Origin of the sequence: Streptococcus sp. 2342 (assembly GCF_013276795.1) — a bacterium.
Lineage (GTDB): Bacteria > Bacillota > Bacilli > Lactobacillales > Streptococcaceae > Streptococcus.
In genome coordinates, this window is the sequence record NZ_VMLR01000003.1 from 460,994 (window position 1) to 518,664 (window position 57,671).

57 protein-coding genes (1 of these 57 cut by a window edge) are annotated in these 57,671 nt (G+C 41.8%); 45 read left to right on the plus strand and 12 right to left on the minus strand.

Going from position 1 to position 57,671, the window contains the following annotated elements:
• Window positions 1-257 precede the first annotated feature (257 nt).
• The 13 genes from HT689_RS04730 (at window position 258) to HT689_RS04790 (ending at window position 10,817) form a co-directional block, all read left to right on the plus strand.
• Complete coding sequence (locus HT689_RS04730; RefSeq protein WP_173226325.1) at window positions 258-1,043, plus strand: enoyl-CoA hydratase; 786 nt, start codon at window positions 258-260, stop codon at window positions 1,041-1,043.
• A gap of 93 nt (window positions 1,044-1,136) precedes the next feature.
• Window positions 1,137-1,571, plus strand: coding sequence for a MarR family transcriptional regulator (locus HT689_RS04735; protein ID WP_173226327.1), 435 nt, complete (start codon window positions 1,137-1,139; stop codon window positions 1,569-1,571).
• On the plus strand, window positions 1,571-2,545 hold the full coding sequence (locus HT689_RS04740; RefSeq protein WP_173226329.1) for a beta-ketoacyl-ACP synthase III: 975 nt from the start codon (window positions 1,571-1,573) through the stop codon (window positions 2,543-2,545). Before HT689_RS04735 ends, HT689_RS04740 begins: the two co-directional genes overlap by 1 nt.
• A gap of 58 nt (window positions 2,546-2,603) precedes the next feature.
• The gene (locus tag HT689_RS04745; RefSeq protein WP_000257838.1) at window positions 2,604-2,828 is read left to right on the plus strand and encodes an acyl carrier protein; all 225 of its coding nucleotides are present in this window, start codon (window positions 2,604-2,606) and stop codon (window positions 2,826-2,828) included.
• A 116-nt stretch (window positions 2,829-2,944) separates the two neighbouring features.
• Window positions 2,945-3,919, plus strand: a complete 975-nt coding sequence (gene fabK / locus HT689_RS04750) for an enoyl-[acyl-carrier-protein] reductase FabK (RefSeq protein WP_173226331.1) — start codon at window positions 2,945-2,947, stop codon at window positions 3,917-3,919.
• Window positions 3,912-4,835: an ACP S-malonyltransferase gene (gene fabD / locus HT689_RS04755; protein WP_173226333.1), complete on the plus strand. Its 924-nt coding sequence runs from the start codon at window positions 3,912-3,914 to the stop codon at window positions 4,833-4,835. Before fabK ends, fabD begins: the two co-directional genes overlap by 8 nt.
• Before the next feature lie 40 nt (window positions 4,836-4,875).
• The gene (gene fabG / locus HT689_RS04760; RefSeq protein ID WP_173226335.1) at window positions 4,876-5,607 is read left to right on the plus strand and encodes a 3-oxoacyl-[acyl-carrier-protein] reductase; all 732 of its coding nucleotides are present in this window, start codon (window positions 4,876-4,878) and stop codon (window positions 5,605-5,607) included.
• A 21-nt stretch (window positions 5,608-5,628) separates the two neighbouring features.
• Entirely contained in the window at window positions 5,629-6,864 is a 1,236-nt protein-coding gene (gene fabF, locus HT689_RS04765) for a beta-ketoacyl-ACP synthase II (RefSeq protein ID WP_173226337.1), read from the plus strand.
• Between the two features lie 2 nt (window positions 6,865-6,866).
• Entirely contained in the window at window positions 6,867-7,352 is a 486-nt protein-coding gene (gene accB / locus HT689_RS04770; protein ID WP_173226339.1) for an acetyl-CoA carboxylase biotin carboxyl carrier protein, read from the plus strand.
• Complete coding sequence (gene fabZ, locus HT689_RS04775) at window positions 7,349-7,771, plus strand: 3-hydroxyacyl-ACP dehydratase FabZ (RefSeq protein ID WP_000565515.1); 423 nt, start codon at window positions 7,349-7,351, stop codon at window positions 7,769-7,771. The genes accB and fabZ overlap by 4 nt, the downstream gene beginning before the upstream one ends.
• 11 nt (window positions 7,772-7,782) lie before the next feature.
• The gene (gene accC / locus HT689_RS04780) at window positions 7,783-9,150 is read left to right on the plus strand and encodes an acetyl-CoA carboxylase biotin carboxylase subunit (protein WP_033682255.1); all 1,368 of its coding nucleotides are present in this window, start codon (window positions 7,783-7,785) and stop codon (window positions 9,148-9,150) included.
• Window positions 9,151-9,186: 36 nt separating this feature from the next.
• A complete protein-coding gene (accD, locus tag HT689_RS04785; protein WP_049522033.1) occupies window positions 9,187-10,053 on the plus strand; it encodes an acetyl-CoA carboxylase, carboxyltransferase subunit beta in 867 nt (288 codons plus the stop codon).
• The gene (locus HT689_RS04790; protein ID WP_020902991.1) at window positions 10,050-10,817 is read left to right on the plus strand and encodes an acetyl-CoA carboxylase carboxyl transferase subunit alpha; all 768 of its coding nucleotides are present in this window, start codon (window positions 10,050-10,052) and stop codon (window positions 10,815-10,817) included. The genes accD and HT689_RS04790 overlap by 4 nt, the downstream gene beginning before the upstream one ends.
• Window positions 10,818-10,930: 113 nt before the next feature.
• On the opposite strand, the gene nusB is transcribed toward HT689_RS04790, so the two are convergent.
• The 8 genes from nusB to gatC all read right to left on the minus strand — a co-directional run bounded on the left by nusB (window position 10,931) and on the right by gatC (window position 16,513).
• Window positions 10,931-11,356 (minus strand): transcription antitermination factor NusB, encoded by a 426-nt coding sequence (nusB, locus tag HT689_RS04795; protein ID WP_000203638.1) that lies wholly within the window; start codon window positions 11,354-11,356, stop codon window positions 10,931-10,933.
• Window positions 11,349-11,738 carry an Asp23/Gls24 family envelope stress response protein gene (locus tag HT689_RS04800; protein ID WP_023938546.1) on the minus strand — a complete coding sequence of 130 codons (390 nt, stop codon included), beginning with the start codon at window positions 11,736-11,738 and terminating at the stop codon, window positions 11,349-11,351. The genes nusB and HT689_RS04800 overlap by 8 nt, the downstream gene beginning before the upstream one ends.
• 21 nt (window positions 11,739-11,759) lie before the next feature.
• Window positions 11,760-12,320 carry an elongation factor P gene (efp, locus tag HT689_RS04805; protein WP_000568643.1) on the minus strand — a complete coding sequence of 187 codons (561 nt, stop codon included), beginning with the start codon at window positions 12,318-12,320 and terminating at the stop codon, window positions 11,760-11,762.
• Window positions 12,321-12,451: 131 nt separating this feature from the next.
• Window positions 12,452-12,787, minus strand: a complete 336-nt coding sequence (locus HT689_RS04810; protein WP_261035052.1) for a glutamyl-tRNA amidotransferase — start codon at window positions 12,785-12,787, stop codon at window positions 12,452-12,454.
• A 65-nt stretch (window positions 12,788-12,852) separates the two neighbouring features.
• A complete protein-coding gene (locus HT689_RS04815) occupies window positions 12,853-13,248 on the minus strand; it encodes a hypothetical protein (protein WP_024057454.1) in 396 nt (131 codons plus the stop codon).
• Window positions 13,249-13,302: 54 nt separating this feature from the next.
• Window positions 13,303-14,745 (minus strand): Asp-tRNA(Asn)/Glu-tRNA(Gln) amidotransferase subunit GatB, encoded by a 1,443-nt coding sequence (gatB, locus tag HT689_RS04820; protein ID WP_173280834.1) that lies wholly within the window; start codon window positions 14,743-14,745, stop codon window positions 13,303-13,305.
• On the minus strand, window positions 14,745-16,211 hold the full coding sequence (gatA, locus tag HT689_RS04825) for an Asp-tRNA(Asn)/Glu-tRNA(Gln) amidotransferase subunit GatA (RefSeq protein ID WP_173280836.1): 1,467 nt from the start codon (window positions 16,209-16,211) through the stop codon (window positions 14,745-14,747). Before gatA ends, gatB begins: the two co-directional genes overlap by 1 nt.
• Window positions 16,211-16,513: an Asp-tRNA(Asn)/Glu-tRNA(Gln) amidotransferase subunit GatC gene (gatC, locus tag HT689_RS04830; RefSeq protein WP_000705419.1), complete on the minus strand. Its 303-nt coding sequence runs from the start codon at window positions 16,511-16,513 to the stop codon at window positions 16,211-16,213. The genes gatA and gatC overlap by 1 nt, the downstream gene beginning before the upstream one ends.
• Window positions 16,514-16,806: 293 nt before the next feature.
• Here gatC and HT689_RS09725 point away from each other — a divergent pair, with 293 nt between their 5' ends.
• Together HT689_RS09725 and HT689_RS04835 are read left to right on the plus strand one after the other, a co-directional pair.
• Window positions 16,807-16,881, plus strand: a complete 75-nt coding sequence (locus HT689_RS09725) for a hypothetical protein (protein WP_229294538.1) — start codon at window positions 16,807-16,809, stop codon at window positions 16,879-16,881.
• Window positions 16,882-17,179: 298 nt separating this feature from the next.
• Window positions 17,180-18,724: a peptide chain release factor 3 gene (locus tag HT689_RS04835; RefSeq protein WP_001025437.1), complete on the plus strand. Its 1,545-nt coding sequence runs from the start codon at window positions 17,180-17,182 to the stop codon at window positions 18,722-18,724.
• A 453-nt stretch (window positions 18,725-19,177) separates the two neighbouring features.
• Here HT689_RS04835 and HT689_RS04840 read toward each other — a convergent pair whose 3' ends face one another.
• Together HT689_RS04840 and sstT are read right to left on the minus strand one after the other, a co-directional pair.
• The gene (locus HT689_RS04840; RefSeq protein WP_173280838.1) at window positions 19,178-20,131 is read right to left on the minus strand and encodes an aromatic acid exporter family protein; all 954 of its coding nucleotides are present in this window, start codon (window positions 20,129-20,131) and stop codon (window positions 19,178-19,180) included.
• A 173-nt stretch (window positions 20,132-20,304) separates the two neighbouring features.
• Window positions 20,305-21,510, minus strand: a complete 1,206-nt coding sequence (gene sstT / locus HT689_RS04845) for a serine/threonine transporter SstT (RefSeq protein WP_173280840.1) — start codon at window positions 21,508-21,510, stop codon at window positions 20,305-20,307.
• Window positions 21,511-21,661: 151 nt separating this feature from the next.
• Between sstT and HT689_RS04850 the strand changes: the two genes are divergently transcribed.
• The 29 genes from HT689_RS04850 to HT689_RS04990 all read left to right on the plus strand — a co-directional run bounded on the left by HT689_RS04850 (window position 21,662) and on the right by HT689_RS04990 (window position 53,729).
• Window positions 21,662-22,222 carry a mechanosensitive ion channel domain-containing protein gene (locus tag HT689_RS04850; RefSeq protein WP_045604804.1) on the plus strand — a complete coding sequence of 187 codons (561 nt, stop codon included), beginning with the start codon at window positions 21,662-21,664 and terminating at the stop codon, window positions 22,220-22,222.
• Window positions 22,223-22,279: 57 nt separating this feature from the next.
• Window positions 22,280-23,185, plus strand: coding sequence for a magnesium transporter CorA family protein (locus HT689_RS04855; RefSeq protein ID WP_000242266.1), 906 nt, complete (start codon window positions 22,280-22,282; stop codon window positions 23,183-23,185).
• 17 nt (window positions 23,186-23,202) lie between these two features.
• Window positions 23,203-23,730, plus strand: coding sequence for a YqeG family HAD IIIA-type phosphatase (locus tag HT689_RS04860; RefSeq protein ID WP_173226865.1), 528 nt, complete (start codon window positions 23,203-23,205; stop codon window positions 23,728-23,730).
• A gap of 2 nt (window positions 23,731-23,732) precedes the next feature.
• A complete protein-coding gene (gene yqeH, locus HT689_RS04865) occupies window positions 23,733-24,839 on the plus strand; it encodes a ribosome biogenesis GTPase YqeH (protein WP_173226863.1) in 1,107 nt (368 codons plus the stop codon).
• A 213-nt stretch (window positions 24,840-25,052) separates the two neighbouring features.
• Window positions 25,053-25,364 carry a ribosome assembly RNA-binding protein YhbY gene (gene yhbY, locus HT689_RS04870; protein WP_000060169.1) on the plus strand — a complete coding sequence of 104 codons (312 nt, stop codon included), beginning with the start codon at window positions 25,053-25,055 and terminating at the stop codon, window positions 25,362-25,364.
• Between the two features lie 50 nt (window positions 25,365-25,414).
• A complete protein-coding gene (locus tag HT689_RS04875) occupies window positions 25,415-26,044 on the plus strand; it encodes a nicotinate-nucleotide adenylyltransferase (protein ID WP_173226862.1) in 630 nt (209 codons plus the stop codon).
• On the plus strand, window positions 26,044-26,637 hold the full coding sequence (gene yqeK / locus HT689_RS04880; RefSeq protein ID WP_173226860.1) for a bis(5'-nucleosyl)-tetraphosphatase (symmetrical) YqeK: 594 nt from the start codon (window positions 26,044-26,046) through the stop codon (window positions 26,635-26,637). Before HT689_RS04875 ends, yqeK begins: the two co-directional genes overlap by 1 nt.
• Window positions 26,638-26,988, plus strand: a complete 351-nt coding sequence (gene rsfS, locus HT689_RS04885; RefSeq protein ID WP_173226859.1) for a ribosome silencing factor — start codon at window positions 26,638-26,640, stop codon at window positions 26,986-26,988.
• 215 nt (window positions 26,989-27,203) lie between these two features.
• Window positions 27,204-27,944, plus strand: coding sequence for a class I SAM-dependent methyltransferase (locus HT689_RS04890; protein ID WP_173226878.1), 741 nt, complete (start codon window positions 27,204-27,206; stop codon window positions 27,942-27,944).
• Between the two features lie 9 nt (window positions 27,945-27,953).
• A complete protein-coding gene (locus tag HT689_RS04895) occupies window positions 27,954-29,051 on the plus strand; it encodes a nucleotidyltransferase (RefSeq protein WP_173226858.1) in 1,098 nt (365 codons plus the stop codon).
• 132 nt (window positions 29,052-29,183) lie between these two features.
• A complete protein-coding gene (locus HT689_RS04900; RefSeq protein ID WP_173226857.1) occupies window positions 29,184-29,438 on the plus strand; it encodes a type II toxin-antitoxin system Phd/YefM family antitoxin in 255 nt (84 codons plus the stop codon).
• A gap of 3 nt (window positions 29,439-29,441) precedes the next feature.
• Complete coding sequence (locus HT689_RS04905) at window positions 29,442-29,696, plus strand: Txe/YoeB family addiction module toxin (RefSeq protein WP_000924730.1); 255 nt, start codon at window positions 29,442-29,444, stop codon at window positions 29,694-29,696.
• 215 nt (window positions 29,697-29,911) lie between these two features.
• A complete protein-coding gene (locus HT689_RS04910; protein WP_173226856.1) occupies window positions 29,912-32,020 on the plus strand; it encodes a class I SAM-dependent DNA methyltransferase in 2,109 nt (702 codons plus the stop codon).
• Window positions 32,013-33,329 carry a restriction endonuclease subunit S gene (locus tag HT689_RS04915; RefSeq protein ID WP_173226855.1) on the plus strand — a complete coding sequence of 439 codons (1,317 nt, stop codon included), beginning with the start codon at window positions 32,013-32,015 and terminating at the stop codon, window positions 33,327-33,329. Before HT689_RS04910 ends, HT689_RS04915 begins: the two co-directional genes overlap by 8 nt.
• Window positions 33,330-33,526: 197 nt before the next feature.
• Window positions 33,527-36,142: an SIR2 family protein gene (locus HT689_RS04920; protein ID WP_173280871.1), complete on the plus strand. Its 2,616-nt coding sequence runs from the start codon at window positions 33,527-33,529 to the stop codon at window positions 36,140-36,142.
• A gap of 16 nt (window positions 36,143-36,158) precedes the next feature.
• A complete protein-coding gene (locus HT689_RS04925) occupies window positions 36,159-39,131 on the plus strand; it encodes a DEAD/DEAH box helicase family protein (protein ID WP_173280842.1) in 2,973 nt (990 codons plus the stop codon).
• Window positions 39,132-39,254: 123 nt separating this feature from the next.
• Window positions 39,255-40,868, plus strand: a complete 1,614-nt coding sequence (locus tag HT689_RS04930; RefSeq protein WP_000404934.1) for a ribonuclease Y — start codon at window positions 39,255-39,257, stop codon at window positions 40,866-40,868.
• Between the two features lie 138 nt (window positions 40,869-41,006).
• Window positions 41,007-41,633, plus strand: a complete 627-nt coding sequence (gmk, locus tag HT689_RS04935) for a guanylate kinase (protein WP_000775041.1) — start codon at window positions 41,007-41,009, stop codon at window positions 41,631-41,633.
• 24 nt (window positions 41,634-41,657) lie between these two features.
• Window positions 41,658-41,972, plus strand: a complete 315-nt coding sequence (rpoZ, locus tag HT689_RS04940; RefSeq protein WP_000979235.1) for a DNA-directed RNA polymerase subunit omega — start codon at window positions 41,658-41,660, stop codon at window positions 41,970-41,972.
• Window positions 41,973-42,037: 65 nt separating this feature from the next.
• On the plus strand, window positions 42,038-44,434 hold the full coding sequence (locus HT689_RS04945) for a primosomal protein N' (protein WP_173226851.1): 2,397 nt from the start codon (window positions 42,038-42,040) through the stop codon (window positions 44,432-44,434).
• Between the two features lie 12 nt (window positions 44,435-44,446).
• The gene (gene fmt, locus HT689_RS04950) at window positions 44,447-45,382 is read left to right on the plus strand and encodes a methionyl-tRNA formyltransferase (protein ID WP_173226849.1); all 936 of its coding nucleotides are present in this window, start codon (window positions 44,447-44,449) and stop codon (window positions 45,380-45,382) included.
• Window positions 45,375-46,688 carry a 16S rRNA (cytosine(967)-C(5))-methyltransferase RsmB gene (gene rsmB / locus HT689_RS04955; RefSeq protein ID WP_173226847.1) on the plus strand — a complete coding sequence of 438 codons (1,314 nt, stop codon included), beginning with the start codon at window positions 45,375-45,377 and terminating at the stop codon, window positions 46,686-46,688. Before fmt ends, rsmB begins: the two co-directional genes overlap by 8 nt.
• A gap of 14 nt (window positions 46,689-46,702) precedes the next feature.
• Window positions 46,703-47,443 (plus strand): Stp1/IreP family PP2C-type Ser/Thr phosphatase, encoded by a 741-nt coding sequence (locus HT689_RS04960; RefSeq protein ID WP_173213045.1) that lies wholly within the window; start codon window positions 46,703-46,705, stop codon window positions 47,441-47,443.
• Entirely contained in the window at window positions 47,440-49,419 is a 1,980-nt protein-coding gene (pknB, locus tag HT689_RS04965) for a Stk1 family PASTA domain-containing Ser/Thr kinase (RefSeq protein WP_173226845.1), read from the plus strand. The genes HT689_RS04960 and pknB overlap by 4 nt, the downstream gene beginning before the upstream one ends.
• Before the next feature lie 114 nt (window positions 49,420-49,533).
• A complete protein-coding gene (locus tag HT689_RS04970; protein ID WP_173226843.1) occupies window positions 49,534-50,292 on the plus strand; it encodes a threonine/serine exporter family protein in 759 nt (252 codons plus the stop codon).
• Window position 50,293: 1 nt separating this feature from the next.
• Entirely contained in the window at window positions 50,294-50,734 is a 441-nt protein-coding gene (locus HT689_RS04975; protein ID WP_000176930.1) for a threonine/serine exporter family protein, read from the plus strand.
• A gap of 169 nt (window positions 50,735-50,903) precedes the next feature.
• Window positions 50,904-51,152: a hypothetical protein gene (locus tag HT689_RS04980; RefSeq protein ID WP_173226876.1), complete on the plus strand. Its 249-nt coding sequence runs from the start codon at window positions 50,904-50,906 to the stop codon at window positions 51,150-51,152.
• A 130-nt stretch (window positions 51,153-51,282) separates the two neighbouring features.
• Complete coding sequence (locus HT689_RS04985) at window positions 51,283-52,455, plus strand: hydroxymethylglutaryl-CoA synthase (protein ID WP_173226873.1); 1,173 nt, start codon at window positions 51,283-51,285, stop codon at window positions 52,453-52,455.
• A complete protein-coding gene (locus HT689_RS04990; protein WP_173226841.1) occupies window positions 52,455-53,729 on the plus strand; it encodes a hydroxymethylglutaryl-CoA reductase, degradative in 1,275 nt (424 codons plus the stop codon). Before HT689_RS04985 ends, HT689_RS04990 begins: the two co-directional genes overlap by 1 nt.
• A 141-nt stretch (window positions 53,730-53,870) precedes the next feature.
• On the opposite strand, the gene HT689_RS04995 is transcribed toward HT689_RS04990, so the two are convergent.
• A complete protein-coding gene (locus tag HT689_RS04995) occupies window positions 53,871-54,836 on the minus strand; it encodes a LacI family DNA-binding transcriptional regulator (protein ID WP_173280844.1) in 966 nt (321 codons plus the stop codon).
• Window positions 54,817-56,271, minus strand: a complete 1,455-nt coding sequence (locus HT689_RS05000; RefSeq protein WP_173226839.1) for a glycoside hydrolase family 32 protein — start codon at window positions 56,269-56,271, stop codon at window positions 54,817-54,819. The genes HT689_RS04995 and HT689_RS05000 overlap by 20 nt, the downstream gene beginning before the upstream one ends.
• A 375-nt stretch (window positions 56,272-56,646) precedes the next feature.
• Between HT689_RS05000 and HT689_RS05005 the strand changes: the two genes are divergently transcribed.
• A protein-coding gene (locus tag HT689_RS05005; RefSeq protein ID WP_173226837.1) for a sucrose-specific PTS transporter subunit IIBC crosses the window boundary here: on the plus strand, window positions 56,647-57,671 show its 5' portion. 862 nt of this gene lie beyond the right edge of the window; the window shows 1,025 of its 1,887 coding nt (coding positions 1-1,025); the start codon lies at window positions 56,647-56,649; the stop codon falls past the right edge of the window.

The window sequence follows — 57,671 nt, forward strand, 5'->3', positions numbered from 1 at the left end:
AAAGATATACTTTGAAAATAAAATAATTTAATGTTCAATGAAAATCAAAGGGCAAACTAGGAAGCTAGCCGCAGACTGCTCAAAGCACTGCTTTGAGGGTGTAAATAAGACTGACGAAGTCAGCTCAAAACACTGTTTTGAGGTTGTGGATAGAACTGACGAAGTCAGTAACTATACCTACGGCAAGGCGAAGCTGATGTGGTTTGAAGAGATTTTCGAAGAGTATAACTTGCTTATAAAAACAAAAAGGAGTCCAGATGGAACATATTATTTATCAACTTGAAGAGGATTTGGCAATCCTTACCTTGAACCGTCCTGAGGTTGCAAATGGCTTTCATATTTCCATGTGTGAGGAGATTTTAGAAGCCCTGACTTTGGCAGAAGAGGATCCGGCTGTGCATTTTATCTTAATCAATGCCAATGGCAAAGTCTTTTCAGTTGGGGGAGATTTGGTAGAGATGAAGCGGGCAGTGGATGAGGATGATATTCCATCATTGACAAAAATCGCAGAGTTGGTCAATACGATTTCCTATAAAATCAAGCAAATAGCCAAACCTATTTTAATGGAAGTTGACGGTGCTGTTGCAGGTGCCGCAGCCAATATGGCTGTTGCGGCAGATTTCTGTCTTGCAACGGATAAGGCTAAATTTATCCAAGCCTTTGTTGGCGTCGGCTTGGCTCCAGATGCAGGAGGAATTCATCTCTTGAGCCGCAGTATCGGTGTGACGCGTGCAACTCAATTAGCCATGACAGGAGAGGCTTTAACCGCAGAAAAAGCCCTAGAATGGGGACTGGTTTACCGCGTTTCTGAAGCTGAAAAATTTGAAAAGACGAGAGAACAGCTTCTTAAAAAATTAAGACGTGGTTCAAGTAATTCCTATGCAGCCATTAAAAAGTTGGTTTGGGAGAGCCAATTTAAAGACTGGCAGGATTACGCTACTTTAGAACTGAACCTACAGGAATCCTTAGCTCAAACAGAGGATTTCAAAGAAGGAGTGCGGGCCCATTCTGAGAGAAGAAGACCTAAATTTACAGGAAAATAAAAAAATACTTGCATCATTCTTTGAACTTTGATATAATTCTCTTGTCAAATGTTTTGATTGTAAAAGTTTTTTTGAGAAGGAGGGAAAGAAAGATTGGACTACCAACGAATTAATGAATATTTAACATCTATATTTAACAATGTCCTTGTCATTGAGGAAGTGAGCTTGAGGGGTAGTCGTTTCAAGGATATCTCCATCAAAGAAATGCATACGATTGATGTGATTGGGAAATTCCCAGACGTGACACCAAGTAAAGTGTCAAAAGAGTTGATGGTGACTCTTGGGACCGTTACGACTAGTTTGAATAATCTCGAACGCAAGGGTTACATTGAACGCATTCGTTCAGAACATGATCGTCGTGTGGTACATCTGCATTTGACAAAGAAAGGTCGCTTGGTTCATAGGCTACATAAACGTTTCCACAAGGCCATGGTTGAAAAAATCATTGATGGTATGAGTAAGCAAGAAATTGAGGTTATGAGCAAAGGTTTGACCAATCTTTATCAATTTTTGGAGGATTTGAGATAATGGCTTTTGCAAAAATAAGCCAGGTTGCTCATTATGTGCCAGAGCAAGTGGTTACAAATCATGATTTGGCTCAGATTATGGATACCAATGATGAGTGGATTTCAAGTCGGACGGGAATACGACAAAGGCATATTTCAAGAACAGAATCTACTAGTGATTTGGCTACAGAAGTTGCCAAGAAACTGATGGCAAAAGCTGGAATCACAGGGGAGGAGTTGGATTTCATTATCCTAGCTACCATCACTCCAGATTCGATGATGCCCTCTACAGCTGCTCGTGTTCAAGCTAATATTGGTGCTAATAAGGCCTTTGCTTTTGACCTAACAGCAGCTTGCAGTGGATTTGTATTTGCTCTTTCAACTGCTGAAAAGTTTATCGCTTCTGGTCGCTTTCAAAAAGGCTTGGTGATTGGTAGTGAAACCCTCTCTAAGGCAGTCGATTGGTCGGACCGATCAACAGCTGTTTTGTTTGGAGATGGTGCTGGTGGCGTCTTGTTAGAAGCTAGCGATAAGCAACATTTCCTAGCGGAGAGTCTCAATAGCGATGGTTCACGAAGCGAGTGTCTAACTTATGGACATTCAGGCCTGCATTCTCCATTTTCAGATCAAGAAAATGCAGATTCATTTTTGAAGATGGATGGACGCGCAGTCTTTGATTTTGCCATTCGAGATGTAGCCAAGTCTATCAAGCAGACTATTGATGAATCTCCTATAGAGGCGACAGACTTGGATTATCTGCTACTGCATCAGGCTAATCTCCGTATTTTGGATAAGATGGCTAGAAAAATTGGTGTTGACCGAGCCAAACTTCCAGCCAATATGATGGAATATGGCAATACCAGTGCAGCCAGTATCCCGATTTTACTTTCAGAGTGTGTAGAACAAGGTCTCATCCCTTTAGATGGTAGCCAGACTGTTCTGCTATCAGGCTTCGGTGGAGGCTTGACCTGGGGCACACTCATTCTTACAATTTAGGTAATCATGTGGTGAACACATTGTTATAAAAAACTATTTATTTTAAAGGAGTCCTATCATGGCAGTATTTGAAAAAGTACAAGAAATTATCGTTGAAGAACTTGGAAAAGACGCATCAGAAGTAACACTTGAATCAACTTTTGATGATTTGGACGCAGATTCATTGGACTTGTTCCAAGTAATCTCAGAAATCGAAGATGCTTTTGATATCCAAATCGAAGCAGAAGATGACTTGAAAACAGTTGGTGACTTGGTTGCCTACGTTGAAGAGCAAACAAAATAAGCAGAATATGAATAGAAGGAGTAGGGAAACCCGCTCCCTCTTGTTTAGGCAATAGTTTGATTGTCAAATTATGACGGTATCGAACTATTACGTAAGCAAGAAACGATGGAGGCACTATGAAAACGCGTATTACAGAATTATTGAACATTGAGTATCCTATTTTCCAAGGAGGAATGGCCTGGGTTGCTGATGGTGATTTGGCAGGGGCTGTTTCCAAGGCTGGAGGACTAGGGATTATTGGTGGGGGAAATGCCCCGAAAGAAGTCGTCAAGGCAAATATTGACAAGATTAAATCGTTAACGGATAAACCCTTTGGTGTCAACATCATGCTCTTGTCTCCCTTTGTGGAAGATATTGTAGACCTTGTTATCGAGGAAGGTGTTAAGGTAGTGACAACAGGCGCAGGAAATCCTGGTAAATACATGGAACGTTTCCATGAAGCCGGGATCACAGTCATTCCTGTTGTACCAAGTGTTGCCCTAGCTAAACGAATGGAAAAAATCGGTGCGGACGCTGTTATTGCAGAAGGAATGGAAGCTGGGGGACACATTGGCAAATTAACAACCATGACCTTGGTGCGACAGGTAGCCACAGCTGTATCTATTCCTGTTATTGCGGCAGGAGGGATTGCGGATGGTGAAGGTGCTGCAGCTGGCTTTATGCTAGGTGCAGAGGCTGTTCAGGTTGGAACTCGTTTTGTCGTTGCAAAAGAGTCTAATGCCCATCCAAATTACAAGGCCAAGATTTTAAAAGCTAGAGATATTGATACTACGATTTCAGCTCAACACTTTGGACATGCTGTTCGTGCAATTAAAAATCAGTTGACTCGTGATTTTGAAAAAGCTGAAAAAGATGCCTTTAAACAAGAAAATCCTGATTTAGAAATTTTTGAACAAATGGGAGCAGGTGCCCTAGCCAAAGCAGTTGTTCACGGTGATGTGGATGGTGGATCTGTTATGGCAGGTCAAATCGCAGGCCTTGTTTCCAAAGAAGAAACCGTTGAAGAAATCCTAAAAGATTTGTACTATGGAGCAGCTAAGAAAATTCAAGAAGAAGCCTCTCGTTGGGCAGGAGTTGTAAGAAATGACTAAAACAGCCTTTTTATTTGCTGGTCAAGGTGCCCAGTATCTAGGGATGGGACGGGATCTCTATGATCAGTATCCGATTGTCAAAGAAACGATTGATCAAGCCAGTCAGGTTCTTGGTTATGATTTGCGTCATCTCATCGATACAGAAGAAGAAAAACTCAATCAGACCCGCTATACGCAACCAGCTATTCTAGCGACTTCGGTTGCTATCTACCGTTTATTGCAAGAAAAGGGCTATCAGCCTGATATGGTTGCTGGTTTGTCCCTTGGAGAATATTCTGCCTTGGTGGCCAGTGGCGCCTTGGATTTTGAAGATGCGGTATCCTTGGTCGCTAAGCGTGGAGCATTCATGGAAGAAGCGGCTCCTGCTGGCTCTGGCAAGATGGTGGCTGTTCTCAATACACCAGTAGAGGTCATTGAAGAAGCCTGTCAAAAAGCTTCTGAACTTGGAGTGGTTACCCCAGCCAACTATAATACACCTGCACAAATTGTGATTGGTGGAGAAGTGGTTGCAGTTGACCGAGCTGTTGAACTCTTGCAGGAAGCAGGTGCCAAACGCTTGATTCCTCTCAAGGTTTCAGGTCCCTTTCATACCGCTCTCCTTGAGCCTGCTAGTCAGAAACTAGCTGAAACTCTAGCTCAGGTAAGTTTTTCAGATTTCACTTGTCTCCTAGTCGGCAATACAGAAGCTACAGTTATGAAAAAAGAAGACATTGCTCAACTCTTGACGCGTCAGGTCAAGGAACCAGTTCGTTTTTATGAAAGTATTGCAGTTATGCAAGAAGCAGGAGTAACCAACTTTATCGAGATTGGACCGGGGAAAGTCTTGTCAGGCTTTGTCAAAAAAATTGATAAAACGGCTAAACTAGCTAATGTTGAAGAACAGGCGAGTTTGGAAGCCTTGCTAGAAAACGAGTAATCCCTTCTCCCACAAATATAAGAGGAAACAGGAGAAAAGAATGCAACTAAAAAATAAAAATATCTTTATTACAGGTTCGAGTCGTGGGATTGGTCTTGCCATTGCCCACAAGTTTGCTCAAGCAGGAGCCAACATTGTCTTAAACAGTCGTGGTGCAATTTCAGAAGAATTGCTCGCTGAGTTTTCAGACTACGGTGTCAAGGTGGTTCCCATTTCAGGAGATGTATCAGATTTTGCAGACGCTAAGCGTATGGTTGAGCAAGCTATTGCAGAGCTGGGTTCAGTAGACGTTTTGATCAACAATGCAGGAATTACCCAAGATACCCTGATGCTCAAGATGACAGAATCGGATTTTGAAAAAGTGCTTAAAGTGAATCTGACTGGTGCCTTTAACATGACACAATCAGTCTTGAAACCGATGATGAAAGCCAGAGAAGGTGCTATCATTAATATGTCTAGTGTTGTTGGTTTGATGGGAAATATTGGTCAAGCTAACTATGCTGCTTCTAAGGCTGGTTTGATTGGTTTTACCAAGTCTGTGGCGCGTGAAGTGGCCAATCGCAATATCAGGGTTAATGCTATCGCACCTGGAATGATTGAGTCCGATATGACAGCTGTTCTATCAGATAAGGTAAAAGATGCCATGCTGGCGCAAATTCCTATGAAAGCATTTGGGCAGGCAGGACAGGTTGCAGATTTGACAGTATTTTTAGCAGGCCAAGATTATCTAACTGGTCAAGTGGTTGCCATTGATGGCGGCCTCAGTATGTAGCAGAAGCTAGAGGTAAAAAAGATGAAACTAAATCGTGTAGTAGTAACAGGTTATGGAGTGACATCTCCAATCGGAAATACACCAGAAGAATTTTGGAATAGTTTGACAACTGGAAAAATCGGAATTGGTCAAATAACAAAATTTGATCACAGTGACTTTGATGTGCATAATGCGGCAGAAATCCAAGATTTTCCTTTTGATAAATACTTTGTAAAAAAAGATACCAACCGTTTTGATAACTATTCTTTATATGCCTTGTATGCAGCTCAAGAGGCTGTTAATCATGCAGGTCTTGATGTAGAGACTCTTGACAAGGATCGTTTTGGTGTTATTGTGGCCTCTGGTATTGGTGGAATCAAGGAAATTGAAGATCAAGTGCTTCGTCTCAACGAAAAAGGACCAAAACGTGTGAAACCATTGACCCTTCCAAAAGCCTTGCCAAATATGGCTTCAGGAAATGTTGCTATGCGTTTTGGAGCAAACGGTGTTTGTAAATCCATCAATACTGCCTGCGCTTCATCAAATGATGCGATTGGGGATGCCTTCCGCTCAATTAAATTTGGTTTCCAAGATGTTATGTTGGTAGGTGGTTCAGAAGCTTCTATTACACCTTTTGCTATTGCTGGTTTCCAAGCCTTGACAGCTCTCTCTACTACAGAGGATCCAGCTCGTGCTTCTATCCCATTTGATAAGGACAGAAATGGTTTTGTCATGGGAGAAGGTTCAGGGATGTTGGTTCTTGAAAGTCTTGAACACGCGGAAAAACGTGGGGCTACTATCCTTGCTGAAGTGGTTGGTTACGGAAATACTTGTGATGCCTACCACATGACTTCACCACATCCAGAAGGTCAGGGAGCTATCAAGGCCATCAAACTAGCCTTGGAAGAAGCTGAGATTTCTCCAGAGCAAGTAGCCTATGTCAATGCTCACGGAACGTCAACTCCTGCTAATGAAAAAGGAGAAAGTGGTGCGATCGTAGCTGTTCTTGGTAAGGAAGTGCCTGTATCATCAACCAAGTCTTTCACAGGACATTTGCTGGGTGCTGCAGGTGCAGTAGAAGCTATTGTCACCATCGAGGCTATGCGTCATAACTTTGTACCAATGACAGCTGGAACAAGTGAAGTATCAGATTATATCGAAGCCAATGTCGTTTATGGACAAGGCTTGGAGCAAGAAATTCCATACGCTATTTCAAATACTTTTGGTTTTGGTGGCCACAATGCAGTTCTTGCTTTCAAACGTTGGGAGAATGAATAAGTATGAATTTAAACGATATTAAAGACTTGATGGCCCAATTTGACCAATCAAGTTTGAGAGAATTTTCTTATAAAAATGGGACGGATGAGTTGCAGTTTAGCAAGAATGAAGCGAGACTGGTGTCTGAAGCTGCATCTCAAGTTGCTCCAGCACCCGTTCTAGCAACACCGAGTCCAGTGGCACCTACATCTGCTCCAGAAGAAACTGTAGTGGAAGCAACTTCGGCGCCAGCTGAAACAAATGTGGCTGCTGAGGGAGATCTTGTAGAGAGCCCACTTGTTGGGGTAGCTTACTTGGCTGCTGGTCCAGATAAACCTGCCTTTGTAACAGTTGGTGATAGTGTTAAAAAAGGTCAAACATTGGTAATTATCGAAGCCATGAAAGTCATGAATGAAATTCCTGCACCTAAGGATGGTGTGGTAACAGAAATTCTCGTTTCTAACGAAGAAATGGTTGAGTTTGGTAAAGGATTGGTACGAATCAAATGATCGATATTCAAGGAATCAAAGAAGCCCTTCCCCACCGTTATCCTATGCTCCTAGTGGACCGTGTCTTGGAAGTGAGCGAGGACACCATTGTTGCCATCAAAAATGTGACCATCAATGAGCCCTTCTTTAACGGCCATTTTCCTCAATACCCAGTTATGCCAGGTGTTCTGATTATGGAAGCCTTGGCGCAAACAGCTGGTGTTTTGGAGTTGTCAAAACCTGAAAATAAGGGGAAACTGGTCTTTTACGCTGGTATGGACAAGGTTAAGTTCAAGAAGCAAGTTGTACCTGGTGACCAATTGGTTATGACAGCAACGTTTGTAAAACGTCGCGGTACAATTGCTGTGGTTGAAGCAAAGGCTGAAGTGGATGGCAAGCTTGCAGCCAGTGGTACTCTTACCTTTGCAATAGGGAACTAAGGAGGTTCTCCATGTTTCGAAAAATTTTAATTGCCAATCGTGGTGAAATTGCGGTTCGTATTATCCGTGCGGCGCGTGAATTGGGGATTGCGACGGTGGCGGTTTATTCAACTGCTGATAAGGAAGCCCTTCATACTCTTTTAGCAGATGAAGCAGTTTGTATCGGTCCTGGCAAGGCAACAGAGTCTTATCTCAATATCAATGCGGTTCTATCAGCTGCAGTCTTGACTGAGGCAGAAGCCATTCACCCAGGTTTCGGATTTCTCAGTGAAAATTCCAAATTTGCTACCATGTGTGAAGAGGTGGGAATCAAGTTTATCGGTCCATCTGGTCATGTTATGGATATGATGGGGGATAAGATTAATGCGCGCGCTCAGATGATCAAAGCGGGCGTGCCTGTTATACCAGGTTCGGATGGAGAAGTGCATAACTCTGAGGAAGCTTTGATTGTTGCTGAAAAAATTGGCTATCCTGTTATGCTCAAGGCTTCAGCAGGTGGTGGTGGTAAAGGGATTCGTAAGGTTGAAAAACCAGAAGACCTCGTATCAGCCTTTGAAACTGCCTCTAGCGAAGCCAAGGCCAATTATGGCAATGGTGCCATGTACATAGAACGGGTCATCTATCCAGCTCGTCACATCGAGGTTCAAATCCTAGGAGATGAGCACGGGAATGTGATTCACTTGGGGGAACGGGATTGTTCTCTTCAACGGAATAATCAAAAGGTTTTGGAAGAAAGTCCTTCGATTGCAATCGGAAAAACGCTGCGCCATGAAATCGGTGCGGCTGCTGTTCGAGCTGCAGAGTCTGTTGGTTATGAAAATGCAGGGACCATTGAGTTTCTTCTTGATGAAGCCAGTGGTAAATTCTATTTTATGGAGATGAATACTCGTGTACAAGTAGAACATCCAGTAACAGAATTTGTTTCAGGTGTGGATATCGTTAAGGAACAGATTCGCATTGCGGCAGGTCAGCCTCTGTCTGTTAAGCAAGAAGATATTGTCCTACGCGGTCATGCCATCGAGTGTCGTATCAATGCAGAAAATCCAGCCTTCAACTTTGCTCCTAGTCCAGGTAAGATTACCAATCTCCATCTGCCAAGTGGTGGAGTTGGCTTGCGCGTGGATTCAGCAGTTTATCCAGGCTATACCATTCCACCTTATTATGATAGTATGATTGCTAAAATCATCGTTCACGGTGAAAATCGTTTTGATGCCTTGATGAAAATGCAACGTGCCCTCTATGAATTAGAGATTGAAGGGGTGCAGACCAATGCAGATTTCCAGCTTGACCTCATTTCAGATCGCAATGTCATTGCTGGAGATTATGATACTTCCTTCTTGATGGAAACCTTTTTACCCAAATATCAAGAAAAAGAATAAAATGACTTCAAGAGTTTAAACCGAAAAGGGGAATCAATGGCTCTATTTAGTAAAAAAGATAAGTATATTCGAATCAATCCCAATCGTTCGGTTAGGGAAAAACCTCAAGCCAAGCCAGAGGTTCCAGATGAATTATTCTCCCAGTGTCCAGGCTGTAAGCATACCATTTATCAGAAGGATCTGGGAAGTGAGCGTATCTGTCCGCACTGTAGTTACACATTTCGTATTTCTGCCCAAGAACGCTTGGCTTTGACGATTGATATGGGAACCTTCAAGGAATTGTTTACAGGGATTGAAAGCAAGGATCCCTTACATTTCCCTGGTTACCAAAAGAAACTAGCAACCATGCGTGAAAAAACAGGTCTAGATGAAGCCGTTGTGACTGGAACAGCTCTTATTAAAGGTCAGACTGTGGCTCTTGGGATTATGGATTCCAACTTTATCATGGCTTCTATGGGGACGGTTGTAGGTGAAAAAATTACTCGTCTGTTTGAGTATGCGACTGTCGAACAATTGCCAGTTGTTCTCTTCACAGCTTCTGGTGGCGCCCGTATGCAGGAAGGAATCATGAGTCTCATGCAGATGGCCAAGATTTCTGCAGCGGTTAAACGCCATTCAAATGCAGGTCTCTTTTATCTGACCATTTTGACAGATCCAACGACAGGTGGTGTGACAGCTTCTTTCGCTATGGAAGGCGATATCATTCTGGCTGAACCACAGAGTTTGGTTGGTTTTGCTGGACGTCGTGTCATTGAAAATACGGTTCGTGAAAGTTTGCCTGAGGATTTCCAAAAGGCAGAATTTCTATTGGAGCATGGCTTTGTGGATGCTATTGTCAAAAGAAGAGACTTGCCAGATACCATTGCAAGCCTAGTCAGATTGCATGGAGGGAGTCCTAGATGAATATTGCAAAAATAGTCAGAGAAGCGCGTGAGCAGAGTCGCTTGACAACCTTGGACTTTGCAACAAGCATTTTTGATGACTTTATCCAATTACACGGTGACCGTTCTTTTCGTGATGATGGAGCAGTTGTTGGTGGCATCGGCTGGCTTGGGGACCAAGCTGTAACAGTGGTTGGTATCCAAAAAGGTAAGAGTTTGCAAGACAACCTCAAACGGAATTTTGGCCAACCGCATCCAGAAGGCTATCGTAAGGCCCTGCGTTTGATGAAACAGGCTGAAAAGTTTGGTCGTCCAGTAGTGACCTTTATCAATACTGCAGGTGCCTATCCTGGTGTGGGGGCGGAAGAACGTGGACAGGGAGAAGCTATCGCTCGCAATCTCATGGAAATGAGTGACCTGAAAGTTCCGATTATCGCCATCATTATCGGTGAAGGTGGTTCGGGTGGGGCTCTGGCTCTAGCCGTTGCGGACCGTGTTTGGATGCTGGAAAATTCTATCTATGCTATTCTCAGTCCAGAAGGTTTTGCTTCTATTTTATGGAAAGACGGCAGTCGTGCCATGGAAGCGGCAGAACTGATGAAAATCACTTCGCATGAACTGTTAGAAATGGATGTGGTGGATAAGGTGATTTCTGAAGCAGGGTTTTCTAGTAAAGAACTGATTAAGAGTGTCAAGAAAGAACTTCAAACTGAGCTAGCTATACTTTTACAAAAACCGTTAGAAGCGTTGTTGGAAGAGCGTTACCAACGATTTAGAAAATACTAATACCTCAGAATACATAAAAACTAGAACTGGCAGTCAGTTCTAGTTTTTATGTGTTTCTTACTCTGTATCAAGGACGAAGTAAAAGGTGCTTGGAAGACCAAACACCTTTTCGATTATTCATTTTCTTCAGTTACAAATTGACTAAGCAGTCCATTGATAAAACGGGCTGATTTTTGATCTGAAAAATTCTTAGCAAGTTCAATAGCTTCATTGACTGCTACCAGCTGAGGTGTATCAAATGATGTGATTTCAAAGATACCTAAGCGTAGTAAGTTTTTTTCGACCAAAGTCAAGCGTTCAACTGTCCAGCCTGACTTGAGGTGCTGGTTGATTTGTTTATCCAACTCGTCTTTTTGAGCTTGAACGCCAGAAACCAAGTTCAGAAGAAAGGCAGGGATTTGCACATCTGCATCTTCACGGTCATGCGTGTAGGCAAAGTGACAAGCTGTTTCCATATCTGTGCCGAATTCAAGGCTCATGAGAGCTTGAAAAGCGCATTTACGAAGTTCGCGTCTAGATTCTAATAATGGGCTAGTCATTGAGGAAGTCCTCGTTAAATAGATCTTTCAACTCTGGTTTAGGTGTTTTGTCTGGAACAATTCCTGTAACATGGATATTGACAGCAGAAAGTTCCACATCAGCCATATCATGGACAGCATCTTTGACCGCTTTTTGAATAGCAAGAGCAACTTTTGGTACTTTCACACCGTACTCAAGATAGAGGTAGATGTCAGCAGTTAGTTCTTCGTTGCTTTCTTTTAAGTAGACGCCACGACCAAGAGAGAGTTTTGATAGGGTATCAGATACGGATTTATTTGAAAATGAATGGACACCATCAACTTTAGCAGTTGCGATAGCAATGATTTTTTCAAGTACACGTGGAGCGATAACGATTTCGCCAAATTGTTCTTCAATTCCCATAGAATGACCTCTTTCTAGAGATTAGGCACGAGAAACGTAAGTTCCTTCTGCAGTGTTGATGATCAATTTTTGTCCAGCTTCGATGAAGTCAGGAACGTTGACAACAAGTCCAGTTTCCATAGTCGCTGGTTTACCAGAACCTGTAACAGTAGCACCTTTGATAGATGGTTGTGTTTCAGCAACTGTCAATTCAACAGTAGTTGGTACAGTTACACCGATTACTTCAGTTCCGTAGAATTGGATTTTCACATCAGAGTTTTCAAGGATGTAAAGCAATTCATTTTCAACGTTTACGACTGGGATTTCGTATTGGTCGTAAGTTTCAGTGTTCATGAAGTAGGCAGTTTCATCCATTTTGTATAAGTATTGAGCTGGGACAGTCTCGATAATAGCTTGTTCGAATTTTTCTTCTGGACGGTAGCTTGTGTCAAATGTAGAACCAGTACGGACATCACGCAATTTCATACGCATGATCGTGTTTCCTTTACCTGGTTTGTGGTGGCTAGCTTCCAAAACGCGGATCAATTTTCCGTCTGCAGTTTCAAATGTCATACCAGCTTTCAATTTGCTTGCTTCAATCATGTTTTTACCTCTTTAATAAATATTATTACTCTTCATTTTACCATAAAATCTTCTGGAAATAAAGCCAAAATAGTTACTGGGATTTGGTAGGGGAGAAAAAAACCAACCTCAGGGCTGGTTTCTTTTATATATTACTCTTCTTTCAACTTTGCCAATTCTTGGGCAAGGAGTTTAAGGGCGACTTGTGGGTTGGCTTGTCCTTTGGTTGCTTTCATAAGGAAGCCTGTGAAGGCCTTATCTGCGTTACGTTTACCTGACTTGAAGTCGGCAACAGCGGCTTCGTTATCGGCAAAGACTTGGTGGATGATTGGAATCAAGACAGCTGGATCTGAGATTTGAACCATGCCTGCTTTTTCCACATATTCACGCGCACCGCCGCCATTTTTAGCCAGGTGGACAAAGACTTTCTTGGTCGTAGCTGAGCTCTTCAAGAAGGATATGGGATTGAGGCTAATGAGAAGATAGATTTCTTAATTTGAATGATTATTAAACTATATTATACCTTTAAAAATCATCTAAGATATACTTGTCGTTATTTACTAGTAGTTATCTTCTTTATGGAATGATGTTCAATGAGCCATCCTACAATCCACCCCGTCGCTAGCAAGTAATTTTCGAAAGCACCGATAGCATTTACAGGAGAATGATACTCCATAAAATTGACTAAGTGATTTGTTCCTATTCCAATCCCACCGAAGATGAGAGCGAGAAGCACGATTCGTAGATAGAACCAATCGTACTTAATATTGACACCGAGAATAAGAATCAATACAGCTAGGTTCCATATTCCAATTTCTCGTTGCCAACCAGCAGAGATTCCGTACCCGGAGTGACTCCCCATGTATGATGGAAAGAAAATTTGTAGTATAGAAGCGCCTAACATAGCGATGATGACTAAAACAAATAGCAATCGTAAAAATTTGTTCATTTTTTCTTCTTTCTAAAGTACTAAAGTAGAAAAAGGTATATAAAAAGTCTGCTATTAATCTTCTTTCAATTTCGCCAATTCTTGGGCAAGGAGTTTAAGGGCAACTTGTGGGTTGGCTTGTCCTTTGGTTGCTTTCATAAGGAAGCCTGTGAAGGCCTTGTCTGCGTTACGTTTGCCTGACTTGAAGTCGGCAACAGCAGCTTCGTTATTGGCGAATACTTGGTGGATGATTGGAATCAGAATATCTGGATCTGAGATTTGAACCATGCCTGCTTTTTCCACGTATTCACGCGCTCCACCGCCGTTTTTAGCCAGGTGGACAAAGACTTTCTTGGCAATCTTAGAAGAAATAGTACCGTCTTCGATGATGGCAATCATTTCAACCAAGTTTTCTGGTGTCAATTCGATTTGTTCCAGTGTCTTGCCTTCGGCATTCAAGAACTGAGCGACTTCCCCTTGGAGCCAGTTAGAGACTTGTTTGGCATCGCCACCGAGGGTAACAGCTTTTTCAAAGAAGTCAGAAGTGACTTTGTTTGCCGTCAACTGACTAGCATCATAGTCTGACAAGTCAAGGTCAGATACATAACGCGCACGGCGTTCTTTTGGAAACTCTGGCAACTCAGTTCGCATTTCCTCAATCCACTCGTCTGAGATTTCAAAGATTGGTAGGTCTGGCTCTGGGAAGTAGCGGTAGTCTGCAGCTCCTTCCTTGACACGCATGAGGATGGTTGCCTTGTTAGCTTCATCGTAACGGCGTGTTTCTTGACGGATTTGACCCCCTGAGCGAAGGATTTCAGCTTGACGTTGGACTTCGTATTCAAGACCTTTACGAACGTTTGAGAAGGAGTTGAGGTTCTTCAACTCTGTCTTGGTACCGAATTTCTCTTGACCATAAGGGCGAAGGGAGATATTGGCATCCACACGCATAGAACCCTCTTCCATCTTAACGTCAGAAATACCAGCGTACTGGATAACCTCCTTGAGAGCTGTTAGATAAGCATAGGCTTCTTCAGGAGAACGCATGTCAGCTTCAGATACAATCTCAATCAATGGCACCCCTTGGCGGTTGAGGTCAACATAAGAGTAACCATCTGTACCGTGGGTGTTTTTACCAGCATCTTCTTCTAGGTGGGCACGTTCGATACCGATTTTCTTGGTGGTACCGTCTTCTAGCTCAACTTCAATCCAGCCCTTATAACCGATTGGCTCATCAAACTGAGAAATTTGGTAGGCTTTTGGATTATCAGGGTAGAAGTAGTTCTTGCGGTCAAAGTGCATCTTTTTGTGGATGTCCATGTTGAGGGCAAGAGCAGCCTTGATACCGGCATCGACAACACCTTTATTAAGAACTGGCAGAACTCCTGGGAAAGACCAGTCAATCACGTTAGTGTTGGCATTTTGGTCATTTCCAAAGTGGGCAGAAGTAGGTGAGAAGATTTTTGAATTGGTGTTGAGCTCTACGTGGACTTCAAGTCCAATGACTGTTTCAAAGTTCATTAGTTATCACCTCCAAAAATCACGGGTTGTTGTTTGTGGTAGTCTGTTGTCGCCTCAAAAGCAGCAGCAGCTTGGTAAATGGTTTCCTCAGAGTACTTAGGACCGATCAATTGGAGACCGACAGGCAGACCTTGAGAGAATCCAGCAGGAATAGAAATTCCAGGCAGTCCTGCCAAGTTTACAGGTATGGTCAAGAGGTCAGCCAAGTACATAGCAACTGGGTCGTGGTTGAGTGAATCCAAGTCATAGGCAACACTAGGAGCAGTTGGGCCCAAAATCAAGTCGTAATCCGCGAAGACTTTTTCGAAATCTTGGATGATGAGGGTACGGACCTGACCAGCCTTCTTATAGTAGGCGTCATAGTAACCTGATGAAAGACTGAATGTACCAAGCATGATACGGCGTTTAACCTCTTCACCGAAACCTTGGCTACGGCTGTTTACATAGATTTCATCAAGGTTGGTTGCATCTTCTGCGCGGTAGCCGTAACGGATACCGTCAAAACGTTGCAAGTTTGATGAAGCTTCAGATGAAGCAATGATGTAGTAGACGGCAACACCGTATTTTGAGTGAGGTAGACTCACTTCTTCAACAATAGCACCAAGTTTTTCAAAGTGTTTGGCTGCGTTCAGAATGGTTCCCTTAACCTCTGGGTCAATTCCTTCACCAAGGTATTCCTTAGGCAAAGCAATTTTCATGCCCTTGATGTCTTGGCCGATTTTTGAAGTAAAATCGGCAATGCGGACAGGAGCAGAAGTAGAGTCTTTGGCATCTTCGCTTGCAATAGCATTGAGCAAGAAGGCATTTTCCTTAACAGTCGGAGCGAAAGGTCCAATCTGGTCTAATGAACTACCAAAGGCAATGAGACCGAAACGTGAAACTGTTCCGTAGGTTGGTTTGAGACCGACGATCCCATTGAAGGCAGCAGGTTGGCGGATAGATCCACCAGTATCAGAACCAAGTGACAAGCGGACTTGTCCTGAGGCTACAGCTGCAGCAGAACCACTTGATGATCCACCAGGGACCTTGCTGTGGTCCCAAGCATTTTTAGTTGCTCCGTAGTGAGAAGTCTCACCAGAACCACCCATGGCAAACTCGTCCATGTTGGTTTTACCTACGACAACCATGCCTTTAGCCTTTGCATTGGCAACCGCAGTCGCATCAAAGATTGGCTCGTAGTTGTAGAGCATTTTGGAGGCTGCAGTTGTGAGAATACCGTCTGTAGAGATGTTATCCTTAACAGCCAATGGAATTCCTGAAAGGACATTATCAGCATCGATTCCAGCTTCATCAATGGCTTTAGCTTGAGCAAGAGCTTGGTCTTCAGCGATGGTGACGAAAGCGTTGATAGCTGTCTCGCGAGACTTGATATCTTCAAGCGTAGCTTGGGTCAATTCAGTTGCAGAAATTTCCTTAGAGACAAGGAGATTGTGCAAGTCTTCAATGGTTTTATTGTTGAAAGTCATTAGGCATCTCCTCCATCGTCTAGGATAGCTGGTACCTTGATATAGTAGTTGTCTTTTTCAGGTACGTTTTTAAACAGGCGATCGCGGTCTGTTCCTTCTTCGGCCACATCAGGGCGGAGTACGGTTTTACGGTCAGCCATGGTCGTAGTAGGTGCAACACCAGTTGTGTCAACTTCGCCCAGCAATTCAACCATGTCTACAATCTTAGATAAGGTAGTCGCAAAGGCAGCAGTTTCTTCTTCAGAGAATCTTAATTTTGAAAGATTGGCAACGTGTGTTACCTCTTCTTGCGTAATTTTCATCTTGCATCCTTTCGTGAAATGATGATTTTTAGTCTGTTCTATTTTACCATATTTTCCTATAAATAAGGGAAGGAAAGATGAAAAAAGACAGGTATAGGATGGAGAACGGATTCTGATGATGATTTATTTGAAAAGCGGATTTCAAAGGGGAAAATATATGGTACAATAGTTTAACAGAGAAGTGAAGACGGTGGTTACAAAATCGAAAGGATGGTGATGCTTATGTGCAGAACCTGTAAAATCTTAGTAGAAAGGAGTAACCAGATTTGTCCCCTTTTGAGGCTTTGACACTCATGTTTGTAGCTGGTAACTTTGTTATCACGCTCCTAAGGTTCATCCTTGAATTGGTAAAAGAGACAAAAAAATAGCCGTCCTAACTTTGGCGAGTTAACGAGCTATTTTTTAGTTATGTAATTACAGCCACCGTCTTAAACGGCTCTGTGGGGTGTTGTTGTCGCAACACCTTTTTCTATATTTATTGTAACATTTATTTGAAAAATTGCAAGGGGAATTGTTCTACTTTAGCAGTGTCTGATATAAAATAGAAATTGAAAAAAATGCTAAAATCCGATATAATGGAGTGTTGAAAGGAATGGTAAAATCCAATGTAGAAATCATTCTTAGCTATTGAAACAAGAAAAATAGAGAATCAAAGAAAGAGAACTTATGAATATTCAAGAAGAAATTAAGAAACGTCGTACCTTTGCCATCATCTCCCACCCGGACGCGGGGAAAACAACTATCACTGAGCAGTTGCTCTACTTTGGGGGCGAGATTCGTGAGGCTGGTACCGTAAAAGGAAAGAAAACAGGGACTTTTGCCAAGTCTGACTGGATGGATATCGAGAAGCAACGCGGGATTTCGGTGACTTCATCTGTTATGCAGTTTGACTACGATGGTAAGCGCGTCAACATCCTAGACACCCCAGGGCACGAGGACTTTTCAGAAGATACCTATCGTACCTTGATGGCGGTGGATGCTGCTGTTATGGTCGTGGACTCTGCCAAGGGTATCGAGGCTCAGACTAAGAAATTGTTTGAGGTTGTGAAACACCGTGGCATTCCGGTCTTCACCTTTATGAACAAGCTAGACCGTGATGGACGTGAGCCACTGGACCTCTTGCAAGAATTAGAAGAAGTACTAGGCATTGCGAGTTACCCGATGAACTGGCCAATCGGGATGGGGAAAGCCTTCGAGGGGCTCTATGACCTCTATAACCAACGCTTGGAGCTCTATAAAGGGGATGAGCGTTTTGCTAGTTTAGAAGATGGGGACAAGCTTTTTGGCAGCAACCCTTTCTACGAGCAAGTCAAGGATGATATTGAACTTTTAAATGAAGCTGGGAATGAGTTTTCAGAGGAAGCTATTCTGGCTGGAGAATTGACACCAGTCTTCTTCGGTTCAGCTTTGACAAACTTTGGTGTGCAAACATTCCTTGAAACTTTTCTCAAGTTTGCTCCAGAGCCACATGGACATAAGAAAACAGACGGAGAAATTGTTGATCCTTACGATAAGGACTTCTCAGGATTTGTCTTTAAAATCCAAGCCAACATGGACCCTCGACACCGTGACCGTATTGCCTTTGTACGTATCGTATCGGGTGAATTTGAACGTGGCATGAGTGTCAACTTGCCTCGTACTGGTAAGGGTGCTAAACTGTCTAATGTTACCCAGTTTATGGCTGAAAGTCGTGAGAATGTGACCAATGCCGTGGCAGGAGATATCATCGGGGTTTACGATACAGGAACTTATCAGGTTGGGGATACATTGACAGTTGGAAAAAACAAATTTGAATTTGAACCACTGCCAACCTTCACTCCTGAAATTTTTATGAAAGTTTCTGCTAAGAATGTCATGAAGCAGAAATCCTTCCACAAGGGGATTGAGCAACTGGTGCAAGAAGGTGCTATTCAGCTTTATAAGAATTACCAAACAGGCGAGTACATGCTGGGAGCTGTTGGTCAACTCCAGTTTGAAGTCTTTAAACACCGCATGGAAGGCGAGTACAATGCGGAAGTAGTCATGAGCCCAATGGGTAAAAAGACCGTTCGTTGGATCAAGCCTGAGGACTTGGATGAACGAATGTCATCAAGTCGAAATATCTTGGCTAAAGACCGTTTTGACCAACCAGTCTTCCTCTTTGAAAATGACTTTGCCCTCCGCTGGTTTGCGGATAAGTATCCAGACGTAGAGTTGGAAGAGAAGATGTGACTCAGTACCAACAATTGGAACTAAAGTTCCTAATTGTTGGACGCTAGTCGCTATTTGGCGAACTAGCTAACTGCCTCACTAACTGAGTTTTACAAATGGAATCGATTTGTAAAACTCAGTGTCGTAATCTAATAATAGGTAACCGCTATGGCGGCTTACCTAAACGCTTCACTAGGAAAAATCCACGAATGGTATCGATTCGTGGACTTTTCCGTCGTAGATAGAAAAGGGTAACTGCCTTACTAACTCCGTTTGCAAATAGACTCGATTTGCAAAACTTCGTGTAGTGGATAAAAATACTGCAAAGTTTGCAGTATTTTATCTCAGCATTCTATAAACAGATGTTGAATATTAAGCCTTATTTATTTTATTATTAACCTTTATGGTAATAACTTACAAATAAAAGAAAACTTCAGATATTCACCTTTTGTGATTGGTCTGAAGTTTTCTTTTTTACTGTCCATATTTTTGGTAAAAGTCAACTTTTACTTGGATGAAGGTTTTGGCCTCGCGTAGGAGTTGAAGAAGGGTGGCGCGGGTTTCAAATTCTTCTCTTGTCTTGGGTAGACTACGGTTCCGGAAGACTTCCAGATAGCGTTCAATTTCATCTAGCAAATCAGAAGCAGGATTGGTCTGGCTCAGTTGAGCTGCAATTTTTGAAAAGAGTTGGGCCAAAATCAGGCTCTCACTGGCAGCTAGGTGACAGGTGTTGATGTGCTGGGCCATGTTTCGCAGGATACGACTTTGTCGCTGTCTCATCTCAAAGTAGTGGATATGGTAATCAGTCTGGTGAAAGAGGTGGTCAGAGTGATCCAAATAGACCAGTCTGAGGGCTTCTTCCAAAAGGGTGTCCAATTCTTCAACTAACTGTGCTCGGTTGCGTCCATCCCCTCTGGATAAATAATATTTGAAGCGCTGGAGAATATCTTTTAACTTTTCTTCTACCAATGTGTGGTAGTGATGAATTTCCTCTTCTCGTGAAGGCATGTAGAGATTAACCAGTAAGGCAAATCCTGTACCGATAGCAAAGAGAAGGAATTCATTGACTAGGAGGTCTGGAGAGGTTGACTCTTGCACCAAGAGATGGCTAACCAAAACGCTACTTGGTGTGATGCCAATTTCCCAGCCCATCTTGTAGGCTAGAGGCACATAGAGGGCTAGATAGAGGCCGAGGCTCCAGATATGAAATCCGCTCAAGTGAAAAGCCAGAACTCCGATAACCAAAGCTAGAAGCATGGAAAAGAGGCGATTTCGGGCCAGTTTTAAGGTACTTCTACGGGTATCGGATAGGCTCAAGAGGGCGATGATTCCAGCCGAGACAGCTGAGGAGAGATTGAGAAAGTAAGCAAGAAGGCAGGCAAGACAGGTAGCTAAGATGAGCTTGATCGTACGTTGGCTAATAGACATAAGAATTTCCTGATAATACTCAATGAAAATCAAAGAGCAAACTAGGAAGCTAGCCGTAGGCAGTACTTGAGTACGGCAAGGCGAAGCTGACGTGGTTTGAATTTGATTTTCGAAGAGTATAAGTTAGAATAAAAGAGCAAAAGACAAAACCTGAGCAGGCTTGCCTTTATGAGTTATTTTTTACGGGCTGCTGCGTATTCGGCAACGGCAGTAAAGAGGACATCTGTAGAAGAGTTAAGGGCTGTTTCACATGAGTCTTGGATGACCCCAATGACAAATCCAACTCCGACAACTTGCATGGCAATATCGTTAGAAATACCGAAAAGGCTACAAGCAACTGGGATAAGAAGGAGGGAACCTCCGGCAATACCAGAAGCACCACAGGCTGAGATTGCTGCTACTACACTGAGGACAAAGGCTGTCGCAAAGTCAACAGGGATTCCCAAAGTATTTACTGCAGCAAGGGTTAGAACGTTAATGGTAATCGCTGCCCCGGCCATATTGATAGTAGATCCAAGTGGGATAGAAACTGAATAGGTATCTGGATCTAGTCCAAGGTCATGGCATAGTTTCATGTTGACAGGGATGTTAGCCGCAGAACTACGAGTGAAGAAGGCTGTCACACCGCTGACACGCAAACATTTCCAAACGAGGGGATAAGGGTTTCTCTTCATAAAGAGGAAGGCAATCAATGGATTGACAACCAGAGCGACAAAGAACATAGTTGTCACCAAGAGGCCAAGCAAGATTCCGTAGTTAGCTAGGCTTCCGATTCCCTTATCAGAGATGGTTTTGAAGACAAGACCAAGGATACCAAATGGAGCTAGGTTGATGATCCATTCGACAATCTTAGAAGTCACATCAGCCATGGTTTTCAGCAATTCTTTACTGTTTTTGCTGGCCTCTCTCATAGCAATCCCGAAAACAACTGCCCAAGATAAGATACCGATGTAGTTAGCAGTAACGAGGGCATTGACTGGATTGTCAACCAGTTTGAGCAAGAGATTGCTAAGGACCTGGCCAATTCCATCTGGTGGTGCGATTTCTGTATTGGCACTATTTAAGGTAATCTCAACAGGGACAATGAAGCTTGCTAGGACAGCAACAAGTGCCGCTGCAAAGGTTCCTACCAAGTAAAGGAAGATAACAGTTTTCATGTTGCTATCTTGTCCCTTTTGATGTTGGGAAAGGGCGTTAGCAACGAGGGCAAAGACTAGAATCGGTGCGATGGCTTTTAGACCGCCAACAAAGAGATCTCCGAGCAGGCCAATTCCTGAAATGTTAGGAAGTGTCAGTCCTAGGATACCTCCACAAAGCATACCAATCAAAATTCGTTTGATCAGGCTTGCCTTATTCCAAGCATGAATGATTTTTTTCATAACAATCTCCTTTGTTGTGTAATGTTTATGATTATAGTATAAATATGAGCTAAAATCAAGAATTTTCTGTCTATTTTGGCTATTATTTTTGAATATTTATGGAGATTCATCACTTGTGAAAGTATGGTATAATAAATGAAAGGAGTTTTCTATGCAAGAATTTTTTCAAACCTATCTCAATAAGCTTGATATAACAACGATTATTGAGAATATCTTAACCAAGTTAATTTCTCTGTTATTTCTATTTTTGCTATTCTATATAGCTAAGAAACTACTTCATACCATGGTGCAGAGAATTGTTAAACCTTCTTTAAAAATGTCTCGCCACGATGTCGGGCGTCAGAAAACCATCTCACGTTTATTAGAGAATGTGTTTAATTATACCCTCTATTTCTTTTTACTTTACTGTATCTTGTCTATTTTGGGCTTGCCAGTCTCTAGTTTGCTGGCAGGGGCTGGGATTGCTGGGGTGGCTATTGGAATGGGAGCCCAAGGCTTTCTATCTGATGTCATCAATGGCTTTTTCATCCTCTTTGAACGTCAACTGGATGTGGGAGATGAGGTCGTTTTGACAAATGGTCCTATTACCGTATCGGGCAAGGTTGTCAGTGTCGGCATTCGAACAACGCAACTCAGAGGAGAAGATCAGGTTCTGCACTTCGTTCCCAATCGGAATATCACCGTCGTCAGCAATTTCTCACGCACAGACTAGACCTGTTATTTTAAGTAATTTGTGGTACAATAGAAAGAGTTTAATAAAGGAGAAAAGATGGTTTTAGAAAAGCAGTTGGGCAATGGTTGTACCTGGATAGACCTTGATGTGGATAAGATTAAAAATATGGAAGATCTTTCTGACATCTATGGATTGGACAAGGAAACCATTGAGTATGCTCTGGATAGAAATGAACGAGCTCATATGGATTATAACCGTGAAACGGAGACGGTAACCTTTATTTATAATGTTCTTGATTTAGAAAAAGACAAAGAATATTATGAAGCGATTCCCATGACCTTTATCGTCGAAAGACAACGAATGATTACCATCAGCAACCATAAGAATGCTTATGTCATTGATCAGATGTCAGCTTATCTGGATAGCCATGAGTCGCTTTCTATTTACAAGTTTCTCTTTGCTGGTTTAGAGATTATCAGTAACGCTTATTATCCTGTCATTGAAGAGATGGATAAAAGTAAGGACGAAATTAGTGCCTTGCTACGTCAAACTACAACAAAGAAAAATCTCTTCGCTCTCTCTGACTTGGAGACTGGTATGGTTTACTTGACAGCAGCAGCAAAACAAAATCGACTCCTCTTGGAACATATCCAGGGCCATGCTCTTTATCGGAGATTTAATGATGTCGAACGAGAGCAGTTTGATGATGCCATGATTGAAGCCCATCAGTTGGTGTCTATGACAGACTTGATTTCTCAAGTCTTGCAACAACTCTCAGCTTCTTACAACAACATCCTAAACAATAACTTGAATGATAGTTTGTCAATTTTGACTATTATCTCCGTCTTACTAGCAGTACTTGCGGTTATTACAGGTTTCTTCGGAATGAATGTTCCTCTACCATTTACAGAAGAGCCAAATGCTTGGATTTATATCTTAATGGCTAGCTTGATTTTATGGGCAGCCTTATCTCAATGGATGAAGAAAATTACTAGAAATTAAAAAGAAAAGGAGCCAGAATGGCGATTGAAAACTACATGCCAGATTTTGCTGTGGAAGCAGTTTATGATCTGACAGTTCCAAGCCTGCAGGCGCAGGGAATCAAGGCTGTTTTGGTCGATTTGGACAATACCCTCATTGCTTGGAACAACCCTGATGGGACGCCAGAGATGAAACAATGGCTACATGATCTTCGGGACGCGGGCATTCGCATTATCGTAGTCTCAAATAACACTAAGAAACGCGTCCAAAGAGCAGTTGAGAAGTTTGAAATTGATTACATTTATTGGGCCTTGAAGCCCTTCACATTTGGGATTGATCGTGCTATGAAGGAATTCCACTATGAGAAAAGTGAAGTGGTCATGGTCGGCGACCAGCTTATGACCGATATTCGAGCAGCCCACCGTGCTGGTATTCGCTCGATTTTAGTCAAACCCTTGGTCCAACATGACTCAATCAAAACGCAGATTAACCGAGCTCGTGAGCGCCGTGTTATGAAGCAAATAACGGAAAAGTACGGACCGATTACATATAAAAAAGGAATTTAACTATGGAAGAAATTCTCTGTATTGGTTGTGGAGCAACCATTCAGACGACAGACAAGGCTGGTCTTGGATTTACTCCCCAGTCGGCACTTGAAAAAGGTTTGGATACTGGCGAAGTCTATTGCCAACGCTGTTTCCGTCTCCGCCACTACAATGAAATCACGGATGTTCAGTTGACGGACGATGATTTCCTCAAGCTCTTGCACGAGGTGGGAGACAGTGATGCCTTGGTGGTAAATGTCATTGATATCTTTGATTTTAATGGCTCTGTCATTCCAGGTTTGTCACGCTTTGTATCGGGCAATGATGTCCTCTTGGTAGGAAATAAAAAAGATATTCTGCCCAAGTCTGTTAAACCAGGCAAGATTAGCCAGTGGCTCATGGAACGTGCCCATGAAGAAGGGCTTCGTCCTGTTGATGTCGTCCTAACTTCAGCTCAAAACAAACATGCCATTAAGGAAGTCATTGACAAAATCGAGCATTACCGTAAGGGCCGCGATGTATATGTCGTTGGTGTAACCAACGTTGGAAAATCAACTCTAATCAATGCCATTATCCAAGAAATCACGGGTGATCAGAATGTCATTACGACTTCGCGCTTCCCAGGGACAACATTGGATAAAATCGAGATCCCGCTTGACGACGGATCTTATATCTACGATACGCCGGGGATTATCCACCGCCACCAGATGGCCCACTACTTGACGGCCAAAAACCTCAAGTATGTCAGCCCCAAAAAGGAAATCAAGCCTAAAACCTATCAGCTTAATCCTGAACAAACCCTGTTTCTAGGCGGTCTAGGACGCTTTGACTTCATTGCAGGTGAGAAGCAAGGATTCACAGCTTTCTTTGACAACGAACTCAAATTGCATCGTACCAAGTTAGAAGGCGCTAGTGCTTTCTACGACAAGCATCTCGGAACTCTTCTAACTCCACCAAATAGCAAGGAAAAAGAAGATTTTCCAAAGTTGGTCCAACATGTCTTTAATATCAAGGAAAAGACAGACCTAGTCATCTCTGGACTCGGCTGGATCCGCGTAACAGGAACCGCAAAAGTCGCCGTCTGGGCACCAGAAGGCGTCGCCGTCGTCATACGAAAAGCAATTATTTAAACACAGAAAGGAAAGGGTTATCTGAATTCGGGCGAGCAGGGCGAGCCTATAGAGAATACTTTTCGCCGTGGTGTCAGTTGGTACAAGTGATTGTATCAACTGCGGAAAATTTGAGACCTTAGGCTCAAATTTTAGTCATGAAAGTCCGAAGGACTTTGCTGACGTCCGTCACCACTTCAGAAAAGTATAAAAAGAAACTCTTTTAAAGAAATTATGTCATTAACATCAAAACAACGTGCCTTCCTCAATAGCCAGGCACACACCCTCAAACCGATCATCCAAATCGGAAAAAATGGACTGAATGACCAAATCAAAACCAGCGTCCGTCAGGCACTTGACGCCCGTGAATTGATTAAAGTAACGCTCTTACAAAATACTGATGAAAACATCCACGAAGTAGCTGAAATCTTAGAAGAAGAAATCGGTGTGGATACAGTCCAAAAAATCGGACGAATCTTGATTTTGTTTAAACAGTCTAGCAAGAAAGAGAATCGCAAGATTTCTAAAAAAGTCAAAGAAATCTAAAAACCTACTCCCAATAACTGTTTTTACAGAGAAATAAAGGAGACTAGCCTATGGCAATCGAATTATTGACTCCCTTTACCAAGGTAGAGTTGGAGCCAGAAATCAAGGAGAAAAAACGCAAACAAGTCGGGGTTTTAGGGGGGAATTTTAACCCTGTTCACAATGCCCATCTGATCGTTGCGGACCAAGTACGGCAACAGTTGGGGCTGGACCAGGTTCTGCTCATGCCTGAATACCAACCTCCTCACGTAGATAAAAAAGAAACCATCCCTGAACACCATCGTCTCAAGATGCTTGAATTGGCGATTAAGGGGATTGAAGGGCTAGCCATTGAAACAATCGAGCTAGAGCGCAAGGGTATTTCTTACACCTACGACACCATGAAGCTTCTAACTGAGAAGAATCCAGATACGGATTATTACTTTATTATCGGTGCCGACATGGTGGACTATCTGCCTAAGTGGTACCGAATTGATGAACTGGTTGATATGGTTCAGTTTGTGGGGGTTCAGCGCCCGCGCTACAAGGCTGGAACTTCCTATCCAGTTATCTGGGTGGATGTGCCTCTCATGGATATCTCATCCAGCATGGTGCGGGACTTCATTGCTCAAGGTCGGAAACCCAACTTTCTCCTACCACAGCCGGTGCTAGGCTACATCGAGAAAGAGGGACTCTACTGATGGCCTATCAAGACTATATCAACTGCTCTCGCGATGTTTTGTTGGAAAAAATGGCAGAGCTTCTGCCTGAAAAGCGCTTAACCCATTGCTTGGGTGTGGAGCGTGCAGCCATAGAACTAGCCCAACGATTTGGAGTAGATGTCGAGAAAGCAGGACTAGCAGGCCTTCTTCATGACTACGCTAAAAAGCTGTCAGATCAGGAATTTCTAGACTTGATTGACCGTTATCAGCTGGATCCTGATCTCAAAAACTGGGGCAATAATGTCTGGCATGGTATGGTTGGCATCTACAAGATTCAGGAAGATTTGAATTTGCATGATTCGGAAATCCTGAGAGCTATTGAAATCCATACAGTTGGGGCTGGTCAGATGACAGACCTAGATAAGGTTATCTACGTCGCAGACTATATCGAACACAATCGGGCCTTTCCAGGTGTGGATGTGGCGCGTGAAATTGCTGAGCTATCGCTCAATAAGGCGGTGGCCTACGAAACAGCTCATACCGTGGAGCATCTAGCTCATCAGGGATTTCCCATTTATCCCCAAACCCTTGAAACCTATAACGCCTTTGTGCACTATTTGAAAGAGGACTAAATGAACGAAAAAGAATTACTAGAACTAGTCGTGAAAGCGGCTGATGAGAAACGTGCGGAGGATATCCTCGCACTTGACGTACAAGAATTGACCAGCGTGACGGACTATTTTGTTATCACTAGTTCAATGAATAGCCGCCAGTTGGATGCTATCGCTGATAATATCCGTGAAAAAGTAGCGGAAGCAGGATTTAAAGGCAGCCATATCGAAGGCGATGCAGCTGGAGGATGGGTCTTGCTGGACCTCGGTGCTGTCGTTGTGCATATCTTCTCAGAAGAAATGCGTGCCCACTATAACCTAGAAAAACTATGGCATGAGGCGCATTCTGTAGATTTATCTGAAACTTTATAGTCTTTTCCTTTATCTTTTATTACGGCGTTAACTCGTTTTGCCTAACTCCAGTTATGCCTGCAACTCGTTGCCTAGTACTAAAAGCAAACGAAAAGACTATAGTGTACAATTGAACTCAGTTGTAGTCAACTGGGTTTCTTTGCTTATTTTAGAAAATTGGATAGAAAGGTAAAGGGCGAGTGGTGTTTGCCATGGAGGCTCTTGGTATCATGATTATGGCAACTTATGAAACCTTTGCGGCGGTCTATGATGCAGTCATGGACGATAGTTTATACGACAAATGGACGGATTTTTCTCTGCGTCACTTGCCTAAGACCAAGGAGAGAAAGAAACTTTTGGAATTGGCTTGTGGGACAGGTATACAGTCTGTGCGCTTTTCTCAGGCTGGTTTTGATGTGACTGGACTTGACTTGAGTGGGGATATGTTGAAGATTGCTGAGAAGAGAGCTTCTTCAGCTAAACAAAAGATTGACTTTATTGAAGGCAATATGCTGGATTTGTCCAAGGCAGGTCAATATGATTTTGTCACTTGTTATTCGGACTCAATCTGCTACATGCAGGATGAAGTAGAAGTCGGGGATGTTTTTAAAGAAGTTTATAATGCCCTAAACGAAGACGGAATTTTCATATTTGATGTACATTCGACCTACCAGACAGATGAAGTTTTTCCAGGCTATTCCTATCATGAAAATGCGGAAGATTTCGCCATGCTCTGGGATACCTACGAGGACGAAGCTCCTCACTCCATCGTGCATGAGCTGACTTTCTTTATCAAGGAGGCAGACGGTTCCTTTAGTCGCCACGATGAAGTGCATGAGGAGAGGACTTATGAGGTTCTGACCTATGATATTTTGCTGGAGCAGGCTGGATTTAAGTCTTTCAAACTCTATGCGGACTTTGAGGACAAGGAGCCAACAGAAACTAGCACCCGTTGGTTTTTTGTCGCGCAGAAGTAGGAGATCACTATGACCATCACAGGTATTATCGCGGAGTTTAATCCTTTTCATAATGGGCATAAATACCTGCTGGATCAGGCTGAGGGACTGAAAATCGTTGCCATGTCTGGTAATTTTATGCAGCGAGGAGAGCCTGCTATCGTTGACAAGTGGACACGAGCCCAGATGGCGCTGGAAAATGGCGCAGACTTGGTAGTGGAATTGCCCTTTTTAGTCAGTGTTCAGGCGGCGGATTTCTTCGGCCAAGGAGCTGTGGCTATCTTGGCTCGGTTGGGCATTGATACTTTAGCATTTGGGACGGAGGAAATTCTGGATTACCAGAAAATCGCTGACTTATACACAGAGCAGGGGGCTGAGATGGAGAAATTTGTGGAAAATCTGCCTGATTCCCTCTCTTATCCCCAGAAAACCCAAGCCATGTGGAAGGAATTTGCAGGTCTTGATTTTTCAGGCAATACGCCCAATCATGTCCTTGCTCTTGCTTATGCCAAGGCGGTTGCAGGACGAAATATCAGGCTGCATCCGATTCAGCGTCAGGGGGCTGGTTACCATTCTGTGGATAAAGATGTGGACTTTGCTTCAGCGACAGCTCTTCGTCAGCACCAGAAGGATCAAGATTTCTTAGAACGCTTTATGCCTTCTATTGCCCTATTTGAGCAGGCCAGTAAGGTGAGCTGGGAAGACTATTTTCCCTTTCTCCGATATCAAATTTTGTCAAATCCCGACCTAACCACCGTCTATCAGGTTAATCAAGAAATGGTAGTACGCATTAAGGAAGCCATCAAGACAGCCCAGTCTGTGGGAGACTTGGTTGAGGTGGTTGCGACCAAGCGTTACACCAAGGCGCGTGTCAGACGTCTTTTGACTTATATTTTGGTGCAGGCTAGAGAAAATGACTTGCCAGAAGCCATTCATGTCCTTGGTTTTACCGAAAAAGGCAGACAACATCTCAAGTCTCTGAAAGGGCAGGTCAATCTAGTCAGCAGAATTGGCAGAGAACCTTGGGATGCTATGACCCAAAAAGCAGACCAGATTTACCAACTAGGAAATCCAAGTATAGCAGACCAGAATTTTGGAAGAGTGCCAATAAGAATAGAAACAAACTAAGTCTACTGAAAGGTAGGCTTTTTGAGATTTTTTACGAATAAATAGATAGAAAAAGAAAATCTTGTACAAGTTTCTGACAATTTCTTTCTTTTCGTGTATAATAGTGGAAAAGAGGTAAAACGAGGTATGGTTATGGAAGCAGTTCTTTACTCAACATTCCGAAATCATTTAAAAGACTACATGAAGAAGGTCAATGATGAATTTGAGCCTTTAACGGTGCTTAATAAAAATCCAGATGAGGACATTGTAGTTCTTTCAAAGAGCGAATGGGACAGTATTCAGGAAACCCTGAGAATCGTTCAAAATAAGGAGTTATCAGACAAGGTTTTGCGAGGAATGGCTCAAGTCCGTGCTGGAAGCACTCAGGTACATGTGATTGAGGAGTGATGAATGCTGCTCAAGTTTACAGAAGATGCCTGGGCAGATTATTGCTACTGGCAAACTCAGGACAAGAAAACGTTAAAAAGAATCAATAAACTAATCAAGGATATTCAACGTGATCCCTTTACAGGAATAGGTAAGCCAGAACCACTCAAGTATGACTACCAAGGAGCCTGGTCACGTCGTATCGACGCAGAAAATCGCTTGATTTATATGATGGATGGAGATAGCGTGGCTTTCTTGTCCTTTAAAGATCATTACTAGAGTCTACTGCGAAGTAGGCTTTTTATTTTTTAAATTTTTATTAGTAAGTTTAAGATAAAGTTTTTTGGAAAATGCCAGAATCCTTAATACAAAAGACAAAAACTCAGTAAAAAAATTAGTATATGAACTTCGATCTTTACCCTTGAATCCGCTTTATAACTCTTAATTTGTGGTATAATGAAGAGAATTGTTAATAATAAAAACAGGGGAAGTAAATGTCTAGTTTCAAAGAAAAATTACCACTATTCCAAGCAAATGACATCCAAATTTCTAATGATGTCAATACGGTTTGGTCTATCGCTAACACTCTTAGAGGAGCTTATCGAGCAGATAAGTATCGCGATGTCATTATTCCAATGTTTGTCCTGACTCGTTTAGAAGCTGCCTTGCTGCCAACCAAGGATCAGGTGGTAGCACAATACAAAGCAAATCCCAATACACCTGAGAAAGTGTTGGAGAAACTTTCAGGCTATCGTTACTACAATGTTAGTCCTTTTACGTTGGAAAATCTTCAAAACGATCCAAATGCAATCGAGGAGAATTTTCTAGCCTATCTGGATGGCTATTCCTATCGTGTCAAGGACATCATTGAAAACCTAAAATTTAAAGAGCAAGTCCGTACCCTGGCCCAGAGTGGTCGCCTTTTCACGGTTATTAAAAAGTTCTCTCAAATTGATTTGTCTCCAAGTTCAGTCGACTCTATGCGTATGGGATACATGTTCGAGGATATCATCCGCCGATTTTCTGAAAATGAGGAAGCGGGGTCTCACTATACCCCTCGTGAGGTTATTGCTCTGATGGTCAACCTCCTCTTGATTGAGGCAGACGAAGAACTTTTTGTTGATAAAAAAGAGTTGAAAATACTAGACATGGCGGCTGGAACTGGGGGAATGCTGGCTACAGCTAAAAGCTATATCCGTCAGTTGAATACAGGAGCCACTGTCCGACTCTTTGGTCAGGAAGTTTTACCTGAAACCTTTGGGATTGGTCGTGCAGATATGCTAATTCGTCAGGAAGACTCTGACTATTTCGTGAAGGTAGATACCTTAAAAGATCCAGATCCTTTCCCAGATACTAAAATGAGCTTTGTCATCGCTAACCCTCCCTTCGGTCAAGCTTGGGGTGGTAAGGATGCGGATGATGGGGTTGAGGATGCAGTTAAGAAAGATCATCAACTCTTTGACAAAACAGAAGGTCGTCAAGGTCGTTTTGTCGCGACTCCAGGAACTGGAGATGCTCAACTACTCTTCCATCTTCATGCTCTTGCAAAATTAGAAGAAAATGGTCGTGCAGCCATCATTTCAAATGGGTCTCCCCTCTTTTCAGGTGGGACATCATCGGGAGAAAGTCAGATTCGCCGTTATATCCTTGAGAATGATTTGCTAGAAGCTATAGTCGCTCTTCCAGGTCAATTTTTCTATAACACAGGGATTGGGATTTATATCTGGATTTATAATAAAAACAAGTCTCCTGAGCGCCAGAATAAGGTTCAATTTATCGATGCGACGGAGGAGTTTATTCCTCTACGTAAATCTCTAGGTCAAAAACGCCGTGAGTTGTCCCAAGATAATATCCGTCAGATCCTTCGCTGGTACGATGATTTTCAAGAAAATGACCATGTAAAAATCTTTGACAATCAAGAGTTTCTCTATCGAGAGTTTACAGTTATGCAACCTCTGCAACGTCGTGGCCAGATAAGCGAAGAAACAATTGAGAAAGCGAAAAGCGTTCCTTTCCTAGCTAAACTATTTGATGAATACAAGTACCAAGAATTGCTAGAGATGGAACCACGTTCAGCCAAGGATGAGAAAAAATTACAGGATCTTGTAGCTGGTAAGATCAAGCAAGAAGCTATCCTGACAGCTCTTGCTAAGGGAAGCTCTGATAAGACCTATCCTAACTTTGAGAACTTTGCCCAAGTCATCAAGGACTTGCTGGGAGAGTTTAAGCTTACGCCTGCCAATGTCAATGCGCTAGCCTTAGCTATGAGTGAAATGGACAAAACAGCAGAAGTTATCCGAACCAAGAGGAAAGACAAGGCAAATGAGATTGCCGATGGGATTGTCTATGATAAGACCACCAAGGACAGTGAAATCGTTAAGCTGACAGAGGATGTGGAAACCTACTTTGCGCGTGAGGTCTATCCCCATGTACCTGACGCCCACTACTGGTTTGATGAGGAAAAGGGCTATGGAGCCGAGATTCCTTTTACCCGCTATTTCTATCACTACCAAGCACCAGAGAGTGCTGAGAAGTTATTGGCAGAGTTCTATGACTTGGAAGCAGAACTACAGACTCTCTTGGAGGAACTAAAACATGACTAGGATGAAAGAGAGTGGCATTGACTGGATCGGACAGATACCAGAAGAGTGGGAGATTTCTAAAATAAAATTCACAACACAGCTTAATGGTAGAATTGGTTGGCAAGGATTAACATCAGCTGAATATAAAGAAGAAGGACCATATTTAATTACTGGAACTGACTTTCACAATGGAACAATTAATTTTGAAACAGCTGTACATATTGATGAAAAACGTTGGTCAGAAGCTTCACAGATTCAAGTTGAAAATGGTGACTTACTAATTACGAAAGATGGTACGGTAGGTAAAGTAGCTATTATTTCAGGGCTTGATGATAAAGCTTCGTTAAATAGTGGTGTGTTAAGAATCCAAACAATTGATGAGATTGATAGAAGATTTTTATACTATGTTTTACTGTCAGATGAATTTTGGATGTGGTTTAACTATACAAATTCAGGAGCTAGCACTATTTTACATTTATATCAAAATGTATTTGATGAATTTACTTTTACCTTTCCCCAAAAAAATGAACAACAAAAAATCGCTGATTTCCTAGACAAGAAAACTGCCCAGATGGATAAGGTGAAAGTACTACTAGAGAAGCAAATTCAAAAACTCAAAGACTACCGAGCTAGCTTGATTTATGAAACCGTCACAAAAGGATTGGATAAAACAGTCCCCATGAAAGATTCAGGTATCGACTGGGTTGGACAGGTGCCTCAAGGGTGGGGAGTGAATCGACTAAAGTACCTGGCAAATAAAATTGGAAGTGGTAAGACTCCATTGGGAGGATCTGGAATTTTTGAAGAAACGGGAATATTATTTATACGAAGTCAAAATATTTATAATGGATTAATACTTTTAGAAGATAAAGCAACTTATATTAATAGAAATATTCATCAACAGATGATTGGAACTTGCGTTAAAAAAAATGATATTTTATTAAATATAACAGGAGCTTCTATTGGAAGAGTAGCAAAATATGATTTAGATATAGAGGCAAATGTTAATCAACATGTTTGCATTATTAGAAGTAATAGGTATGTATTACCAGATTATTTAATGTATTTTATTATGTCTGAATTCGGACAGTTTATGATTAAAACTCATCAAATTAGCGGAAATAGGGAAGGATTGAGTTTTGAGAATATTGGAAATTTTAAAATAATTGCTCCAGGATTAGACTATCAGTATGAAATTAGTCAGTATTTAAACAAAAAAATGTTGACAATTAATCAGATGATAAAAACAAAAGAGCAACAAATTGCAAATATCAACAAACAACGACAAACTCTTATTTATGATTATGTGACAGGGAAGAAAAGGGTTTAGAAGTGTGACTTGTATTTAGTTGACACAAGTGAATGATAGGACGGTCTTACAATATGGAAGAAAATTATAGTTTATCTGTATCTAAAATAAAGAAATCTATTAACGAAAATTCTTTAATCTTATTCGTTGGTGCAGGGATATCAGCTAATTAAAATTTGCCGACTTGGAAAGAATTAATTCGATCATTAGAAAATGAGTTGAACTTACCAGAAGAAAAAATAAAAGATCCCCTAAGAGTTGCTCAATATTATTATGATACTTTTGGAAAAAATCAGTACACAAAAAAGATTGAGGAAGTTTTCTTTAGTAAGGGTACAAGTAAACCAAATGAGTTACACAAATTAATAGAAAAAATAGCACCAAAACATATTATCACGACAAACTATGATTCACTTATGGAGAGTCAGTTTGAAAGTGGTTTGTTAAAGTATAATGTAGTCGCAGAGGATAAAGATATTCCTTATACGAGCTCGGAAAGGTATTTGATTAAAATGCATGGCGACTTCAATAAGAAGAATATCGTTTTAAAAGAAGATGATTACTTAGACTACACTTTGAATTTTCCGATGATTTCAACCTTAATACAGTCGCTGATAATGAACCATACCTTATTGTTTGTAGGTTATTCTCTAGGTGATTCAACTTTTAATTCTATATTTCGATTAATTCAAAATACATTTAAATTGGATGCTAAAAACGCTTATTTTTACACACCTGAAGAACCTCCAACAATTATCCGAGATTATTACAAAAAACAAGGAATTATTATTGTCTCTAACGGAAAACTTCTTGCTGAAGGAGTGGTGGAAGAAGGGAATAATTTATTCCTAAGGACAAAGGAGTTCTTAGAATCTCTATCTAAAAATAGAAATGGAGAAATAAATAATTCTAATGATTTATGGAATCAACTTGCTTTCTTAGATAGACTCAATTTTATTGATTCGAATGATTTTTCAAGATATTCCTATTTAAGAGGAAGGGCTTTAATAAGGAATGATGAATATCGTTGGCTTGGAAATGATAGAGTAAGATTTGAAATTCAGGATAATGAAGAATTACGAAATATAGTATGTAAAAAATCTCTTTTAACTCGTTTTTTGAATATAGATATTAATGAATCTAGAGATTTAAAAGTAAATAACTTTTTAAGTGAAGCTTTTAGAATGTATGAAGAAAAAAAATATTCTTTAGCAAAAGCAAAATTCAGAGAGTTAGCAAATACAGCGTTTCGTCAGAAAGACTATTTTAATTTTCTAGTGTGTGAATTTAATTTCAAGCATATTCCTACTCATTTTTTTGATGGAACAAAAGAATTAAGCTATGCTGCCCCTCTATATGATGGAGAGTTAAATGAATTAACTGAACAAATTATTAATTCGGTTACAGGGGATGAGAAAAGGATTATAGAATTTTTTAGAGATTCAATACTCAATCTCAATTTTTTATATCGAAAATTAGAAACGATTAATGAACTATTTGATAAAATTCGTGAAGAGCATGAAAGTTACAGGAGAGGAGGTTGGTCTTTTAATGATCATCTTTTTAATGCGGAATTTGCGATAAAAAATCTTTATAATTTTTTAAAATTAAATTGTTTATGTCTTGAACATTACCATATTTACAAATCAATTATTAATAGATATTTAGAAATATTATTACTCAGTTATGATAATTCATATGTAAATACTGAAAAAAGTATTTTTGATAGAACGGCCTCGTGTATTAGAAATCTTGATTTGGATGATGTTCAATTAATTCTTCCTAGTATAGATTTTAAGGTTGTAAATTTATATTTTAGAAACTATTCGTTTAGCAAAATAAAAGTTACTGATAAAGCGAAAGACTTCTTGTTGGAACGAATTATTCATCTGCAAAAAAGAGCTGAGACGACGGAGACGATGGAGGTTGAGAGTCATAGAGAGCTTAGAAATATGCTAACTTTTCTTCCTCTTATTGATGATATAGAAGCACATAGAATAGTGGATATTTTAGATAGTCAAACATTGTATTATAGTTGGAGTCAAGAAATTGAAGGACTTATTAAAATTGTTCTTGATAATAAAGACGATATTAAGAGTACTTTATTGCAATCTAGGATAGTTAATATTGTTAATAAACATTTAAATGACATTTTGGAGAATGATTTATCATCATATAATTCAGCGTATCCATTATATTCTCGGTTATTGGAATACTGTTCAACTGAAGAAGAAACTGCGAAAGTAGTGCTTGAAAAGCTAAATATAGATATTTTAAAAATTAAATATCAAAATAATGATGTTAAAGATATTATGGAGTATTCTGATTTGGTGTGTCATTTATTTAAAAATCTTGAAGAGGACATTAAACATGAAATTCTCGAACTTCTAAGCGCTTATGAGGATTCAGAAAACATAAATTACCACAAAGTAATCAAACTGATGCTTTATGAAGTGTATGATTTTCCTAAGATACAAAATCAAATATACCAGTACTTGATTAAAAGAATTAATGAAAATCAGGAGGATGGTGTAAAGAGTTTCCCAAATCCAAGAGAAAAATCAGTGGAAGATTTATATACTCTAAGTAGTGAAGGATATTTTTCTGATTTTGATATTTTAAAAGATATCAAAGTAGATATTAGAGGTCTTTATCCTGAAATAGATTGGACTTGGTACAGGGATAGAAGTGAGAATGTTATTCATCGTTTGTTGGAGTATAGAACCCCAAATAATATTAAAAGTAATTTTTCAAAAAATGAAGAAGATAATAAATTAATCGATGAGTATATTATAAAAAGTCTTGATGAAGAAAAAATCATGTTTAATAAATGATAGAAAGTGAGAAGCTATGGCAAATTTGGGCTTGAAGGAGCGCTATGATTTCCAACAGTGGATTATCAAAGATTTGAGAGATAAGAATGACTATATTCAGCGGGACGCTACTTGCTACGATCCTAGATTAGCCATGGATGTGGAACTCCTATGGAATTTTCTGATGGAGACCCAAGAGGAGACCATGGACTATCTCCTTAAAAAGCTTAGCAAGGAGACAATCGTCAATCTGATTAATAAAGAAATCGTCAAGGGTGGCTTTTTATTCGCCTTAAAAGAGGGTGTCTTTATTGAAAATAAACAACTTCGTCTTCTTTATCGTAAACCTGCGACTAGTTTTAATGAAAAGGCTGTTCAACAATACCAAGCCAATTGTCTATCTGTTATGGAAGAAGTGGTTTACGAGGAGAGCGACCGCATTGACCTTGTTATCTTTATCAATGGATTAGCACTATTTGCTATCGAACTTAAGTTTAATCCCAGTGGTCAGTCTGTACAGGATGCTATCAGGCAGCTCAAGGGACGCAATCCTAAGAATCGTCTTTTCCGTTTTGAACAGGGAGTCTTGGCTTCCTTTGCAGTGGATACCCTAGAAGTCTATATGACGACGCAATTGAAAGGACAAGAAACCTATTTTCTACCTTTTAATGTGGGGAAAGGGGAAGGTATTGAGATGGGAAGTGGCAACCCTCACAACCCTGATGGTGTCGATACAGACTACTTGTGGCTTGATGTCTTGACCAAGGATAGTATTCTCCAGTTAATAGAGAGTTTTATCTTTTTTGAGATGGATAAGCATAAAAAGAAGACCCTGATTTTCCCGAGATACCATCAGCGAAGAGCAGTTAGCCGTCTCCTAGAGGACATGAAAGTCAACCATACTGACAGTAATTATCTGATTCAGCATTCGGCTGGTTCTGGTAAAACCAATACCATAGCATGGTTGGCTCACAGCTTAGTTTCTCTTCATGATGATCAGAATCAAAACATCGTAGATACTGTATTAATCGTAACAGACCGTATCGTAGTTGACCGTCAATTGCAAGAAGCAGTCAAGGAAATCTCCCACAAGCCTGGAGTGGTCAAGGTAATGGGCGACAAAGAAACCTCCAGTGACTTAGCAGATGCGATTGCAGGAAATACAAAAATCATAGCTACGACGATTCATAAGTTTGCCCAAATCAACCAATCCAACTGGATGTCTGTAGGGAACACTGCGAAAAAGAAATTTGCCATCCTGATTGATGAAGCCCACAGTTCAACGACAGGATCCTATATGAGTTCGGTTAGTCAAGTCTTGACAGAAACAGATACAGAAGATGGAACTATCGATGAGATTCAAGAAGTAAGTGTTGCGGATGCTATCGAGCAGGAGATTGCTCGGACAGGTAAGCAGGACAATGTCTCAATCATTGCCTTCACCGCAACTCCCAAGGCGACAACTCTACAGCTATTTGGGACAACACAAGCAGATGGTTCTAAAGCTCCTTTTGATGTTTATAGTATGAAGCAATCTATTGAGGAAGGTTTTATTCTAGATGTTTTAGATAACTATACGACTTATAAGACCTATTACAAGCTCAATAAAGCAGTTGAAGAAGATCCTGAGCTAAAAACGACTCTTGCTAAGCGTAAGATTGCAAAGTTTGTAGAATTATCTGATGAAAATATCAATCAAAAGGTTGAAATTATCATGGATCACTTTATCAGTCATGATATTATGGCTGAATTGGGTGGTCAAGGTAAGGCTATGATTGTGACTTCGGGTCGTGAGGCAGCAGTTAAGTATCAATTGGCCTTTCAAAAGTACTTCAAAGACCACAGTATCACTAGTATTGGATCCCTGATTGCCTTTTCTGGCAAGGTTGATTATCAAGGTAGTGAATATACTGAGTCGCAAATGAATCAGGTCAAGGAAGATTATTTGAAAGATCATTTTGATACGGAAGACTACCAAATCCTGATTGTGGCAAATAAGTATCAGACAGGGTTTGACCAACCAAAACTGGTTGCTATGTATGTGGATAAAAAGTTGCGAAGTGTTGCTGCGGTGCAAACATTGTCTCGTTTGAATCGTATCTATAGAGGCTACAACAAGAAGACCTTTATCCTTGATTTTAAAAATACTTATGACGATATTCGCTCAGCTTTTTCTCCCTACTACCGTGAGACTATTTTAGCAGATACAGTCACACCTAGCGATGTCTTGACCTTGGATCGGAAAATTGATGAGTATGGTATCTTGGACAGTAATGTTGTTCATGAGTTTAATCAATTCTTATACCAAGAAAAGAGAAACAGCAGAGAAAAGCAAAAGATGGTTTCTCTGTTAAATCAAGGTTATGATAGAGTTAGACGGTTTGATGAGAAAGAACTACTTTCTATTCGAAAGGTTATTCGAGGTTTTCTTAGAATGTATACTTTCTTGATTCAGGCAACTGCTTATCAAAATGAAGTTCTACACGAACGTTATAATTATCTGCAAAGTCTTGTCAAGATGATTGATGTTCGCATTGGAGGAGATGATTTTACAATCGCAGATAAGATCGTAGTGGACTATATGAAACATAAGCAAACAGGTTCTTTCAGGTCAGTTTCTGAATTGGAATATCATCCAGAGTTAATACTTACCAAGCCAAGTACTGGAGGTGTTACGACTGACCAGGAGAAGCGTTTATCTGAAATCTTAGATGAAATTAACGAACAGTTGGATTTGGGTATTGATCACCAAGTCGGTCTAAGTGGAGCGGTATCCATTCGTGAATTGATGAAAAAGAATCCGAGACTAAAGCAATCTGCTCGTGTCAACTCTAGAGAAGATTTCGTTTTTGCTTTTGAAGAAGAGATTGACAATGCTCTTATAGAAGGATACTCTCAGAGTCAAGATTTATTTGGTGCTCTATTAAATAATGATTCTTTCAAGAAGAGATTAGCAGATATATTTATTGATGATGTGTTCAAAAGTTTGAAGGGATCCGAAGAAGTGTAATCTTAAAATTCACGCTAATTTCCCCAAAACATATTCTATTTTAGGTTTGTGAAAATCACTTTTTTATGGTAGAATGTAAAAGAATGTATGTCATTCGGAATAACAATAAAATGAGGTAAAAACATGGAAATCATGTCGCTTGCGATTGCTGTTTTTGCCGTCATCATTGGTTTAGTCATTGGATATGTCAGCATCTCAGCTAAGATGAAATCATCTCAGGAAGCTGCAGAGTTGATGCTTTTAAATGCTGAACAAGAAGCAACTAATTTACGTGGACAAGCTGAGCGTGAAGCGGATTTACTTGTTAATGAAGCCAAACGTGAAAGCAAGTCTCTTAAAAAAGAAGCACTATTGGAGGCCAAAGAAGAAGCCAGAAAATACCGTGAAGAAGTGGACGCTGAATTCAAATCAGAACGTCAAGAACTCAAACAAATCGAAAGTCGTTTGACAGAGAGAGCTACTAGCCTTGACCGTAAGGACGACAATTTGACGAGTAAAGAACAAACACTTGAACAAAAAGAACAAAGTATTTCTGATAGAGCGAAAAACCTTGATGCGCGTGAAGAGCAATTAGAGGAAGTCGAAAGACAAAAAGAAGCAGAACTAGAGCGTATTGGTGCCCTGTCTCAGGCAGAAGCACGAGATATTATCTTGGCACAGACAGAGGAAAACTTGACCAAGGAGATTGCTAGCCGCATTCGCGAAGCTGAGCAAGAGGTCAAGGAACGTTCTGACAAAATGGCCAAGGACATCCTGGTTCAAGCTATGCAACGTATCGCTGGTGAATATGTAGCGGAGTCGACAAACTCAACAGTTCATCTGCCAGATGATACTATGAAGGGACGCATTATTGGTCGTGAAGGTCGTAACATTCGTACCTTTGAAAGTTTGACAGGGGTCGATGTGATTATCGACGATACGCCAGAAGTGGTGACCTTGTCAGGATTTGACCCGATTCGTCGTGAGATTGCACGTATGACTATGGAAATGTTGCTCAAAGATGGTCGTATCCACCCAGCTCGTATCGAAGAGTTGGTTGAGAAAAACCGTCAAGAGATTGACAATAAGATCCGTGAATACGGTGAGGCAGCAGCCTATGAGATTGGTGCGCCAAACCTTCATCCAGACTTGATGAAGATTATGGGACGTTTGCAGTTCCGTACTTCTTATGGACAAAATGTCTTGCGTCATTCGATTGAGGTTGCTAAGTTGGCTGGTATCATGGCCAGCGAACTTGGTGAAAATGCGGCTCTTGCCCGTCGTGCTGGATTCCTTCACGATATCGGAAAAGCTATTGACCGCGAGGTTGAAGGTAGCCACGTTGAAATCGGTATGGAATTGGCACGTAAGTACAAGGAACACCCAGTTGTGGTGAATACGATCGCTAGCCACCACGGCGATGTCGAAGCAGAAAGTGTCATTGCAGTGATCGTTGCTGCGGCAGATGCCTTGAGTGCAGCCCGGCCAGGTGCTCGTAGTGAGTCTCTTGAAAGCTATATCAAGCGTCTCCATGATTTGGAAGAAATTGCTAACGGCTTTGAAGGGGTACAAAATAGCTTTGCCCTTCAAGCAGGTCGTGAAATCCGTATCATGGTCAATCCAGGACAAATCAAGGACGACAAAGTCACAATCTTAGCTCACAAAGTTCGTGAGAAAATTGAAAACAATCTCGATTACCCAGGAAATATCAAGGTAACCGTGATTCGCGAGCTTCGTGCAGTAGATTATGCTAAATAAATAAGAAAGAGCAGTTGAAAAATTACTGCTTTTTTGTTACACTAGATAGAAAGACTGTAGAAGGATAGTTTGTGTAAAATGCTACTATCTGAAGGAAGATTTTATTTTATTTTTACAGACTGACTAAAAGGAGACACAATGGCAGACCGAGGCTTACTAATCGTTTTTTCTGGTCCTTCAGGGGTTGGCAAAGGAACGGTTAGAAGAGAGATTTTTGAGAGTTCTGAAAATCAATTTCAATACTCTGTATCGATGACGACACGCGCACAACGTCCTGGAGAAGTGGACGGTGTTGACTATTTCTTCCGTACTCGCGAAGAGTTTGAAGAGCTGATTCGTCAAGGACAGATGTTGGAATACGCAGAATATGTCGGCAACTACTATGGAACTCCTCTGACCTATGTCAATGAAACCTTGGACAAGGGAATCGATGTTTTCCTTGAAATTGAGGTTCAGGGTGCTCTTCAGGTCAAGAAAAAGGTTCCAGATGCTGTCTTTATCTTCCTGACACCACCAGATTTGGATGAATTACAAGATCGTTTGGTAGGACGTGGAACAGATAGTGCAGAAGTGATTGCCCAACGAATCGAAAAGGCCAAGGAAGAAATTGCTCTCATGCGTGAGTATGATTATGCGATTGTCAACGATCAGGTGCCCCTAGCTGCTGAGCGTGTCAAACGTGTGATCGAAGCAGAGCACTTCCGTGTGGATCGTGTCATTGGTCACTATCAGGAGATGTTACCAAAGTCTCCAACTACTCGATAAAATTTAGAAAATAGGTACAAGCAAATGATGTTAAAACCCTCTATTGATACCTTGCTCGACAAGGTTCCTTCAAAATATTCACTCGTAATCTTGGAAGCAAAACGTGCCCACGAATTGGAAGCAGGTGCGCCAGCAACTCAAGGTTTCAAGTCTGAAAAATCAACTCTTCGCGCTCTAGAAGAAATCGAATCAGGCAACGTAACAATTCATCCAGACCCAGAAGGGAAACGTGAAGCAGTACGTCGCCGTATCGAAGAAGAAAAACGCCGCAAAGAAGAAGAAGAAAAGAAAATCAAAGAGCAAATCGCTAAAGAAAAAGAAGATGGTGAAAAAATTTAAGGTTGGGGGGACTCAATCTTATTTTTTCTATTGCAAGAATCTACTGACAAGGAGGAGGTGAGAAGATGGCCATAGCTAAGATTATTGTAGATGTGCCCTTGATGCAGACAGACCAGCCCTATAGTTACAGAATTCCTGAGGAGTTTGAGGGAATGCTGGAAGTTGGGATGCGGGTTCATGTGCCCTTTGGTAAGGGCAATCGCCTGATTCAAGGGATTGTTCTTGGTTTGGAGTCCCAACCAGATGAAGAAGAGATGGAGCAATATTTAAAAGATATTGCAGAGGTGCTGGATTTTTCTCCTGTTCTCACGCAAGAACAACTCTGGCTGGCTGAGGAGTTACGCAAATCTGTCTTCTCCTATAAAATTTCCATCCTCAAGGCTATGTTGCCGGGATTTCTGAACTCCAGCTATGACAAAATTCTCTATCCTAAAGCAGGTCTGAGTCAGGAAGACCGAGAGCGCTTGTTTGGTTCAGAAGATTCGCTAGCCTTTTCTTCTCTGGATTTAGCTAAGCAAGCTGAAATGATGCGTTTGACTAGAAAAGGCTTGCTTGGTCTGGAATATCAGGCGGTCGATCAAAAGAAGGTCAAGACCCAGTCTTGGTATGAGGTTGACCTTGCTCAATTAGAAGGTGTAGAGATTTCTACACGTGCCAAGAAAAAGTTGGAATTGAGAGATTACTTGCTGTCTCATCCTGAGAGTGATTCCTTGGCTAGTTTGTTAGAGTCCTATTCGCGGGACCAAGTCAACTTCTTTGTGGAACAAGGTGCTGTTTCCATAGTCCAAAAGGAAGTTCAACGCTCGGCTGCTTATTTTGAAGGTATTGAGGCAAGTAGACCTTTGGAACTGAATCCAGAACAAAGACAGGCGCGTGATGCGGTTGTGGGTGCGATTGGCAGTCATCAGCCTCCCTTCCTCCTTCAAGGGATTACAGGGAGTGGGAAGACCGAGGTTTACTTGCAGATTATCCAAGGGGCCTTGGATAAGGGTAAAACAGCCATTTTGCTGGTGCCTGAGATTTCCTTGACTCCACAAATGACGGAGCGTTTTATAGCACGTTTTGGAGGCAAGGTAGCCATTCTTCACTCAGGCTTGTCTAATGGTGAAAAGTATGATGAATGGCGCAAGGTGGAACGCGGCGATGCCCAAGTTGTGGTTGGTGCTAGATCAGCCATCTTTGCTCCGCTGAAAAATCTAGGTGTCATGATTATCGATGAAGAGCATGAAGCGACTTATAAGCAGGACAGCAATCCCCGTTACCATGCCAGAGAAGTAGCCATTTTACGGTCTCAGTATAATCAAGCAGCTCTGGTACTTGGTTCAGCAACCCCTAGTCTGGAGAGCCGTGCTCGAGCTGGAAAAGGCGTTTATCAACATTTACGTCTGACCCAACGCGCCAATCCTTTAGCTACGATCCCTGAGGTTCAAGTGATTGACTTTCGGGACTATATCGGACAAAATGAGACGTCAAACTTTACGCCACCTTTGTTAGAAGCTATTCAGGACCGTCTAGCTAAAAAAGAGCAGGTAGTTCTCATGCTCAATCGTCGTGGCTATTCTAGCTTTGTTATGTGTCGGGAGTGTGGAACTGTGGATACTTGTCCCAACTGTGACATTTCCTTGACCTTGCACATGGATACCAAGACCATGAACTGCCATTATTGTGGCTTTTCGAAGGACATTCCTCAGATCTGTCCTAACTGTAAGAGTCGAAGTATTCGTTACTATGGGACAGGAACTCAGAAGGCTTATGACGAGCTGGCAGAACTCTTTCCCCAGGCCCGCATTTTGCGGATGGATGTGGACACGACTCGTAAGAAAGGTAGTCACCAAGCTCTTCTTGACCAGTTTGGAAGAGGAGAAGCAGATATTTTGCTAGGTACTCAGATGATTGCAAAGGGCTTGGATTTTCCCAATGTAACCCTAGTCGGAGTGCTCAATGCGGATACGGCCTTAAATCTGCCTGATTTCCGTTCTTCTGAAAGAACCTTTCAACTCTTGACCCAGGTGGCAGGCCGAGCAGGTCGTGCTGAAAAAGCTGGTCAGGTCCTGATACAGTCCTACAATCCTCAGCACTACGCTATTCGATTTGCCAAGGATCAGGATTACGAGGGCTTTTATACCTATGAAATGGGTATCAGACGACAACTTGGTTATCCGCCTTACTATTTTACCATTGGCATTACCCTTTCTCACAAGAAAGAAGAAGAGGTGGTCAAACGTGCCTATGAAGTCATGAACATTTTGCGGTCAGGCTTGTCTGAAACCAGTAACATCCTTGGGCCGACGCCGAAACCGATTGCTCGTACCCACAACCTCTATCATTACCAGATTTTAATTAAATACCGTTTAGAAGATGAGCTGGGGCCGACCCTCAACCAGGTCTTGGCCTTGACTCAAGAACGGGAAAATAGTGAGCTCCGTCTCAGCATTGACCATGAGCCGCAACAATTTTTATAAGAAGGAGAAGATATGACAAAATTAATCTTTATGGGGACACCCGATTTTTCAGCAACAGTCTTAAAAGGACTTTTGACAGATGACCGCTATGAGATTCTAGCCGTTGTGACCCAGCCTGACCGTGCTGTCGGCCGTAAAAAAGTGATTCAAGAAACCCCAGTCAAGCAGGCTGCCGAGGAAGCAGGTCTTCCTATCTACCAACCTGAAAAATTATCTGGAAGTCCAGAAATGGAAGCGATTATGAATTTGGGAGCGGATGGGATTATCACTGCTGCATTTGGGCAGTTTCTCCCAAGTAAACTCCTTGATAGCATGGACTTTGCGGTCAACGTTCATGCCTCCCTCCTTCCTAAACACCGTGGTGGTGCGCCTATCCATTATGCCTTGATTCAAGGGGATGAGGAAGCTGGTGTGACCATTATGGAAATGGTTAAGGAAATGGATGCAGGGGATATGATTTCTCGTCGCAGCATTCCGATCACAGATGGGGACAATGTCGGAACCTTGTTTGAGAAATTAGCGTTTGTTGGTCGTGATTTGCTTTTGGATACTCTACCTGCCTACATTGCTGGCGATATCAAACCTGAACCTCAGGATCCAAGTCAGGTTACTTTCTCTCCAAATATCAAGCCAGAAGAAGAAAAATTAGACTGGAACAAAGCCAATCGTCAACTCTTTAACCAAATCCGTGGAATGAACCCCTGGCCTGTTGCCCATACTTTTCTCAAGGGCGACCGCTTTAAGATTTATGAAGCCCTACCAGTAGAAGGTCAGGGAAATCCAGGTGAGATCCTCTCTATCGGCAAGAAAGAATTGATTGTCGCAACGGCAGAAGGGGCTCTATCCCTCAAACAAGTGCAGCCAGCTGGTAAACCTAAGATGGACATTGCTTCCTTCCTAAACGGAGTTGGACGTACATTGACTGTAGGAGAACGATTTGGTGACTAAAGTAGAAACGGATAGAAGTTTAGCCCTATCAGTGCTAGAGGATGTCTTTATCAATCAAGCATACTCAAATATCGCCTTAAATAAGCATCTCAAGGGAAGTCAACTTTCGGCAGCAGACAAGGGCTTGGTTACCGAGCTGGTCTATGGAACGGTAGCCCGTAAACTGACTCTGGAATGGTACCTATCACACTTTATCGAAGACAGAGACCAGTTAGACAGTTGGCTCTATGTCCTTCTTCTCATGAGTGCCTACCAGCTTCGCTATTTGGACAAAATTCCAGACCATGCTGTGGTCAATGAAGCAGTAGAATTGGCCAAAGTCCGTAAAAAAGGCAGTGAAAAATTGGTCAATGCCCTCCTTCGTCGTATTCTGCGTGAAGGCTGGCCAGATATTGCCAGCATCAAACGAAAAAACAAGCGTGACTCCATTGCCTATTCCCTTCCTGTTTGGCTAGTTGCTAAGCTCAAGGAAGAATACGGAGAGGAGCGAGCACAGGCTATTTTTGAAAGTCTCTTGGTGCGAAACAAGGCCAGTATTCGTGTAACAGACCTAAGTCGAAAAGAGGAAATCCAAACCTTGTTGGAGGCCAGTGATTCATCCTTGTCTCCTTCTGGATTGGTTAAGGAGCAGGGGCATTTTGCAGGCCATGATTTGTTTGCGGAGGGAGCCATTACCATCCAAGACGAGTCTAGTCAATTGGTTGCGCCAACTCTTGATTTACAAGGCAATGAGCAGGTTCTAGATGCCTGTGCGGCTCCAGGTGGGAAAACAGCCCATATAGCCTCTTATCTTACGACAGGTCAGGTTACGGCTTTGGACCTTTACGATCACAAGTTGGACTTAATCCAAGAAAATGCTCAACGTTTAGGAGTTGCAGATCGGGTTCAAACGCAAAAATTGGATGCCAGAAAGGTGCATGAGTTTTTTGGTCAGGATTCATTTGATAAGATTTTGGTGGATGCTCCCTGTTCAGGAATCGGTCTTCTGCGTCGAAAACCAGACATCAAATACAATAAAGAAACGGCAGATTTCGCGTCCTTGCAGGAAATTCAGCTAGAAATATTAGGTAGTGTTTGTCAAACACTAGGCAAAGGTGGTATAATAACTTATAGTACCTGTACTATTGTCTCAGAGGAGAATTTTCAAGTCGTTGAGGCGTTTTTAGAAAGTCATCCTGAGTTCGAGCAGGTAAAACTAGAACATGAATGTAAGGATATCATGAAAGACGGCTGTATCCTCATTACACCTGAATTGTATGGAAGTGATGGATTCTTCATCAGTCAATTTCGCAAGATATCGGATTAGGAAGGAACTGACACATGGAAATTTCATTATTAACAGATGTTGGTCAGAAACGAACAAATAACCAAGACTATGTCAACCACTATGTCAATAGAGCTGGACGTACTATGATTATTTTAGCTGATGGGATGGGAGGTCATCGCGCAGGGAATATCGCTAGTGAAATGGCGGTAACAGACCTAGGTATAGCTTGGGTTGATACCCAAATCGATACAGTCAATGAAGTGCGTGAATGGTTCGCCAATTACCTAGAAATTGAAAATCAAAAGATTCATCAACTTGGGCAAGATGATGCCTATAAAGGAATGGGAACAACTCTAGAAGCTGTTGCTATTATTGGCAATCAGGCTATCTATGCTCATATTGGTGATTCGCGTATCGGCTTGATTCGTGGAGAAGAATACCATCAGTTAACGAGCGACCATTCTTTGGTCAATGAATTGCTCAAGGCTGGTCAATTGACACCAGAAGAGGCAGAAGCTCATCCGCAAAAAAATATTATCACCCAGTCTATTGGTCAAAAAGATGAAATTCAGCCTGATTTTGGGACAGTGATCCTTGAGTCAGGTGACTATCTCTTGCTCAATAGTGACGGCTTGACCAACATGATTTCAGGCAGTGAGATTCGTGATATTGTAACCAGTGATATTCCTTTAGCAGATAAAACGGAGACACTTGTTCGTTTTGCTAACAATGCAGGAGGTTTAGACAACATTACGGTTGCCCTTGTTTCTATGAACGAGGAGGATGCAGAATGATCCAAATCGGCAAGATTTTTGCCGGACGCTATCGGATTGTCAAACAGATTGGTCGAGGAGGCATGGCGGATGTCTACCTAGCCAAAGACTTAATCTTAGATGGGGAAGAAGTGGCAGTGAAGGTTCTGAGGACCAACTACCAGACGGACCCGATAGCTGTGGCTCGTTTTCAGCGTGAAGCGAGAGCTATGGCAGATTTAGACCATCCTCATATCGTTCGGATAACAGATATTGGCGAGGAAGACGGTCAACAGTACCTAGCTATGGAATATGTGGCTGGACTTGACCTCAAACGCTATATCAAGGAACACTATCCTCTTTCTAATGAAGAGGCCGTCCGTATTATGGGACAAATCCTCCTAGCCATGCGTTTGGCCCATACCAGAGGAATTGTTCACCGGGACTTGAAACCTCAAAACATCCTCTTGACACCAGATGGGACTGTCAAGGTTACAGACTTTGGGATTGCAGTAGCCTTTGCTGAGACGAGTCTGACTCAGACTAACTCGATGCTGGGTTCAGTTCATTACTTGTCACCAGAGCAGGCGCGTGGTTCGAAGGCGACTGTACAAAGTGATATCTATGCCATGGGGATTATTTTCTATGAGATGCTGACAGGTCATATCCCTTATGATGGGGATAGTGCGGTGACCATCGCCCTCCAGCATTTCCAGAAACCACTGCCGTCAGTTATTGATGAAAATCCATCTGTACCTCAGGCTTTGGAGAATGTTGTTATCAAGGCAACTGCCAAGAAATTGACAGATCGTTATCAGTCAGTTGCAGAGATGTATGTGGACTTGTCTAGTAGCTTGTCTTACAATCGTCGCAATGAGCCTAAACTGGTATTTAATGATACTACTAAGGCGGACACCAAGACACTACCAAAAGTATCCCAGAGTACCTTGACTTCGATTCCTAAGGTGCAAACACAAAGTCCGAAGCCACAGACTGCGAAACCGAGTCAGCAGGTTTTGGAAGACAATTACGCAACCAAACCTGTTAAGAAACGGAAATTTAGAGTTCGCTATATGATTTTGTTGGCCAGCATTGTATTGGTGGCAGCTTCTCTTATTTGGATACTATCCAGAACTCCTGCAACCATTGCTATTCCAAATGTGGCAGGTCAGACAGTGGTGGAAGCCAAGGAAACCCTCAAGAAAGCCAATTTTGAGATTGGCGAGGAGAAATCAGAGGCTAGTGAAAAGGTGGAAGAAGGGCGGATTATTCGTACAGATCCTGACGCTGGAACTGGTCGAAAAGAAGGAACGAAAATCAATTTGGTTGTCTCATCAGGCAAGCAATCTTTCCAAATTAGTAATTATATCGGCCGTAAATCGACAGATGTTATCGCAGAACTCAAGCAGAAGAAGGTTCCTGAAAATCTCATTAAAATTGAGGAAGAGGAATCAAGTGAGAGCGAAGCAGGAACTGTTCTCAGACAGAGTCCAGCTGCCGGAACAACCTATGATTTGAGCAAGGCAACTCAAATTGTTTTGACAGTAGCTAAAAAAGCTACGACGATTCAATTAGGGAACTATATTGGACGGAACTCTACAGAAGTAATCTCAGAGCTCAAGCAGAAGAAGGTTCCTGAGAATTTGATTAAGATAGAGGAAGAAGAGTCCAGCGAAAGCGAACCAGGAACGATTATGAAACAAAGTCCAGGTGCAGGTATCTCTTATGATTTGAGTAAACCTACTCAAATCGTCTTGACAGTAGCTAAAAAAGTTACAAGTGTTGCCATGCCGAGTTACATTGGTTCCAGCTTGGAGTTTACTAAGAACAATTTGATTCAAATTGTTGGGATTAAGGAAGCCAATATAGAAGTTGTAGAAGTGACGAAAGCGCCTGCAGATAGTGCAGAAGGCATGGTTGTTGAACAAAGTCCTAGAGCAGGTGAAAAGGTAGACCTCAATAAGACAAGGGTCAAGATTTCAATCTACAAACCTAAAACAAGTTCAGCTACTCCTTAAAATCAGATGGATAATCAAAATAAGTAATCAATCTTTGTCATGATTTCGTGGCAAAGATTTTTTTTGAGTCCGGATTTGTGATAGAATAGAAGGAGTTGATAAAAGGAGGCAAGCATGGAAGAATCAAAAGAATTAAATGCCGTCATTGATGTGATTATGCTAGCGGGGACTATTCTCCTTAAAAGTGGCTCAGAAATCCATCGTGTAGAAGATACTATGATTCGGATTGCGCATTCGCAGGGGATTGTGGATTGCAATGTTCTTGCTATGCCTGCTGCCATCTTTTTCTCCATTGAAAATACCAATATTTCGCGCATGAAGCGCGTGACCTCCTCTTCTTATAACATCGAAAAAGTCTGCGATGTCAACCAGATTTCTCGTCAGCTGGTTGGGGGGCAGATTGATTTAGAAACAGCCTTTAAGCAATTGACGGCCTTGCAAGCCCAACCCCTTCCCTATACCAAGTTGCAGGTAACTTTAGCTGCGACCTTAAGTGCTCCTTTCTTTTCGGTTATGTTTAGTGGAAATATCTACGACGCACTTGGGGCAGGAGTGGCGACCTTATTTGGTTTTGCCTTTTCCCTCTATGTGGAAAAATTTATCCGAATTCCCTTTGTGACAGCCTTTGCTGGAGCCTTTGTCTTTGGGATAATTGCCCAGTTTTGGGCTCGCTATACAGGCTTTCCTTCAACGGCAGATTTGATTATAGCTGGTGCGGTCATGCCGTTTGTACCAGGTATTGCCTTGACCAATGCGGTTCGGGATATCATGACCAACCACATAAACTCTGGTATGAGTAAGATGTTTGAATCCCTGCTCATTACCCTTGCTTTAGGGGCAGGAACTTCTGTCGCCTTGGTATTGATGAACTAATATGACACTAACAACCTTTTTATTACAAGCAGTAGCAAGTCTTCTTGCCATTATCACTTTTCTAATCGTACTCAATGTGCAACGCTCTATGCTCTTACCAGGAGGAATTTTGGGCATGGCTGTCTGGCTGATTTATCTCTTGCTCAAGGAACCGACCAATGTTATTGTGGCTACTTTTATTGCAGCCATTATCGGTTCTTGTGTCAGCCAGATTTTAAGTATTCTTTATAAGACCCCTGCTGTAGTCTTTATCTTGGCCATCTTGGCACCTCTGGTTCCGGGTTATCTCTCCTATCGGACAACTGCCTTTTTTGTGACGGGGGATTACAGTCATGCCATTGCTAGTGCAACCTTGGTTGTTATGTTGGCTTTGGTGATTTCCATTGGAATGGCTAGTGGAACAGTGATTCTCAGACTGTATCATTATATAAAAACACATTGAGCATTGGGGAATTTACAGAAATAAAAGAATTTTCTGAAAAATGAAACAAATGCATTGACAACGCTTTCTCTATGTAGTATTCTATATATAGAAAGGAGGAAAAATCATGAAAAAATTACTATTTTCCTTATTGTTTGTAAGTCTACTGACTTTGTTGTTTATCCCAGTCATGGTTTCTAGTTCGAGCTCAGAGTTTCAAAGTGGATTGCAAGAGAATCAGTTCATTGCCGAAAAGGTTAGTAAAACACTTGACAAGACATTTGATAAGGATATCAGAGAAATTCCTACTAGTCAATTTTATCAAGAATTTGTAGATGAGATGGGAAGGACTTACTCAGGAAATTTAATCCTCCAGGAACTGATAACTGAGAATGGGGCTTATAAAGCTACTTATGTTGGTGAACTCTCTAGCAACTGATCATTCTTTAAAATTATGACCAATAAGAGGCTTGATTTGGTGAATCAAGTCTTTTTTCTCTCTTTTACTACCATTTGTGATAAAATAGTACTGAACGATTTTTTACATGAATGATAAAACAGAGGTAAATATGACAATCGGTATTGATAAGATTGGTTTTGCGACCAGTCAATATGTCTTGAAGTTACAAGACTTAGCAGAAGCGAGGGGAATTGACCCTGAAAAATTAAGCAAAGGACTCTTACTCGAGGAATTGAGTATTGCACCCTTAACTGAGGATATCGTGACCTTGGCGGCCAGTGCTAGTGACTCTATTTTAACTGAGCAAGAAAGACAAGAAATCAATATGGTCATTGTGGCGACTGAGTCAGGAATTGACCAGAGTAAGGCTGCAGCTGTCTTTGTGCATGGCTTGCTGGGTATTCAGCCCTTTGCTCGTAGTTTCGAAATTAAAGAAGCCTGCTATGGAGCGACAGCTGCCCTTCATTATGCCAAATTGCATGTGGAAAATTCTCCAGAGTCCAAGGTCTTGGTCATTGCCAGTGATATTGCCAAATACGGTATTGAAACTCCAGGAGAACCAACTCAAGGTGCCGGCAGTGTGGCTATGTTGATTACACAAAATCCACGCATGATGGCCTTTAATAATGACAATGTAGCTCAAACCCGTGACATCATGGATTTTTGGCGTCCAAATTACTCGACAACTCCTTATGTAAATGGTGTCTATTCTACCCAACAATACTTGGATAGTTTGAAAACGACTTGGCTTGAATACCAAAAACGCTACCAGCTTACTTTGGATGATTTCGCGGCGGTTTGCTTCCACTTGCCTTACCCTAAATTAGCACTCAAAGGCTTAAAAAAAATCATGGATAAGAGCCTGCCTCAAGAGAAAAAGGACCTCTTGCAAAAGCACTTTGACCAGTCTATTCTCTACAGTCAAAAGGTGGGGAATATCTATACAGGTTCTCTCTTCCTTGGGCTTCTATCTCTCTTGGAAAATACAGATAGCTTGAAGGCTGGGGATAAAATTGCCCTTTATAGTTACGGAAGTGGAGCCGTAGCTGAGTTCTTTAGTGGTGAATTGGTTGAAGGATACGAAGCTTATCTGGATAAAGACCGTTTGAATAAGCTCAACCAACGAACTGCCCTGTCTGTTGCTGACTATGAAAAAGTCTTCTTTGAGGAAGTAGACTTAGATGAGACAAATTCTGCCCAGTTTGCTGGCTATGAAAATCAAGATTTTGCCTTGGTTGAAATTGTTGACCACCAACGCCGTTATAGCAAGGTTGAAAAATAATGAAGATAAGTTGGAATGGATTTTCTAAAAAATCATACCATGAGCGCCTTGAGCTGTTAAAAGCTCAGGCGCTCCTTAGTCCTGAGAGACAAGCGAGTTTGGAGCAGGATGAACAGATGAGTGTGACTGTCGCAAACCAGCTGAGTGAGAATGTAGTGGGAACTTTTTCTCTGCCTTATTCGTTGGTTCCAGAGGTTCTCGTTAACGGTCAGGAATACACAGTTCCCTATGTGACAGAAGAACCCTCAGTGGTTGCTGCGGCCAGCTATGCCAGTAAAATCATTAAGCGTGCAGGCGGTTTTACTGCGCAAGTCCATGAGCGTCAGATGATTGGGCAGGTAGCTCTTTATCAAGTTGCTGATCCTAAACAAGCGCAAGAGAAGATTGCCAGCAAGAAAGCAGAACTCTTAGAGCTTGCCAATCAAGCCTATTCTTCTATCGTTAAACGTGGAGGTGGGGCGCGTGATTTGCATGTAGAGCAGATAAAAGGCGAAACAGACTTTCTCGTTGTGTATCTCCATGTCGATACCCAGGAAGCCATGGGTGCTAATATGCTCAACACCATGCTGGAGGCCTTGAAACCAGTCTTAGAAGAACTGAGTCAGGGACAAAGTCTTATGGGAATCCTGTCTAATTACGCGACTGATTCTCTGGTGACGGCAAGCTGTCGCATCGCCTTTCGCTACTTGAGCCGCCAAAAGGATCAAGGACGAGAAATTGCGGAGAAAATGGCTTTGGCTAGTCAGTTTGCACAGGCTGATCCTTACCGAGCAGCTACTCACAATAAAGGGATTTTTAATGGTATTGATGCCATTTTAATTGCTACTGGTAATGACTGGCGTGCCATCGAGGCTGGAGCCCATGCCTTTGCTAGTCGAGATGGACACTATCAAGGTCTTAGTCAATGGACGCTGGACCTGGAAACAGAAGAATTGGTTGGTGAGATGACCCTACCCATGCCTGTAGCGACCAAGGGTGGCTCTATCGGTCTCAACCCTCGTGTAGCCCTCAGTCATGAGCTACTGGGAAATCCTTCTGCCAAAGAATTAGCCCAGCTTATCGTGTCTATCGGGCTTGCCCAAAACTTTGCAGCCCTCAAAGCCTTGGTGAGTACAGGCATCCAGCAAGGCCACATGAAATTGCAGGCCAAATCCTTAGCACTCCTCGCAGGTGCTAGTGAGTCTGAAGTTGCTCCCCTAGTCGAGCAGCTTATCGCAGATAAAACCTTTAACCTAGAGACTGCCCAGCGCTATCTAGAAAATTTAAGATCATAAAAAAACTCAGACAGATTGTTCTGAGTTTTCTTGTGCTTATACTCTTCGAAAATCTCTTCAAACCACGTCAGCTTCGCCTTGCCGTACTCAAGTACAGCCTGTGGCTAGCTTCCTAGTTTGCTCTTTGATTTTCATTGAGTATTAAATACTTTTTCCTGGTAATAATGTAACTGGTAAGAAGTAACCGGTTGTTGCGACTTCTTTGCCTTCAATCTTTTGCAAGAGGAGGTCAACAGTGAGGCAGGCAATCTCTTCCAAAGGTTGCTTAATAGTAGCCAGTTGAGGATAGTAATTCTCGATAAAGTAGGTCCCATCATAGCCGATGACCTTGAGCTCTTCAGGGACAGAAATGCCCAGCTCCTGAGCGATTTTAATGACCAGAATAGCTGTTAAGTCATCCGAAGCGAAAATGGCATCTGGTTTTTGTCGAGTCAAGATATTCTTGATTTCCATTTCTTTTCTTACAGGAGAAAAGTCACTGGAAACATTGATAATAGGAGCTTTTGGGAGAACAGATGCAAAGCCAGCGTGGCGCAGTCCGGTAGGCGAATTGGAATTGTCATTCCCTGTAATCATGATGATAGATTGGGCGCCTGTCTTAACCAAGGTCTGGGCAGCAAGGACCCCACCAGCATAGTTGTCAGAGGAAACGACAGGAATGTCTGGTGACAGATTTCGGTCAAAGGAAATAATTGGTGCCGTCACACGATTGTAGTCTTCGATTCCCAAGTTGTGACTACCCGAAATGATGCCGTCCACCTGATTGGCTTCGAGCATTTCGATGTACTCGCGTTCCTTTTTAGAGTCATGCTCACTGTTGCAGATGATGGTCTTGTACCCATTTTTGAAGAGTTGGTGTTCCAGCTTATCAATCAATTCTGCATAGAAAACGTTGGAAATGTTGGGGAAAATCAAGCCGATTAACTTAGCCGATTTTCCTTGCAGACTACGAGCTAGGTTGTTGGGTTTATAGCCCAATTCCCGCATGGCTTCATTGACTTTTTGAATAGTTTTCTCAGAGAGATACCCTTTTTTATTGATAACCCGAGAAACGGTAGTAGGACTGACGCCTGCAAGTTTGGCGACATCAGTTAATTTTGCGACCATAATCTAATTCATAGTAAGTTCCAGTTGGGTTTCCAGATTTGATGAGGATACCATTTTGGTCCGCATGTGGGAAGACACGACCAGAAAATACTTTTTCTCCTTTATTGATGAAAATTTCAAAGACAGAGTTATCGATGAAGATTGTAGCAGTAGTAGCTTGATTGTCGATAGGGCAAGAACGTGTAGTTCCAAATTCTTGGGCATACTGTTCTCCAGCTTGGCTACGATCTACTGTCACTTGACCATTTACAAGGTCAAAGTTGATGGAAAGTCCCTTGCCTTCTTTATCAGCAAGTAAGACAATCTCACTCTGGCTATTGGCTTCTAATTTTAGTTCGAGTTCGTAAGTGTTCTTGGTTTGGGCGCGGTTAGAGAAAGGTTCTTCAGAAGCACGAAGGTCCTTGATAGCTGCGACTGGGTATTGGTAGAGTTTGCCGTCTTTGATAGTGAGTTCCTTGACCAAAGAGAAGGTTCCTTGGTGGTCAAAACGGTCAGAAGGGTAAGAAACATCTGGCAAGCCAAGCCAGCTAACAGCTAGAGCGCGTCCATCAGGAGCGTTGAAGGCTTGAGTTGCATAGGCTTCGAAACCATAGTCCATATTTTGAAGTTGAGACACATCTACCATTTTGGCATTTTCAGGGTCAAAGGAAGCCCCAATCTTAAACATATTTGGATAGATATTGTCGTAGTCTAGAACTTTCTTATCCAATCCTTGTGGGCAGTAGAGAAGGACAGGTTGCTCCCCGACAAAGACCAGATTTGGACATTCCATCATGTAGGCAGTACGGTCGTTAGCAAAGTCAAGGTCACCAACCTCCTGCCAGTTTGTGTAATCGTTGTCTACAGCCTTATAAAGACGAACGAAGCCTTTTTTCTCTAAGTCCTGACCACCGACGATAGCATAGTATTGACCTTTAAAGTTAAAAATTTGTGGGTCACGGAAGTGGTCAGTAGAGTCTGCTGGCTGGTCAATCAAGATCTTGTCAATCTTGGTAATCTTGCCATCCTTATCCATCAAAGCCCCAATCTGGTAAGGGTGACGGATCCAGTTTTCATCACGGACATTTCCTGTATAAAATAAGAACAAGTTATCCCCAAACTGCATGGCAGAACCAGAGTAGGCACCGTGGCTATCTAATGGAGTGTCAGGCAAAACTTTGACTCCAGTTTCTCTAAAGTGAACCAAATCCTCGCTTTCCAATTGAACCCAAGATTTCAAACCGTGGGCTGCACCAAAAGGAAAGTTCTGATAAAAAACAACCCACTTCCCATCAAAGTAAGAAAAGCCATTTGGATCGTTGAGAAGTCCTGTTTTTGGCTCAACATGGTAATGAGTATGCCATGGAGATTGTGCCATATTTTTCTTAATATTTTGAATTTCTTCTTGCGTCCAATCTTGATAAAGTCTGTAACGACGTTCAGTTGTCCATTCCATTCATTCATTCCTCCAATAATCTTATCACTTTTAATAGTAACCGTTTTCGGTAAAAAATGCAAGCCATTTATGTTAAAAAAGAGAAAAACCTATCAAACGTTTATCATAAAAAGAAACCAGAAAATCAATCATCTATCTACATAAAATTGAAAGAAAGTGAAACAAAACCCTTTTTAACTCACATTTTAAACTATTTTTTTAAAGAATCTCTTAAGAAACCCTCAAAATCTATCAAAAAAAGACCTTACTCTAAGAAACAAATATTTTTTCTGCAAAACGCTTGACATATTTTTGAAAGATGATAAAATAATACTCGTAGGGCGAGTAAAATCGCTTTCATACAAGAATAAATTTTTTATAAGGAGATTTTTGCAAATGAACAATCAGGAAATTGCAAAAAAAGTCATCGATGCCTTGGGCGGACGTGAGAATGTTAACAGTGTAGCTCACTGTGCAACTCGCCTCCGTGTTATGGTAAAAGATGAAGGAAAAATCAATAAAGAAGTGATTGAGAACTTGGAAAAAGTTCAAGGTGCTTTCTTTAACTCAGGTCAATACCAAATCATCTTTGGTACTGGTACAGTTAACAAAATGTACGATGAAGTTGTTGCGCTTGGTTTGCCAACATCATCTAAAGATGACATGAAAGCAGAAGCTGCCAAACAAGGGAACTGGTTCCAACGTGCTATCCGTACTTTCGGTGACGTTTTCGTTCCAATCATCCCAGTTATCGTAGCGACAGGTCTTTTCATGGGTGTGCGTGGTCTTTTCAACGCTCTTGAAATGCCACTTCCAGGTGACTTTGCAACTTACACACAAATCTTGACAGATACAGCCTTCATCATCTTGCCAGGTTTGGTTGTGTGGTCAACCTTCCGTGTATTTGGTGGAAATCCAGCTGTTGGTATCGTTCTTGGTATGATGCTTGTTTCTGGCTCACTTCCAAACGCTTGGGCAGTTGCTTCAGGTGGTGAAGTGACTGCTATGAACTTCTTCGGATTTATCCCAGTTGTTGGTTTGCAAGGATCTGTTCTTCCAGCCTTCATCATCGGGGTTGTCGGAGCTAAATTTGAAAAAGCTGTCCGCAAGGTTGTTCCAGATGTGATTGACCTCTTGGTAACACCATTCGTGACACTTTTGGTCATGTCTATCCTTGGACTCTTTGTCATCGGACCAGTCTTCCACGTTGTTGAAAACTATATTCTTGTCGGTACAAAAGCAATTCTTGGCTTGCCATTTGGTCTCGGTGGTTTCTTGATTGGTGGGGTTCACCAATTGATCGTCGTGTCAGGTGTGCACCACATCTTCAATTTGCTTGAAGTTCAATTGCTTGCTGCTGACCATGCTAACCCATTCAACGCTATCATCACTGCGGCTATGACAGCTCAAGGTGCTGCGAC

Excerpts from the sequence above, each read along its gene's own strand:
- HT689_RS04730 (WP_173226325.1), top strand. The coding sequence starts at position 258 with ATGGAACATATTATTTATCAACTTGAAGAGGATTTGGCAATCCTTACC.
- HT689_RS04740 (WP_173226329.1), top strand. The coding sequence starts at position 1,571 with ATGGCTTTTGCAAAAATAAGCCAGGTTGCTCATTATGTGCCAGAGCAA.
- HT689_RS04745 (WP_000257838.1), top strand. The coding sequence starts at position 2,604 with ATGGCAGTATTTGAAAAAGTACAAGAAATTATCGTTGAAGAACTTGGA.
- fabK (WP_173226331.1), top strand. The coding sequence starts at position 2,945 with ATGAAAACGCGTATTACAGAATTATTGAACATTGAGTATCCTATTTTC.
- fabD (WP_173226333.1), top strand. The coding sequence starts at position 3,912 with ATGACTAAAACAGCCTTTTTATTTGCTGGTCAAGGTGCCCAGTATCTA.
- fabG (WP_173226335.1), top strand. The coding sequence starts at position 4,876 with ATGCAACTAAAAAATAAAAATATCTTTATTACAGGTTCGAGTCGTGGG.
- fabF (WP_173226337.1), top strand. The coding sequence starts at position 5,629 with ATGAAACTAAATCGTGTAGTAGTAACAGGTTATGGAGTGACATCTCCA.
- accB (WP_173226339.1), top strand. The coding sequence starts at position 6,867 with ATGAATTTAAACGATATTAAAGACTTGATGGCCCAATTTGACCAATCA.
- fabZ (WP_000565515.1), top strand. The coding sequence starts at position 7,349 with ATGATCGATATTCAAGGAATCAAAGAAGCCCTTCCCCACCGTTATCCT.
- accC (WP_033682255.1), top strand. The coding sequence starts at position 7,783 with ATGTTTCGAAAAATTTTAATTGCCAATCGTGGTGAAATTGCGGTTCGT.
- accD (WP_049522033.1), top strand. The coding sequence starts at position 9,187 with ATGGCTCTATTTAGTAAAAAAGATAAGTATATTCGAATCAATCCCAAT.
- HT689_RS04790 (WP_020902991.1), top strand. The coding sequence starts at position 10,050 with ATGAATATTGCAAAAATAGTCAGAGAAGCGCGTGAGCAGAGTCGCTTG.
- nusB (WP_000203638.1), bottom strand. The coding sequence starts at position 11,356 with ATGACTAGCCCATTATTAGAATCTAGACGCGAACTTCGTAAATGCGCT.
- HT689_RS04800 (WP_023938546.1), bottom strand. The coding sequence starts at position 11,738 with ATGGGAATTGAAGAACAATTTGGCGAAATCGTTATCGCTCCACGTGTA.
- efp (WP_000568643.1), bottom strand. The coding sequence starts at position 12,320 with ATGATTGAAGCAAGCAAATTGAAAGCTGGTATGACATTTGAAACTGCA.
- HT689_RS04815 (WP_024057454.1), bottom strand. The coding sequence starts at position 13,248 with ATGAACAAATTTTTACGATTGCTATTTGTTTTAGTCATCATCGCTATG.
- gatB (WP_173280834.1), bottom strand. The coding sequence starts at position 14,745 with ATGAACTTTGAAACAGTCATTGGACTTGAAGTCCACGTAGAGCTCAAC.
- gatA (WP_173280836.1), bottom strand. The coding sequence starts at position 16,211 with ATGACTTTCAACAATAAAACCATTGAAGACTTGCACAATCTCCTTGTC.
- gatC (WP_000705419.1), bottom strand. The coding sequence starts at position 16,513 with ATGAAAATTACGCAAGAAGAGGTAACACACGTTGCCAATCTTTCAAAA.
- HT689_RS04835 (WP_001025437.1), top strand. The coding sequence starts at position 17,180 with ATGAATATTCAAGAAGAAATTAAGAAACGTCGTACCTTTGCCATCATC.
- HT689_RS04840 (WP_173280838.1), bottom strand. The coding sequence starts at position 20,131 with ATGTCTATTAGCCAACGTACGATCAAGCTCATCTTAGCTACCTGTCTT.
- sstT (WP_173280840.1), bottom strand. The coding sequence starts at position 21,510 with ATGAAAAAAATCATTCATGCTTGGAATAAGGCAAGCCTGATCAAACGA.
- HT689_RS04850 (WP_045604804.1), top strand. The coding sequence starts at position 21,662 with ATGCAAGAATTTTTTCAAACCTATCTCAATAAGCTTGATATAACAACG.
- HT689_RS04855 (WP_000242266.1), top strand. The coding sequence starts at position 22,280 with ATGGTTTTAGAAAAGCAGTTGGGCAATGGTTGTACCTGGATAGACCTT.
- HT689_RS04860 (WP_173226865.1), top strand. The coding sequence starts at position 23,203 with ATGGCGATTGAAAACTACATGCCAGATTTTGCTGTGGAAGCAGTTTAT.
- yqeH (WP_173226863.1), top strand. The coding sequence starts at position 23,733 with ATGGAAGAAATTCTCTGTATTGGTTGTGGAGCAACCATTCAGACGACA.
- yhbY (WP_000060169.1), top strand. The coding sequence starts at position 25,053 with ATGTCATTAACATCAAAACAACGTGCCTTCCTCAATAGCCAGGCACAC.
- HT689_RS04875 (WP_173226862.1), top strand. The coding sequence starts at position 25,415 with ATGGCAATCGAATTATTGACTCCCTTTACCAAGGTAGAGTTGGAGCCA.
- yqeK (WP_173226860.1), top strand. The coding sequence starts at position 26,044 with ATGGCCTATCAAGACTATATCAACTGCTCTCGCGATGTTTTGTTGGAA.
- rsfS (WP_173226859.1), top strand. The coding sequence starts at position 26,638 with ATGAACGAAAAAGAATTACTAGAACTAGTCGTGAAAGCGGCTGATGAG.
- HT689_RS04890 (WP_173226878.1), top strand. The coding sequence starts at position 27,204 with ATGGCAACTTATGAAACCTTTGCGGCGGTCTATGATGCAGTCATGGAC.
- HT689_RS04895 (WP_173226858.1), top strand. The coding sequence starts at position 27,954 with ATGACCATCACAGGTATTATCGCGGAGTTTAATCCTTTTCATAATGGG.
- HT689_RS04900 (WP_173226857.1), top strand. The coding sequence starts at position 29,184 with ATGGAAGCAGTTCTTTACTCAACATTCCGAAATCATTTAAAAGACTAC.
- HT689_RS04905 (WP_000924730.1), top strand. The coding sequence starts at position 29,442 with ATGCTGCTCAAGTTTACAGAAGATGCCTGGGCAGATTATTGCTACTGG.
- HT689_RS04910 (WP_173226856.1), top strand. The coding sequence starts at position 29,912 with ATGTCTAGTTTCAAAGAAAAATTACCACTATTCCAAGCAAATGACATC.
- HT689_RS04915 (WP_173226855.1), top strand. The coding sequence starts at position 32,013 with ATGACTAGGATGAAAGAGAGTGGCATTGACTGGATCGGACAGATACCA.
- HT689_RS04925 (WP_173280842.1), top strand. The coding sequence starts at position 36,159 with ATGGCAAATTTGGGCTTGAAGGAGCGCTATGATTTCCAACAGTGGATT.
- HT689_RS04930 (WP_000404934.1), top strand. The coding sequence starts at position 39,255 with ATGGAAATCATGTCGCTTGCGATTGCTGTTTTTGCCGTCATCATTGGT.
- gmk (WP_000775041.1), top strand. The coding sequence starts at position 41,007 with ATGGCAGACCGAGGCTTACTAATCGTTTTTTCTGGTCCTTCAGGGGTT.
- rpoZ (WP_000979235.1), top strand. The coding sequence starts at position 41,658 with ATGATGTTAAAACCCTCTATTGATACCTTGCTCGACAAGGTTCCTTCA.
- HT689_RS04945 (WP_173226851.1), top strand. The coding sequence starts at position 42,038 with ATGGCCATAGCTAAGATTATTGTAGATGTGCCCTTGATGCAGACAGAC.
- fmt (WP_173226849.1), top strand. The coding sequence starts at position 44,447 with ATGACAAAATTAATCTTTATGGGGACACCCGATTTTTCAGCAACAGTC.
- HT689_RS04960 (WP_173213045.1), top strand. The coding sequence starts at position 46,703 with ATGGAAATTTCATTATTAACAGATGTTGGTCAGAAACGAACAAATAAC.
- pknB (WP_173226845.1), top strand. The coding sequence starts at position 47,440 with ATGATCCAAATCGGCAAGATTTTTGCCGGACGCTATCGGATTGTCAAA.
- HT689_RS04970 (WP_173226843.1), top strand. The coding sequence starts at position 49,534 with ATGGAAGAATCAAAAGAATTAAATGCCGTCATTGATGTGATTATGCTA.
- HT689_RS04975 (WP_000176930.1), top strand. The coding sequence starts at position 50,294 with ATGACACTAACAACCTTTTTATTACAAGCAGTAGCAAGTCTTCTTGCC.
- HT689_RS04980 (WP_173226876.1), top strand. The coding sequence starts at position 50,904 with ATGGTTTCTAGTTCGAGCTCAGAGTTTCAAAGTGGATTGCAAGAGAAT.
- HT689_RS04985 (WP_173226873.1), top strand. The coding sequence starts at position 51,283 with ATGACAATCGGTATTGATAAGATTGGTTTTGCGACCAGTCAATATGTC.
- HT689_RS04990 (WP_173226841.1), top strand. The coding sequence starts at position 52,455 with ATGAAGATAAGTTGGAATGGATTTTCTAAAAAATCATACCATGAGCGC.
- HT689_RS04995 (WP_173280844.1), bottom strand. The coding sequence starts at position 54,836 with ATGGTCGCAAAATTAACTGATGTCGCCAAACTTGCAGGCGTCAGTCCT.
- HT689_RS05000 (WP_173226839.1), bottom strand. The coding sequence starts at position 56,271 with ATGGAATGGACAACTGAACGTCGTTACAGACTTTATCAAGATTGGACG.